Source organism: Micromonospora sp. AMSO12t (assembly GCF_008806585.1).
Lineage (GTDB): Bacteria > Actinomycetota > Actinomycetes > Mycobacteriales > Micromonosporaceae > Micromonospora > Micromonospora reichwaldensis.
The window spans coordinates 1-47,706 of sequence record NZ_WAAS01000020.1 but is presented as its reverse complement, the minus strand read 5'-3'; the positions used below and the strand labels follow the sequence as shown (position 1 = coordinate 47,706).

52 protein-coding genes and 1 pseudogene are annotated in these 47,706 nt (G+C 72.9%); 23 read left to right on the top strand and 30 right to left on the bottom strand.

The window, feature by feature from the left end; all coding sequences use genetic code 11:
- Positions 1-51 precede the first annotated feature (51 nt).
- Both F6X68_RS05320 and F6X68_RS05315 read left to right on the top strand, forming a co-directional pair.
- Positions 52-513 (top strand): peroxiredoxin, encoded by a 462-nt coding sequence (locus tag F6X68_RS05320; RefSeq protein ID WP_305069284.1) that lies wholly within the window; start codon positions 52-54, stop codon positions 511-513.
- Between the two features lie 72 nt (positions 514-585).
- Positions 586-1,281, top strand: a complete 696-nt coding sequence (locus F6X68_RS05315) for a hypothetical protein (protein ID WP_151453206.1) — start codon at positions 586-588, stop codon at positions 1,279-1,281.
- Between the two features lie 139 nt (positions 1,282-1,420).
- Here the strand turns inward: F6X68_RS05315 and F6X68_RS05310 are convergent, their stop codons facing one another.
- Entirely contained in the window at positions 1,421-2,185 is a 765-nt protein-coding gene (locus F6X68_RS05310; protein WP_151453205.1) for an SDR family oxidoreductase, read from the bottom strand.
- A gap of 54 nt (positions 2,186-2,239) precedes the next feature.
- On the opposite strand from F6X68_RS05310, the gene F6X68_RS05305 reads away from it, so the two are divergent.
- Positions 2,240-2,842, top strand: a complete 603-nt coding sequence (locus tag F6X68_RS05305; RefSeq protein WP_151453204.1) for a TetR/AcrR family transcriptional regulator — start codon at positions 2,240-2,242, stop codon at positions 2,840-2,842.
- 84 nt (positions 2,843-2,926) lie between these two features.
- Here the strand turns inward: F6X68_RS05305 and cydB are convergent, their stop codons facing one another.
- Both cydB and F6X68_RS05295 read right to left on the bottom strand, forming a co-directional pair.
- Complete coding sequence (gene cydB / locus F6X68_RS05300) at positions 2,927-3,925, bottom strand: cytochrome d ubiquinol oxidase subunit II (RefSeq protein WP_151453203.1); 999 nt, start codon at positions 3,923-3,925, stop codon at positions 2,927-2,929.
- Between the two features lie 15 nt (positions 3,926-3,940).
- Positions 3,941-5,356 carry a cytochrome ubiquinol oxidase subunit I gene (locus tag F6X68_RS05295; protein WP_151453202.1) on the bottom strand — a complete coding sequence of 472 codons (1,416 nt, stop codon included), beginning with the start codon at positions 5,354-5,356 and terminating at the stop codon, positions 3,941-3,943.
- A gap of 173 nt (positions 5,357-5,529) precedes the next feature.
- Here F6X68_RS05295 and F6X68_RS05290 point away from each other — a divergent pair, with 173 nt between their 5' ends.
- The gene (locus F6X68_RS05290) at positions 5,530-6,309 is read left to right on the top strand and encodes a 1-acyl-sn-glycerol-3-phosphate acyltransferase (RefSeq protein ID WP_151453201.1); all 780 of its coding nucleotides are present in this window, start codon (positions 5,530-5,532) and stop codon (positions 6,307-6,309) included.
- Positions 6,310-6,340: 31 nt separating this feature from the next.
- Here the strand turns inward: F6X68_RS05290 and F6X68_RS05285 are convergent, their stop codons facing one another.
- The 3 genes from F6X68_RS05285 to F6X68_RS05275 are packed head-to-tail and all read right to left on the bottom strand — an operon-like array spanning position 6,341 to position 9,102.
- Positions 6,341-6,697, bottom strand: a complete 357-nt coding sequence (locus F6X68_RS05285; RefSeq protein ID WP_151453200.1) for a hypothetical protein — start codon at positions 6,695-6,697, stop codon at positions 6,341-6,343.
- Positions 6,698-6,716: 19 nt separating this feature from the next.
- Positions 6,717-8,420: a hypothetical protein gene (locus F6X68_RS05280; protein WP_151453199.1), complete on the bottom strand. Its 1,704-nt coding sequence runs from the start codon at positions 8,418-8,420 to the stop codon at positions 6,717-6,719.
- A 1-nt stretch (position 8,421) separates the two neighbouring features.
- Positions 8,422-9,102, bottom strand: coding sequence for a hypothetical protein (locus F6X68_RS05275; protein WP_151453198.1), 681 nt, complete (start codon positions 9,100-9,102; stop codon positions 8,422-8,424).
- 149 nt (positions 9,103-9,251) lie between these two features.
- Here F6X68_RS05275 and F6X68_RS05270 point away from each other — a divergent pair, with 149 nt between their 5' ends.
- The 3 genes from F6X68_RS05270 to F6X68_RS05260 all read left to right on the top strand — a co-directional run bounded on the left by F6X68_RS05270 (position 9,252) and on the right by F6X68_RS05260 (position 12,196).
- Positions 9,252-10,013, top strand: a complete 762-nt coding sequence (locus F6X68_RS05270; protein WP_225851999.1) for a glycerophosphodiester phosphodiesterase — start codon at positions 9,252-9,254, stop codon at positions 10,011-10,013.
- An 18-nt stretch (positions 10,014-10,031) separates the two neighbouring features.
- Positions 10,032-11,420 (top strand): MFS transporter, encoded by a 1,389-nt coding sequence (locus tag F6X68_RS05265; protein ID WP_151453196.1) that lies wholly within the window; start codon positions 10,032-10,034, stop codon positions 11,418-11,420.
- Positions 11,421-11,482: 62 nt separating this feature from the next.
- Positions 11,483-12,196 (top strand): thymidine kinase, encoded by a 714-nt coding sequence (locus F6X68_RS05260; protein WP_151453195.1) that lies wholly within the window; start codon positions 11,483-11,485, stop codon positions 12,194-12,196.
- A 4-nt stretch (positions 12,197-12,200) separates the two neighbouring features.
- Here the strand turns inward: F6X68_RS05260 and F6X68_RS05255 are convergent, their stop codons facing one another.
- From F6X68_RS05255 to F6X68_RS05245, 3 genes are all read right to left on the bottom strand, one after another.
- Positions 12,201-12,659 carry a hypothetical protein gene (locus F6X68_RS05255; protein WP_151453194.1) on the bottom strand — a complete coding sequence of 153 codons (459 nt, stop codon included), beginning with the start codon at positions 12,657-12,659 and terminating at the stop codon, positions 12,201-12,203.
- 127 nt (positions 12,660-12,786) lie between these two features.
- Positions 12,787-13,434 (bottom strand): response regulator transcription factor, encoded by a 648-nt coding sequence (locus F6X68_RS05250; protein ID WP_132237626.1) that lies wholly within the window; start codon positions 13,432-13,434, stop codon positions 12,787-12,789.
- Entirely contained in the window at positions 13,431-14,387 is a 957-nt protein-coding gene (locus F6X68_RS05245) for a HAMP domain-containing sensor histidine kinase (protein ID WP_151453193.1), read from the bottom strand. Before F6X68_RS05245 ends, F6X68_RS05250 begins: the two co-directional genes overlap by 4 nt.
- A 650-nt stretch (positions 14,388-15,037) precedes the next feature.
- On the opposite strand from F6X68_RS05245, the gene F6X68_RS05240 reads away from it, so the two are divergent.
- Both F6X68_RS05240 and F6X68_RS05235 read left to right on the top strand, forming a co-directional pair.
- Positions 15,038-16,558, top strand: coding sequence for a potassium/proton antiporter (locus F6X68_RS05240; RefSeq protein ID WP_151453192.1), 1,521 nt, complete (start codon positions 15,038-15,040; stop codon positions 16,556-16,558).
- The gene (locus tag F6X68_RS05235) at positions 16,558-17,043 is read left to right on the top strand and encodes a cation:proton antiporter regulatory subunit (RefSeq protein ID WP_192581288.1); all 486 of its coding nucleotides are present in this window, start codon (positions 16,558-16,560) and stop codon (positions 17,041-17,043) included. The genes F6X68_RS05240 and F6X68_RS05235 overlap by 1 nt, the downstream gene beginning before the upstream one ends.
- 81 nt (positions 17,044-17,124) lie before the next feature.
- Here the strand turns inward: F6X68_RS05235 and F6X68_RS05230 are convergent, their stop codons facing one another.
- From F6X68_RS05230 to F6X68_RS05205, 6 genes are all read right to left on the bottom strand, one after another.
- On the bottom strand, positions 17,125-18,123 hold the full coding sequence (locus tag F6X68_RS05230; RefSeq protein WP_151453190.1) for a tyrosine-type recombinase/integrase: 999 nt from the start codon (positions 18,121-18,123) through the stop codon (positions 17,125-17,127).
- Between the two features lie 154 nt (positions 18,124-18,277).
- The gene (locus F6X68_RS05225; RefSeq protein WP_151453189.1) at positions 18,278-18,703 is read right to left on the bottom strand and encodes an Hsp20/alpha crystallin family protein; all 426 of its coding nucleotides are present in this window, start codon (positions 18,701-18,703) and stop codon (positions 18,278-18,280) included.
- Positions 18,704-18,798: 95 nt separating this feature from the next.
- Entirely contained in the window at positions 18,799-19,284 is a 486-nt protein-coding gene (locus F6X68_RS05220) for a GNAT family N-acetyltransferase (protein ID WP_225851998.1), read from the bottom strand.
- A gap of 69 nt (positions 19,285-19,353) precedes the next feature.
- The gene (locus F6X68_RS05215) at positions 19,354-19,872 is read right to left on the bottom strand and encodes a DUF2087 domain-containing protein (protein WP_151453188.1); all 519 of its coding nucleotides are present in this window, start codon (positions 19,870-19,872) and stop codon (positions 19,354-19,356) included.
- 61 nt (positions 19,873-19,933) lie between these two features.
- Positions 19,934-20,566 carry a response regulator transcription factor gene (locus tag F6X68_RS05210; RefSeq protein ID WP_151453187.1) on the bottom strand — a complete coding sequence of 211 codons (633 nt, stop codon included), beginning with the start codon at positions 20,564-20,566 and terminating at the stop codon, positions 19,934-19,936.
- On the bottom strand, positions 20,563-21,765 hold the full coding sequence (locus F6X68_RS05205; protein WP_151453186.1) for a sensor histidine kinase: 1,203 nt from the start codon (positions 21,763-21,765) through the stop codon (positions 20,563-20,565). Before F6X68_RS05205 ends, F6X68_RS05210 begins: the two co-directional genes overlap by 4 nt.
- Positions 21,766-21,996: 231 nt before the next feature.
- On the opposite strand from F6X68_RS05205, the gene F6X68_RS05200 reads away from it, so the two are divergent.
- From F6X68_RS05200 to F6X68_RS05190, 3 genes are all read left to right on the top strand, one after another.
- Positions 21,997-23,016: an ABC transporter permease gene (locus tag F6X68_RS05200; protein ID WP_225851997.1), complete on the top strand. Its 1,020-nt coding sequence runs from the start codon at positions 21,997-21,999 to the stop codon at positions 23,014-23,016.
- Complete coding sequence (locus F6X68_RS05195) at positions 23,013-23,693, top strand: ABC transporter ATP-binding protein (RefSeq protein ID WP_151453184.1); 681 nt, start codon at positions 23,013-23,015, stop codon at positions 23,691-23,693. The genes F6X68_RS05200 and F6X68_RS05195 overlap by 4 nt, the downstream gene beginning before the upstream one ends.
- Before the next feature lie 90 nt (positions 23,694-23,783).
- The gene (locus F6X68_RS05190; RefSeq protein ID WP_151453183.1) at positions 23,784-25,244 is read left to right on the top strand and encodes a hypothetical protein; all 1,461 of its coding nucleotides are present in this window, start codon (positions 23,784-23,786) and stop codon (positions 25,242-25,244) included.
- 40 nt (positions 25,245-25,284) lie between these two features.
- Here the strand turns inward: F6X68_RS05190 and F6X68_RS05185 are convergent, their stop codons facing one another.
- From F6X68_RS05185 to F6X68_RS05175, 3 genes are read right to left on the bottom strand one after another with little or no spacing between them, the layout of a single operon-like run.
- Positions 25,285-26,052 (bottom strand): MBL fold metallo-hydrolase, encoded by a 768-nt coding sequence (locus F6X68_RS05185; protein ID WP_370518909.1) that lies wholly within the window; start codon positions 26,050-26,052, stop codon positions 25,285-25,287.
- Positions 26,053-26,104: 52 nt separating this feature from the next.
- Positions 26,105-27,001 carry an RNA polymerase sigma-70 factor gene (locus tag F6X68_RS05180; RefSeq protein ID WP_151453181.1) on the bottom strand — a complete coding sequence of 299 codons (897 nt, stop codon included), beginning with the start codon at positions 26,999-27,001 and terminating at the stop codon, positions 26,105-26,107.
- A gap of 47 nt (positions 27,002-27,048) precedes the next feature.
- Entirely contained in the window at positions 27,049-28,257 is a 1,209-nt protein-coding gene (locus tag F6X68_RS05175) for an NAD(P)/FAD-dependent oxidoreductase (RefSeq protein WP_151453180.1), read from the bottom strand.
- Positions 28,258-28,490: 233 nt separating this feature from the next.
- On the opposite strand from F6X68_RS05175, the gene F6X68_RS05170 reads away from it, so the two are divergent.
- Positions 28,491-30,338 carry an ABC transporter ATP-binding protein gene (locus F6X68_RS05170; protein ID WP_151453179.1) on the top strand — a complete coding sequence of 616 codons (1,848 nt, stop codon included), beginning with the start codon at positions 28,491-28,493 and terminating at the stop codon, positions 30,336-30,338.
- Here F6X68_RS05170 and F6X68_RS05165 read toward each other — a convergent pair.
- On the bottom strand, positions 30,316-30,798 hold the full coding sequence (locus tag F6X68_RS05165) for an NUDIX domain-containing protein (RefSeq protein WP_225851996.1): 483 nt from the start codon (positions 30,796-30,798) through the stop codon (positions 30,316-30,318). The genes F6X68_RS05170 and F6X68_RS05165 overlap by 23 nt on opposite strands.
- Positions 30,799-30,979: 181 nt before the next feature.
- Here F6X68_RS05165 and F6X68_RS05160 point away from each other — a divergent pair, with 181 nt between their 5' ends.
- Complete coding sequence (locus tag F6X68_RS05160; protein ID WP_225851995.1) at positions 30,980-31,819, top strand: helix-turn-helix domain-containing protein; 840 nt, start codon at positions 30,980-30,982, stop codon at positions 31,817-31,819.
- 66 nt (positions 31,820-31,885) lie between these two features.
- Positions 31,886-32,476 (top strand): dihydrofolate reductase family protein, encoded by a 591-nt coding sequence (locus F6X68_RS05155; protein ID WP_151453177.1) that lies wholly within the window; start codon positions 31,886-31,888, stop codon positions 32,474-32,476.
- A gap of 215 nt (positions 32,477-32,691) precedes the next feature.
- On the opposite strand, the gene F6X68_RS05150 is transcribed toward F6X68_RS05155, so the two are convergent.
- Positions 32,692-33,264 (bottom strand): MFS transporter, encoded by a 573-nt coding sequence (locus tag F6X68_RS05150; protein ID WP_151453176.1) that lies wholly within the window; start codon positions 33,262-33,264, stop codon positions 32,692-32,694.
- Here F6X68_RS05150 and F6X68_RS05145 point away from each other — a divergent pair.
- The 3 genes from F6X68_RS05145 to F6X68_RS05135 all read left to right on the top strand — a co-directional run bounded on the left by F6X68_RS05145 (position 33,263) and on the right by F6X68_RS05135 (position 35,991).
- Positions 33,263-33,499 (top strand): hypothetical protein, encoded by a 237-nt coding sequence (locus F6X68_RS05145; RefSeq protein ID WP_151453175.1) that lies wholly within the window; start codon positions 33,263-33,265, stop codon positions 33,497-33,499. The genes F6X68_RS05150 and F6X68_RS05145 overlap by 2 nt on opposite strands.
- Positions 33,500-33,893: 394 nt before the next feature.
- Positions 33,894-35,231, top strand: a complete 1,338-nt coding sequence (locus F6X68_RS05140) for a Tn3 family transposase (RefSeq protein WP_192581287.1) — start codon at positions 33,894-33,896, stop codon at positions 35,229-35,231.
- A 67-nt stretch (positions 35,232-35,298) separates the two neighbouring features.
- Positions 35,299-35,991: a class I SAM-dependent methyltransferase gene (locus F6X68_RS05135; RefSeq protein WP_151453173.1), complete on the top strand. Its 693-nt coding sequence runs from the start codon at positions 35,299-35,301 to the stop codon at positions 35,989-35,991.
- On the opposite strand, the gene F6X68_RS34050 is transcribed toward F6X68_RS05135, so the two are convergent.
- From F6X68_RS34050 to F6X68_RS05115, 4 genes and pseudogenes are all read right to left on the bottom strand, one after another.
- Positions 35,934-36,191: a helix-turn-helix domain-containing protein gene (locus F6X68_RS34050; RefSeq protein WP_225852000.1), complete on the bottom strand. Its 258-nt coding sequence runs from the start codon at positions 36,189-36,191 to the stop codon at positions 35,934-35,936. The two genes, F6X68_RS05135 and F6X68_RS34050, sit on opposite strands and share 58 nt — an antisense overlap.
- Before the next feature lie 73 nt (positions 36,192-36,264).
- A pseudogene (locus F6X68_RS34045) lies at positions 36,265-36,426 on the bottom strand (DUF4158 domain-containing protein); the annotation flags it as partial.
- A gap of 278 nt (positions 36,427-36,704) precedes the next feature.
- Entirely contained in the window at positions 36,705-36,890 is a 186-nt protein-coding gene (locus tag F6X68_RS33390; protein WP_192581286.1) for a hypothetical protein, read from the bottom strand.
- Between the two features lie 29 nt (positions 36,891-36,919).
- Positions 36,920-37,450 (bottom strand): pyridoxamine 5'-phosphate oxidase family protein, encoded by a 531-nt coding sequence (locus tag F6X68_RS05115; protein WP_151453172.1) that lies wholly within the window; start codon positions 37,448-37,450, stop codon positions 36,920-36,922.
- Between the two features lie 963 nt (positions 37,451-38,413).
- Here F6X68_RS05115 and F6X68_RS05110 point away from each other — a divergent pair.
- The 3 genes from F6X68_RS05110 (at position 38,414) to F6X68_RS05100 (ending at position 41,161) form a co-directional block, all read left to right on the top strand.
- Positions 38,414-39,232, top strand: coding sequence for a CPBP family intramembrane glutamic endopeptidase (locus F6X68_RS05110; protein WP_225851994.1), 819 nt, complete (start codon positions 38,414-38,416; stop codon positions 39,230-39,232).
- A gap of 82 nt (positions 39,233-39,314) precedes the next feature.
- Positions 39,315-40,265 carry a hypothetical protein gene (locus tag F6X68_RS05105; protein WP_151453170.1) on the top strand — a complete coding sequence of 317 codons (951 nt, stop codon included), beginning with the start codon at positions 39,315-39,317 and terminating at the stop codon, positions 40,263-40,265.
- Positions 40,266-40,321: 56 nt separating this feature from the next.
- On the top strand, positions 40,322-41,161 hold the full coding sequence (locus F6X68_RS05100; protein ID WP_151453169.1) for a M55 family metallopeptidase: 840 nt from the start codon (positions 40,322-40,324) through the stop codon (positions 41,159-41,161).
- Positions 41,162-41,172: 11 nt separating this feature from the next.
- Here F6X68_RS05100 and F6X68_RS05095 read toward each other — a convergent pair whose 3' ends face one another.
- The 3 genes from F6X68_RS05095 to F6X68_RS05085 all read right to left on the bottom strand — a co-directional run bounded on the left by F6X68_RS05095 (position 41,173) and on the right by F6X68_RS05085 (position 43,086).
- Positions 41,173-41,538, bottom strand: coding sequence for a nuclear transport factor 2 family protein (locus F6X68_RS05095; RefSeq protein WP_151453168.1), 366 nt, complete (start codon positions 41,536-41,538; stop codon positions 41,173-41,175).
- Between the two features lie 106 nt (positions 41,539-41,644).
- On the bottom strand, positions 41,645-42,085 hold the full coding sequence (locus tag F6X68_RS05090; protein ID WP_151453167.1) for a DUF6194 family protein: 441 nt from the start codon (positions 42,083-42,085) through the stop codon (positions 41,645-41,647).
- A gap of 170 nt (positions 42,086-42,255) precedes the next feature.
- Positions 42,256-43,086 carry a nitroreductase/quinone reductase family protein gene (locus tag F6X68_RS05085; protein WP_151453166.1) on the bottom strand — a complete coding sequence of 277 codons (831 nt, stop codon included), beginning with the start codon at positions 43,084-43,086 and terminating at the stop codon, positions 42,256-42,258.
- 319 nt (positions 43,087-43,405) lie between these two features.
- Between F6X68_RS05085 and F6X68_RS05080 the strand changes: the two genes are divergently transcribed.
- Complete coding sequence (locus F6X68_RS05080; RefSeq protein ID WP_151453165.1) at positions 43,406-43,981, top strand: maleylpyruvate isomerase N-terminal domain-containing protein; 576 nt, start codon at positions 43,406-43,408, stop codon at positions 43,979-43,981.
- A 7-nt stretch (positions 43,982-43,988) separates the two neighbouring features.
- Here F6X68_RS05080 and F6X68_RS05075 read toward each other — a convergent pair whose 3' ends face one another.
- Both F6X68_RS05075 and F6X68_RS05070 read right to left on the bottom strand, forming a co-directional pair.
- Entirely contained in the window at positions 43,989-44,459 is a 471-nt protein-coding gene (locus tag F6X68_RS05075) for a DUF1992 domain-containing protein (protein WP_151453164.1), read from the bottom strand.
- Between the two features lie 63 nt (positions 44,460-44,522).
- Positions 44,523-45,089, bottom strand: a complete 567-nt coding sequence (locus F6X68_RS05070) for a GNAT family N-acetyltransferase (protein WP_151453163.1) — start codon at positions 45,087-45,089, stop codon at positions 44,523-44,525.
- Between the two features lie 117 nt (positions 45,090-45,206).
- Here F6X68_RS05070 and F6X68_RS05065 point away from each other — a divergent pair, with 117 nt between their 5' ends.
- On the top strand, positions 45,207-45,857 hold the full coding sequence (locus tag F6X68_RS05065) for a LysE family translocator (protein ID WP_151453162.1): 651 nt from the start codon (positions 45,207-45,209) through the stop codon (positions 45,855-45,857).
- Between the two features lie 76 nt (positions 45,858-45,933).
- Here the strand turns inward: F6X68_RS05065 and F6X68_RS05060 are convergent.
- Positions 45,934-47,706: beta-galactosidase (locus F6X68_RS05060; protein ID WP_151453161.1), on the bottom strand; the 1,773-nt coding region annotated here is incomplete at its 5' end.

The window sequence follows — 47,706 nt, the reverse complement described above, 5'->3', positions numbered from 1 at the left end:
GTGGGCGCATAGGCTCGGGCACGTCGGTGGACGGTGACGTGGAGGTGTGCGGTGGCGGGTGTGGGTGTCGGCGACGTGGTGCGGGACTTCGAGTTGCCCGACGAGACGGGCACGCCGCGGCGGCTGTCGGAGTTCCTGGCCGCCGGTCCGGTGGTGTTGTTCTTCTATCCGGCGGCGTTGACGCGGGGGTGCACGGCGGAGAGCTGCCACTTCCGGGACCTGGCGGCGGAGTTCGCGGCGGTGGGCGCGACGCGGGTGGGCATCAGCCGCGACCCGGTGGAGAAGCAGGCCGAGTTCTCCCGCCGGCACGGGTTCGACTATCCCCTGCTGTCGGACGTCGACGGCACGGTCGCGGACCTGTTCGGGGTGCGGCGGCGACTGCCGTTGGGTGCGCTGAGCACGCGGCGGATGACGTTCGTGATCGGCACCGACCGGCGGATCGTCGAGGTGGTCCACAGTGAGCTGAACATGAACGACCACGCGGACGCGGCGTTGCGGGCGCTGGGGGGTTGATCTTCCGCTTGTCGGCGTGGGCTGGTATCAAGGCAGTCATCTGAACAGGTGTACGAGGGGAAGAGGTTGCTGATGGGTGCTGCTGGCCAGGGTTTGTCCACTGACGAGGTGCAGAGCATCCGGGAGGCGCTGGCGGCGGGCCGCAAGCCGAAGGTGGTGTTCACCGCCTCGGCGGGTCAGATCGCCGGGCAGGTGGGTCAGGTGGTGGAGCTGACCGACCCGGCCGGGTCGGACGAGTTCGTGGTGGTCCGGTTCGGTCGCGACGAGTTGCCCTTCTCCCCCGCCGACGTGGCGGTGGCGCCGCGCGGCGCCGGGCGCAAGGCGGCGGAGCCGCAGCCGGAGACGCCGGAGCCCGAGCCGGCGGCGCCTGCGGAGCCGGAGTTCGTGTTGGACCGGGCGCAGGTGCCGCAGCAGCGGCGGGAGGAGCCGAAGGTGGAGACGACGGAGGCGAAGCCCGCCCCGGCGCGCAAGGCGGTGAAGGCCGTGAAGCCGAAGGGGCCAGCGGGGCTGACGGTGACGTTGGCGTACGCCGACGGTGAGTGGACGGTCGCGGCGCAGCAGGGCAGCAAGTCCCTGGCGAAGCCGTACGTGGTGAAGCCGGCGGAGGCGCTGCGGATGGTGGCGCTGGTGGACGTGCCGGGCGTGCAGGAGGCGGTGGAGCAGATCATGGCCGCGGAGCGGGCCGAGGCGGAGCAGCAGGCGGAGAAGCTGCGCGCGGAGCTGGCGGAGATCGAGGCGCGCCTGGCGGAGCTGCGCGAGGCGCACTGACGCGGACGGCCGGCGGGGTGGGTGGCGGTGCCGCTCGCCCCGCCGGCGCTGGCGGGTGTGGTGGTCGACGAGCCTGCCGACGCGCCCGGTGGCGGTGAGTGGGGCGAGGTCGGGCTGGCTGGCGGGCGCCTTTGGGTGGTCAGGCGCGCGGGCCCAGGAACAGGCCGCCACTGGCGTCGATGACCTGCCCGGTGACCCAGCGTGCGGCGTCGGAGGCGAGGAACGCGACCACGTCGGCGACGTCGCCGGGCTCGCCCAGGCGGTCGAGTGCCGTCATTGCGGTGATCAGCTCGGCCAGGCCCGGTGTCTCGAAGACCGGGCCGTTGGTCGCGGTCCGGGTGGCGCCGGGCGCGACCGCGTTCACCGTGATGCCCCTGGCGCCGAGCTGGTTGGCCAACGTCAGGGTCATCGTCTCGACCGCGCCCTTGGTCATGGCGAACGACGTCTGGGTCGCGTTGGCCATCCGGGTCGCCGCGGACGAGATCGTGATGATCCGGCCGTCGTCGCGCAGCAGGGGCAACGCGCGTTCGATGATGAAGTACGGCGCCCGTACGTTGACCGCGAACAGATGGTCGAAGGCTGCTCGTGTCGTGGCGCCGAGCGGGCCTGCGGGTGGCGCTGCCGCGTTGTTGACGAGGATGTCGAGTGGTCGCCCGGCCAGGCTGGCCTCGACTCCCGCGAACAGCGTCTCGACATCCGCGTCCACGCCCAGTTCCGCGCCGACGGCGTACGCCGTTCCACCGTCCCGCACGATCTGGTCGACCGTCGCCGTCGCGCCCTGCCTGTCCGCGCCGAAGTGCGCCATGACGACCGCTCCCCGCGCTGCGAGCCGGATCGCGATCGCCTGGCCGATGCCGCGCGACGCGCCGGTCACCAGGGCTGTCCTGCCGATCAGATCACCCATGATGTTAGTTACTCCCAACTTGTTAGTCACTACCAGTGCGGTAGTGTCTACCACATGAGCGAGCGGCACTCGACACTGCGGGAGCAACGACGGGCCGAGACGCAGCGCGTCATCCAGGCGCACGCGGTGCGGTTGTTCGTCGAGCGCGGGTACGACGGCACGACCGTGAACGACGTCGCAGAGGCCGCGGGCGTGTCTGCGATGACGGTGTACCGGCACTTCCCGACGAAGGAGGACCTCGTACTGGTCGACCAGAACGGCCCGCTGGTCGCCGAACGGATCGCCGCGACGCCGGCCGGGCAGCCCCTCGTGCGCCGCATCGGCAGCGCGCTCGTCGACTCGGCACGGACGCTGACCGCCGGCGACGACCGGCTCCTGCTGGCCCGCCTGCGGCTGATGATCTCGACGCCCGCCCTGCGCGCCCGGCACCTGGACAACCACTACGTGCTTCAACAAGCCATCGTGGAGGGCCTCGGGGACGAGGCCGCCGATCCGGAGACGGCCTTCCACGCCGCGGCGGCGGCCAGCGCCTGCCTGGCCGCCATGCACACCGCGCTGGTGCGGTGGGCGAAGGACGACGGGCGTACCGATCTGCCCGACCTGATCGCGGAGGCGTTCGCGGCAGCCTTCGGCGACATCACGCTCCGGCCGGAGTAACGACGCGGGAGGAGGGGCGCGTCGACCCCGCGGCCCACGGCGGGTGGCGGCGGCGGGACCCCGCGGCCACCCGCCGTGGGCGGGTCAGTGCCGCGGGATGTGGGCCACCCCGATGCGCTTGCGGAACACCCAGTACGTCCAGCCCTGGTAGGCCAGCACGATGGGGGTGAACACCACCGCCACCCAGGTCATGATCTTCAGGGTGTAGGGGGTGGAGGCGGCGTTGGTGGCGGTCAGCGTCCCCGCCGCGTCGAGCGTGGAGGGCAGCACGTTCGGGAAGAGCGCCGCGAAGAGCGTCGCCACGGCCAACGCGATGGCCACGGCGGTGCCGGTGAACGCCCAACCCTCCCGGCGGGCGCGGGCGGCGGTGAGGCCCCCGAGCAGGGCGAGGGCCGCGCCGACGGCGAAGACGACGGCGGCGGTGCTGGAGCGGATGTTCAGCGTCCAGGCCAGGAACGCCACCGCGAGCACGGCGGCGGCCGCGCCCACGCGTACCGCGAGGGCGGCGGCGCGCTCGCGGACCTCGCCGACGGTCTTCAGGGCGATGAACACGGCGCCGTGGGTGAGGAACAGCGCCGCGGTGGTCGCGCCGCCGAGGAGGGCGTACGGGTTGAGCAGGTCGACCAGGCCGCCGACGTACTCGTGGTCGGCGTCGAGCGGCACGCCGCGCAGGATGTTGGCGAACGCCACGCCCCACAGGATCGCCGGCACCACCGAGCCGACGAAGATGGCGGTGTCCCAGCGGCGTTTCCAGGACGCCTCGGGGCGCTTGTGGCGGTACTCGAAGGCGACGCCGCGGATGATCAGGGCGAGCAGGATCAGCAGCAGCGGCAGGTAGAAGCCGGAAAACAGGGTGGCGTACCACTCGGGGAACGCGGCGAACATGGCGCCGCCGGCGGTGATGAGCCAGACCTCGTTGCCGTCCCAGACGGGGCCGATGGTGTTGATCAGGACGCGGCGTTCCCGGTCGTCGCGGCCGAGTACGGGCAGCAGCATGCCGACGCCGAAGTCGAAGCCCTCGAGGATGAAGTACCCGGTGAACAGGACCGCGACGAGCAGGAACCAGATGGTGGTGAGTTCCACGGTTGTCTCCGGTGATCAGTAGGCGAACGCGAGCGGGCGCTCGGCGTCGTCGTGGGTGTCGTCGATGTCGGGGTCGGGGGTCAGGTCGGGTACGCCGGCCTTGGCGTAGCGCAGCAGCAGTTTGACCTCGACGACGGCGAGGGTGGCGTAGATGAGGGTGAAGGCGGTGAAGGAGGTGAGCACCTCGGTGAGCGAGACGCTGCGGGAGACGCCGTCGCGGGTGAGCATCTCGCCGAAGAGGATCCAGGGCTGGCGGCCCATCTCCGTGAAGATCCAGCCGAAGGAGTTCGCGGCGAGGGGCAGCAGGGGCATGACCAGGCCGGCGCGCAGCAGCCACTTGCTGGTGGGGGTGCGGCCCTTGCGTTGGCTCCAGAGCACCAGCAGGGCGATGGCGGCGGCGGCCATCCCGAAGCCGATCATGAAGCGGAAGCTCCAGTAGGTGACCGGGATGATCGGGGTGTAGCTGCCGGCGCCGTACTGGGCGGCGTACTGGGCCTGCAGGTCGTTGATGCCCTGCACGGTGCCGTTGGGGTCGCCGGTGCCCAGCCAGGACAGCAGGTGCGGGATCTTGAGGGCGAACAGTTCGCGGCTGCCGTCGAGGCTGCCGACGGTGAGTACGGAGAACGAGGCGGGGCTCTCGGTGGTGTAGAGGCCCTCGGCGGCGGCCATCTTCATCGGCTGCACCTGGGTCATGATCTTGCCCTGGATGTCGCCGGTGATGGCGACGGCGGCGGCGGAGACGAGGGTGACCCAGGAGCCGAACTTCGCGGCGAAGCGGTAGGCGGGGGTGTCGGCGGAGTCGCGGTTGCGCACCAGGTGCCACATGGCGACGGCGACCAGCAGCGAGCCGGCCACCAGGAACGCGCCAGCGATGGTGTGCGGGAAGGTGATCATGGCGACCTTGTTGGTCAGTACGGCCACGAAGTCGGTGAGTTCGGCGCGGCCGGTGTCGGGGTTGATCCGGTAGCCGACCGGGTTCTGCATGAACGAGTTCGCCGCGAGGATGAAGTACGCGCTGAGGTTGCTGCCGATGGCGGCGGCCCAGATGCTGGCCAGGTGCAGCCGCTTGGGCAGCCGGTCCCAGCCGAAGATCCACAGGCCGATGAAGGTGGACTCCAGGAAGAACGCGACAAGCGCCTCGATCGCCAGGGGGGCGCCGAAGATGTCGCCGACGAAGCGGGAGTAGTCGCTCCAGTTCATGCCGAACTGGAACTCCTGCACGATGCCGGTCACCACGCCCATCGCGAAGTTGATCAGGAAGAGCTTGCCGTAGAACTTGGTGAGCTTCAGGTACTTCTCGTCGCCGGTGCGGTGCCACATCGTCTGGAGGATCGCCACCAGCACGGACAGGCCGATGGTCAGCGGCACGAAGAGAAAGTGGTAGACGGTGGTGACACCGAACTGCCAGCGGGCGACGTCCAACGCGTCCACCAGTAACCCCCAGGCTGTGCATACTACGGGACGTAGTAAATACTACTGCGCGTCGTAGACGAATCGGCAGGGGCGGGGGTCCCGAAGCGACCCGGGACCAATGACCCTGATCACCTCTGCCGGACGGCCCCGGCACTCCGCGGGGTGGCCGGCGCGTGCGACCATGCGCGCTGATGGACACCACCCGCCCGGCCTGGCAGCCACCGCTGATCTGGCGTGCCGCGCAGCTGCTCGCCCGCGTCGTCGTCGCGCTCCTGGCCCGCCTGGAGGTCAGCGGCGACGTGCCCGAGGCGCTGCGCCGGGGCCCGCTGATCCTGGCCGCCAACCACATCAGCCCGTGCGACCCCGTCGTGCTCGCCGCCGCCTGCCGCGCCCGGGGCGTCGCCCCCCGGATCATGGCCACCGGCGGGCTGTTCCGCACCCCCGTCATCGGCGCCCTGATGCGCCACGCCGGGCACCTGCGCGTCGACCGGGGCACTGCCGCCGTCGGCCGGGCCCTCGACGACGCCGCCGCCGCGGTCGCCGCCGGCTCGGTGATCCTGGTCTACCCGGAGGGCCGCATCGGCCTGGACCCCGGCTTGTGGCCCGAACGCGGCAAGACCGGCACCGCCCGCCTCGCCCTGGCCTGCGGGGCGCCGGTCATCCCGGTCGCCCAGTGGGGCTCCCACGAGGTGGTGCCCTACCGCGCCCCGAAGGGGCTGCTGCGCGGCATCGCCCGCGCGGTGTGGCGCCGCCCGGTGCTGCGCGTGCACTTCGGCGAGCCCGTCGACCTGACCGACCTCGCCCACGGCGCGCCCGGCGCCGCCCGGCAGGCCACCGACCGGATCATCGACGCCATCACCGACGCCCTCCTGCCGCTGCGCCCCGACGAACCGGAGCGCCCCCGCCACGTCGACCCCGGCCGCCCGAGCGACACCAGCCGGGCGCACCGCCGGCACCGCTCGCCCGACTGACCCGCCGGACCGCCGGTCACCGCGCGCGCCGTCAGAGCGCCTGCGCCAGCCGCAGCAGCTCGCCGACCGCCGTCGCGACCGGCGTCACCGGAGCCGCCACCACCGCCAGCCGCTGCAACAACCCGGTGACCCGGCCCGGTTCGGCGTCCGGGCGGGTCAGCTCCGCACGCAACTGCGCGGCCGTCACCCGGGCCGGCTCCGACAGTTCGCCCCGGTGCCGGTCGAGCACCTCGAGCAACTGCCGGACCAGCGCCGTGGCGTCGACACCGGCGGGCGCGGTGGCCCACAGGCTGCCGCCGCTGGCGTACGCGCCCGGACCCACCGCCTGGTTGCCCACCTGGCTCACCCCGCCGGACTGCTGGATGCCGTAGTTGGTCGCCTCGGGCATGCCCTTCCTCCCCTGCGATTCAGTCGTCACGCGGCCGGCGGCTGCGCGGCGGCGCCCCCTCGGTCTGCTGCTCGGCCCGGGCGCCCTGGCCCACCGCCTGGTTGCCGACCACACTCAGGCCGCCGGTCTGGATGACGCCCTGGTTGAGGATCGTCGTCTGCCGGTTGCGGAACTCGGCCGTGTCCACCCCACGGGCGTCCAGGAAGTCCATGATGGCGGCCAGCACGTGCCGCTCGACGACCTTCAGGTGCTTGGCGGCGTCGAGCACCTGGAAGTAGTTGTGGTACTCGGCGCCGGAGGCGACCTCCCGCACGCCGACCTGGGCACCGTAGTCGTAGCCCAGGTCCTCGCGGGCCAGTTGCCGCAGCCGCGCCTGACGCCGCCCGCGCGCGGCACCCCGCACCAGGTCCCGCAGCAGCCGCAGCGGCGCGCCCAGCGCGGTGGGCAGCAGCCGCTCGGTGCCGGTGGCCAGCACCTGCGCGAGCTGACTCACCGGCAGCCACTCGGTCAGCCGGTCCACGTCGTGGTAGCCCTGCCGCGGCGGCTCCAGCACCGTGCGGGCGCACTCCAGATAGAGCACCTGGCCGTCGGTGGAGAAGTGCAGGAACGTGGAGGCGACGACCTCCCCGCCCCAGGACGGCACCAGGGCGCACAGGTAGTGCCGCGCCGCGCCCTGCGGTCGGCCGGCGACCTCGCGTACCTCGTCGTCGGACCACCGCTGGCGCGGCATCCGCTCCCGGTGCGGCAGCAACCGCGCGTCGCCGGTGAGCCGGTCGCCGCAGACGAACACCCGGTCCTCGAGCAGCAACCCCGCGAGCCGCTCCGGGGTGGGATCGCCGGCCTGGCCCAGCCGGACCGCCGCCAGCCGGGCCCGCACGTGGTCGATGAGCTCCACGACGGTGAACGGCGCGGGGGCGGACACGTCGCCCGTGGGGACGCTCCCGACCGGCCCGTGGGCGTTCGCCAGGATCGGCAGGGCGAACGACCACCCCGCCACCGGCGTGCCGTGCCCGACGAACGGGGTGTAGCCGCCGTAGACCGTCACGTTGCCGCCCTGGGCGCGGTCGACGGCGGCCAGCCGCTCGGCGTCGCGCGCCGGCAGCGATGCCACGTCGGGCGGCCCGGGCCGGAACCGGGCCCGGCGCAACCGGGTCACCAGCAGCCGCCGGGTGCCCAGCAGGTGCCCCACGAGCACCAGGTAGGCGACCAGGCCGGCCGGCAACGCCAGCCACGGCCGGCCGACGACCCAACCGGGCAGGCCCGCCGGGTCGTCGCCCGGCGTGGCCGCGCCGAGCTGGAAGACCAGCACGAGCGAGACCGTCGCGATCGCGATCATCGACAGGAACGGGCCCACCGGGCCGTTGCGGCCGGGCCGCAGCGGGGCCAGTGAGCTGCCCACCGCCATCGTGACCCCGACCAGCACCGTCGCCAGCGGGGCGAGCAGCACCGCCAGGCCGCCGACGACCAGCAGCCCGACGTCACGCAGACGACGCCGCCGGCGGGCGGACAGGCAGTGCCGCAGCACCGTGCCCAGGTCGAAGCCCACCGACGGGGCGACCGCGCGCAGGTCGTCGTCGAACACCTCGGCCAGCACCCGTTCGGTGAACGCGTCGTCGGTGTGGGCGGCCGCGCACAGGTAGCGGGTGGCCTCGCTGCCGGCGTCCGGGTGCGAGCGTGCCGACGGCGCCTCGTCGCGTGGGCCGCTGTGCTGCCGTACCACCATGTCAGCCACCTCCGTGCCGGGTCGCCGGGAATCCCCCACGGCGCGGCCCCGGCCCCCGTACCGCCGCCCAGGCCAGCAGGGCACCCACGACGAATCCGCAGTACAGCGCCCCGGAGATCGCGCCGAGCACCGTCGAGGTCAGGTCCACGCCGCGCAGCATGCCGCTGTCGGTGAGGACGTGCATCGTCACGCCGCCCACCGCCGCGAGCACCGCCGCCGTCACGCTCGCGCCGATCACCGCGAGCACCCGGTGCGTACGCCGCGGCGAGAACGCCGGGGTGGCCAGCCGACGCAGCAGCGCCACCGCGACCACGACGAACAGCACGGTGCGGGCGTTCTCCGCCAGCCACCAGGCGACATGGTCGGCCCGCAGCGGCCGCACGTCCCACCTCGGCCAGCCCAGCCCCGCCAGGGTCGCCTCGCCCAGCGCCCCCACCAGCCCCGGCAGCCCGTCGCCCCGGGGCAGTCGGTAGCGCCACTCGATGATCAGCCGGGCGGCCCACGGGTTACCGACCAGCAGGACCAGCCAGAGCAGCGGCCGGGCCTCCGGCGGGACGCGCCGGTGCGGGCGCTCCGGCGACGGCAGCGCGATACGGGCCGGCAGCGGGTCCAACGCCCGGGCCGCCACCCCGGGCGCGGGCGCCGGCGGCTGCTCGGCCCCTCCCGGCCGGGGAGGAGGCATCCATGGCATCACCCGGACATCTTCACCGCACCGCAGCGCGACACCGTCGTCACTGTCCGACATCCGCCAGCCGCGCGTCGGTGCGGCGGGCGACGCGGTGGCAACCGGGCGGCCACCCGGCGGCCAACGGGGCCGGGCATACTCCCCGCGTGACCCACGCCTACCTCGACGGCCCCGCGCCGCTGGCCTTCGCCCACCGGGGCGGCGCCGCCGAGGGCGACGAGAACACCGCCGCGGCGTTCGCCCGGGCGATCGGGCTCGGCTACCGGTACGTCGAGACCGACGTGCACGGCACCGCCGACGGCGTCGCGGTGGTCTTCCACGACGCCACGCTGACCCGGGTCACGGGCGAGCCGGGGCGCATCGCCGACCTGCGCTGGGCCGACCTGGCCTCGGTACGCGTCGGCGGCGCCGCCGTGGTCCCCCGCCTCGACGAGGTCCTCGACGCCTGGCCGCAGGTGCGGTTCAACATCGACGTCAAGGCCGACGGCGGCGTCGAGCCGACCGTGGCCACCGTCGCGCGCGTCAAGGCCGGCGACCGGGTGCTGCTGGCCTCGTTCAGCGACGCCCGGCTGGCCCGGCTGCGCGCCCTGACGCAGGGGCGCGTCGCCAGCAGCCTCGGCATGCGCGGGGTGGCCCGGCTGCGGATGGCGTCGCTGACCGGGCGGGCGCTGCGACTGCCCCCGTCGGTGGTCGCCGCGCAGGTGCCGGTGCGCTACGGGCGGGTGCCCGTGGTGGACCGCCGGTTCCTGCGCCACGCCCACCGACTCGGACTGCACGTGCATGTCTGGACGATCGACGAACCTGCCGAGATGCACGAGTTACTCGACCTCGGAGTGGATGGCATCATGACCGATCACGTCGGCGTGCTGCGCGACGTGTATCACAGCCGCGGTCACTGGGCCGCCTGAACCGTTCGAAGGACCCCGATGGCCGAGACCGTCACCCCCGCCGTGGGCGACACCCCCGCCCCGGCGAGCACCCGCCGCGAACGCAGCGGCTGGTACTTCTACGACTGGGCGATGTCCGCCTTCTCCACCACCGTCATCACCGTCTTCCTCGGCCCGTTCCTGACCACCGTCACCGAACTCGCCGCCGGCTGCGAACTCGGCGCCGACACCTGCGGCGGCTACGTGTACCCGCTGGGCATCAAGGTCGCCGCCGGCTCCTACTTCCCGTACCTGGTGTCGTTGTCGGTGTTCCTCACCGTGTTCGCGCTGCCGATCGTCGGCGCGATCGCCGACCGCTCGGCGCACAAGAAGCGGCTGCTCGCCGCCGCCGCCTTCATCGGCGCCGGCGCGACCGTCGGCATGCTCTTCGTCACCGGCGACCGGTACCTGCTCGGCGGGGCGCTGTTCATGGTCGCCAACATCGCCTTCGGCGCCGGTGTCGTGGTCTACAACTCGTTCCTGCCGCAGCTCGGCGGCCCCGACGACCGCGACGGCATCTCCAGCCGCGGCTGGGCGCTCGGCTACCTGGGCGGCGGCCTGCTGCTGGCGCTCAACCTCGTCGCGGTCAGCATGCTCGGCGAGGAGGGCAACCACCAGCGCACCCTCGACCTGGCCCGCTGGTCGATCGTGTCCGCCGGTGTGTGGTGGGCGGTGTTCACCCTGATCCCGCTGCGCTGGCTGCGCGAGCACCCCACGGCCGCCGCGCGGGCCGGCGGCAACCCGGTCACCGACGGGTTCCGGCAGCTCGGCCGCACCCTGCGCGAGATCAAGGCGTACCCGCTGACGCTGTTCTTCCTGCTGGCGTTCCTCGTCTACAACGACGGCATCCAGACCGTCATCGCCCTGGCCAGCCAGTACGGCACCGAGGAGCTGAAGCTCGGGCAGAGCACCCTGATCGTCACCATCCTGCTGGTGCAGTTCCTGGCCTTCGGCGGCGCGCTGCTGCTCGGCGCCCTCGCCAAGCGCATCGGCGCCTGGAAGACCGTGCTGATCAGCCTGGTGCTGTGGACCGGGGTGATCCTCGGCGCGTTCCGGCTGCCCGCCGAGGCGCCGGTGCCGTTCATGGTCCTCGGCGCCGCCATCGGCCTGGTGCTCGGCGGCAGCCAGGCCCTGAGCCGGTCGCTGTTCAGCCAGCTCATCCCCGCCGGCAAGGAGGGCGAGTACTACGGCTTCTACGAGATCAGTGACAAGGGCACCAGCTGGCTCGGCCCGCTGGCCTTCGGCATCGTGTTCCAGCTCACCAACTCCTACCGGGTGGGCCTGGTCTCCCTGCTGATCTTCTTCGTCGTCGGGTTCCTGCTGCTGCTGGCCGTGCCGATCCGCCGGGCGATCGTCGCCGCCGGCAACACCCCGCCCCGGGTGCTCTGAGGAACGCGGGCCCGTCCGCACGGGCCGGATCAGCGGGCGTCGATCGGCTAGGCTGCCCGACCGTGACCGTCCACGCCACCGCCCCGACCTGCCTGGCGCGCCCGCCGCTGGGCCCCGACGACTCCCCCGCCGGGTGCGCCGCGGCGCGGGGCGTGGACGGGCGTCCGCTGCACGCGGCGGCGTTGAAGTTCTTCTGGGGGCCGATGGACTGCGGCAAGTCCACGATGGCGTTGCAGATGAACTACAACCACTCCCGGCAGGGCCGCCGCGGCCTCGTCACCACCCGCATCGACCGCTCGCTCGGCCCGCAGGTCACCACGCGCATCGGTCTGGCGCACGAGGCCGTCGAGGTCACCGACACGCTGGACCTGCGCACCCTGGTGCGCGACACCTGGGCCGAGGGCGTCCGCGTCGACTACCTGATCTGCGACGAGGCGTCGTTCTACAACCTGGAGCACGTCGAGCAGATGGCGGAGCTGGTCGACAGCTACGACGTCGACGTGTACGCGTTCGGGCTGGCCACCGACTTCCGCTCGTGCCTGTTCCCGGCCGCGCAGCGGCTGTTCGAACTGGCCGACGAGGTGGCCCGCATCCAGGTCGAGGTGCTCTGCTGGTGCGGCCGGGAGGGGCTGCTCAACGCCCGGGTGGTCGACGGCCGGGTGGTCCGCGAGGGCCTGCAGGTGGTCATCGGGGACACCGTGGACAGCGCCGAGGTGCGCTACCAGGTGCTCTGCCGCCGGCACTACCGCGCGGGCGAGCTCGGCCCCCGCCGCTGAGGAGTCAGTACGGGTCGCCGCACACCCGCCAGCCGCCGTCCTCGCGCACCACCGACAGCTTCCGCTCCTCGGTGAGGCCGCTGTCGCGGGTCAGCCGCACCGCCACCGTGCCGCGCGGGCTGCCGCCCCGGGTCGCCACCGACACGTCGACGATCTCGTAGCCGTTGACCAGCGGCGGGGTGCGCAGCCAGCTCGTGAACCCGATCGGGCTCCACCGGCTGCGCGCGTCGGCGCAGAGCCGGTCGTACGCGCCGTCGGTGTCGCCCGCCGCCACCGACCGCAGGAACCCGTCCGCGGTCTCCCGCACCGGGCCGCTGGCCTGCGTGACCACCTGCACGTTCCAGGCGCCCAGCCCGGCGACCCCGATGCAGCACAGCAGCACGGTCACGCCCGCGAACACCAACCCGGTACGCACCGGGCGGCTCCGACGGGCCGGCCGGCTCCACGGCTGCTCAGCGCCCACCCGTCGACCGTAGAGAACCGGTGGGCCCGCCCGCAGGAAAGTCGGCTCTGTCGTTCCCGTACCGGCCGGTCGGGTCGTGGTCGCCGTCGCCGCCGAGCACTGCCGGGGCCGGCTCCGCCGCGCGCGGTCACGGCTCGATGAGCCCGGCCCGGATGGCGTAGCGGGTCAGTTCCAGCCGGTCCCGGAGGCCGAGCTTCTGCAGCAGGTTGGCCCGGTGCCGCTCGACGGTCTTGACGCTGATGAACAGCAGGCGGGCGATCTCCTTGGAGGAGTGGCCCTCGGCGACGAGCTTGAGGATCTCCTCCTCGCGTTCGGTGATGGCCCTGGCCGGCACGCTCTCGCCCCGCGCGCTGCGTTCCAGGTAGGTGCGGATGAGGGCGTTGATGGCACCGGGATAGAGGAACGGTTCGTCGCGTACGGCGGCGCGGCAGGCCTCCACCAGGTCGCGGTCGGCGACGGACTTGAGCACGTAGCCGTTGGCGCCGACCTTGAGGGCCTCGAAGAAGTACTGCTCGTTGTCGTACATGGTCAGGATGAGGATGCGCAGGCCCGGTTGCTGCCGGGACAGCTCCCGGGCCGCCTGGAGACCGGTCAGCCGCGGCATGGCGATGTCGAGGATGGCCAGGTCGGGACGCTCGGTCTGGGCCAGGGCGATGGCCTCCGCGCCGTCGCCGGCCTCCGCCACGACGGTCAGGTCCGGTTCGCTGTCGAGGATGAGGCGCACGCCACGGCGGACAAGGGCGTGGTCGTCGGCGAGCAGGATGCGGGTGGTCACGGCCGGCCCTCCCGGTCGCCGACCGGCACCCGCAGCCGCACCTCGGTGCCGCCGCCCGGGCCGGGCCCCACGCTGAGCTGGGCGCCGATGAGCAGGGCCCGCTCCCGCATGCCGCGTACGCCGGCGCCCTCGGCGGCGTCGCCGATGCCCCGGCCGTCGTCGCGGATCCGCAGCTGCACGTGGCCCGGTCGACGGGTCAGCGACAGCTCGACAGCGGCGGCCCGCGCGTGCCGGACGGTGTTGGTGAGCGCCTCCTGCGCCACCCGGTAGATCACCAGTTCGGCCTCGCCGTCGAGGGCGGGCAGGTCGGCGTCGAGGTGCTGGCGCACGGACAGGTCCGTGTGCCCGGTGACCTCCGTGACGAGCGCCTTGAGGGCACTGGTCAGGCCGAGCTCCTCCAGTACGCCGGGGCGCAGCCGGCGCGCGATGCGACGGATCTCGTCGAGGCTGTCGCGGGTGGTCTCCTGCACCTGGGCGAGTTGGGCGCGGACCGGTTCGGGCGCGTGCCGGGCAACCTGCTTGAGTTCGAGCAGGACCGCGGTCAGGGTCTGGCCGACCTCGTCGTGCAGTTCCTGGGCGACGCGCCGACGCTCGGCCTCCTGGGCGGACAGGGCGCTGGCCGCGCTGGTGGCCCGCTCCGCCTCCAGCCGGTCGATCATGGCGTTGAAGGCGCGGATCAGGTCCGCGATGCCGGCCTGCCCGGCCGGGACCGGGCGGGGCTCCGGCTGCAACAGGTCGATGGTGGTCATGGCCCGGGTCAGCCGGTGCAGCGGCGCGAGGCCGACGCGCAGCAGCGCGGCGTTGGCGACCAGCATCGCGGCGAGGCCCACGGTCAGCACGAGGGCCTCGGTGAGCAGCACGGGGGTGGACACCGTGACCGGGCCGAGCAGCAGCAGCGTGGCGGCGACGAGTACGGAGGCGTTGAGCAGGAAGATCCGCCAGAACAGCGACACGACGGCACCTCCCCTCGCGGCCCGGCTCCGCCCGGCGCCGGCAGTTCCTTGCGGCCCGCCAGGGGCCAGGCCAGCCCGTCCCGCGGCGGTGATCACCCTCATCATGGTCAGCCTGTCGGCCCGGGTGCGTCCTGTAAATGCGTGCGCGCACCCATTATCCGCCGCGCCCGCGCCCGCGGCCGGGGTGGGACGCGGGCGCACCGCGCCGGGCAGCCGGCGCAGAGCCCTGCGGCAGCGCCGGCGGCAAATGGGTGTCAGCCCCGATGTCGACCCGGCCCGCTCCGATGACCATGGAGGCGAGCCGGGAGCCGCTGCGGCTCCGCTTCCTGCTGCCCGGCTCCACCTGTCGCCGCCCGCGCGGACGTCGCCCGTCACGCCGAGACCCCGGAGGATCTTGTGAACCGTCACCTGATGGTGGTCGAGCCCACACCACCGGAGACCGACACGCCCGCCTGCGCCTACCGGCCCACCAACGCCGAGAACGGCCCGCCGGGCGGATGCCTGTGAGCGCGCGGCCCGCCCCCGCCGCGATCGTCATCTCGCCGGTCGCCGTCGCCTTCACGATGTTCGTGACCACGGTGAACGCCCGGGTGTACGTGTGGCCGCGCTCCGTCGCGGCGTAGCCGGAACCCGCGGGCCAGGGGGCCGCCGTGGATCTCGGTGAGCTGTACGTGACGCTGGCCGTCGGCGCCGGCGTGGTCCTGGCCAGCGTCGGCGCGGCCCGGCTGGCCACCCGGCTGGGCATGCCGGTGTTGCTGGCGTACCTGGCCGTCGGCCTGCTGCTGGGCCAGGACCTGGCCGGCTTCCCGTTCGACGACGCGGCCCTGGCCCAGGCCCTGGGCCTGGCCGCGCTGGCGGTCATCCTGGTCGAGGGCGGCCTGACCACCAGGTTCAGCGACGTACGCGAGGTGCTGGCACCCGCGTCGGTGCTGGCCACCGTCGGCGTGTTCGTCAGCGTCGCCGTCACCGCCGCGGCGGCGTACCTGCTGCTGGACATCGGCTGGCAGATGGCGCTGCTGCTGGGAGCCGTCGTGTCGTCCACCGACGCCGCGGCGGTGTTCTCCGTGCTGCGGGCGGTGCCGCTGCCCCGGCGGCTGACGAGCCTGGTGGAGGCCGAGTCCGGACTCAACGACGCTCCCACGTTGATCCTGGTGCTCACCTTCAGCGCCGCCACCCTCGACGCGGTCGCGCCCCTGCCGCTGGTCGCCACGATGGCCTACCAGTTGGTCGCCGGGGGCGCGATCGGCGTGGTGACCGGCGCTACCGGCGTGTGGCTGCTGCGGCGGCTGACCCTGCCCACCTCCGGCCTGTACCCCATCGCGACGGTCGCCTGCGGGGTGCTGGCGTTCGCCGCCGCCGGCCTGGCCCAGACCAGCGGATTCCTGGCCGCGTACCTGGCCGGACTGGTGCTCGGCAACGCCGGCCTGCCGCACCGCCGGGCCACCCACTCGGTCGCCGAAGGGCTGGGCTGGATCGCTCAGATCGGCCTGTTCGTCATGCTCGGTCTGCTGGCCACGCCCAGCGAACTGCCCGCCGCGATCGTTCCCGCGATCGTGGTCGGTACGGCACTGCTGCTGCTCGCCCGGCCCGCCTCCGTGCTGGTGGCGCTGGCCGCGTTCCGGATTCCACTGCGCGAACAGGCGTTCCTGTCGTGGGCCGGACTGCGCGGTGCCGTGCCGATCGTGCTGGCCACCATCCCGGTCGTCGCCGGGGCGCCGGGCAGCGAACAGGTCTTCAACATCGTCTTCGTGCTCGTCGTGGTGTTCACCCTCATCCAGGCCCCGACCCTGCCCTGGCTGGCACGGCGGCTACGCCTCGACTCGCACGACCTGGGACCCGACCTGCAGATCGAGCTGGCGCCGCTGGACGCCATGGACGCCGACCTCATCCACGTCACCGTCGAACCCGGTTCCCGCCTGCACGGGGTCTACCTGCCCGAGCTGCGGCTGCCGCCGCCGGCGGCGACCACCCTCGTCGTGCGTGGCGACGACTCGTTCGTGCCCGATGAGCACACCCGGCTGCGCGTCGGCGACCAACTGGTCGTGCTCACCACCCCACCCGTACGCGACGCCACCGAACGGCGCCTGCGGGCCGTTTCCCGCGCCGGGCGGCTGGCCACCTGGTTCGGCGAGGCCGGCCATTTCGCTCCACCTGACAACAGGAGGCAATGATGCAGATAGAACGCATGCCGCTGCCCGGCATCGGGGTCGGCTACACCCTGCACACCGGGGAGGGACAGGTGATCGGGGTCGTCTGCCATCGCGGCGGCCGGCGCGACGTCGTCGTCTATGCCCCCGGCGACCCGGACACCGTGGAACGGTCCGTGACCCTCAGCCCGACCGAGGCGCAGGAGGTGGCCGAACTGCTGCACCCCATCGCCACCATCGACCACGTCACGCACCTGGAACGCCACCGGGAGGCGATCAGCGTCGTCGAGCTGCCGGTGACGGCCGCCTCGCCCTACGACGGCCGGACCCTGGCCGAGGCCGTCGCGCGCATCCACGGGGTGAGCGTCGTCGCCGTCGTCCGCGACGGGCGGACGGTCACCGCACCGGGGCTTGGGCACGTCCTCGCCCACGGCGACGTCCTGATCGTCGCCGGGGGCCAGCAGAGCATCGAGGCGCTGAGCCGGGCGCTGATCCACACGGACCCGTAGGCCGCTCCACACGCTCCCGCAGGCCGCGAGCACCGGCCGGTGGATGCCACATGGGCGCGGCATCCACCGGCCACCGGCAGCTCAGCCGCGGCGGCGGGCCCGGGCCGCCCAGATGGCGTACGCGGGATCGCGGTCGAGGTTGTGCCGGTCCCGGTCGTAGCGGCGGGTGGTGCGCGGATCGGCGTGGCCCATCGCGTCCTGCACGTCCTCCAGGGGCACGCCCTCGGCGCGGGCGGTGGTGGCGAACGCGTGCCGCAACGAGTGCGGCGAGAGCCTCGCCCAGGCCGGGATGCCGGCCGTGCGGGCCAGCCGGCGCACCAGCCGGAACATCGCGTGCCGGTCCAGCCTGGCCCCGCTGGCGGTGACCAGCAGCGGGCCGGTCAGCTCGTGCACCGCCACGCCCTGGGCGGCGGCCCGCTGGGCCAGGTACGCGTCGACGGCGTACGCGGTGCCGGGGGTCAGGGCGCGGCGGCGGGACCTGCCGCCCTTGCCGACGAACCGCACGCTGCGGTGGCCCCGTTCGGCGCCGAGGTCGGCCAGGTCGAGTGAGACCAGTTCCCCCACGCGCAGGCCGAGGTCGGCCAGCAACGCGATCGCGGCCCGGTTGCGGGCGGCGGTCGGTCCGGTGTCGGCCTCGGCGGCGGCGAGCAGCGCGTCGACCTCCTCGGGGGTGAGCCCGACGGTCGCAGAGTGGTCCCGGTCGATGCGGGGGCGGTCGGCGCCGGCGACCGGGTTGGCCTCGACCGCGCGCAGCTTGACCAGGAAGTCGTACCAGCTGGACAGGGCGGAGAGCCGGCGGGCGACGGTGGCGGGGGTCAGCGGCTTGCCGGTGCGCGCGCCGAGGGTGGCCTCCAGTGCCCGGCCGTACTCGTTGACGTGCAGGAAGTTGGCCTGCAACGGGTCCAGTTCGCGGGCCGCGCACCACGCGAGCCAGCCGGCGACGTCCCGCCGGTACGCGTCGCGGGTGTGCTCGGACAGCCGCCGGTTGCGCAGCCACGCCTCGGTGAAGTCGACGGGCCCCCCGGGCAGGGCCAGCGGGGTGGGCCGGCTTGGCCGCGCCGGAGCGTTCGGGGAGAACATGTGAAAAAGGTTCTCAGCTTCGGGTCGGGAACGGGAGGAGGCGCGCCCTACGCGATCGTGTTGGGCCGCCCGGTGGCGATGGCGCGGGCGGCCGGTGACGACAAAGGCGAGGGGCGGGCGGCCGCGCCGGCCGTCCCGCCCCTACCCGCCTGGATCAGGCGTTGATCTCCTTGCGCCCGTTGGCGGTGGCCGTGACGGTGACCCGGCGGGGCTTGGCCCGCTCCGCGACGGGGATCCGCAGGGTCAGCACGCCGTTGTCGTAGCCGGCCTCGAGCTTGTCGGTGTCGAGGGTGTCGCCGAGGAAGAGCCGCCGGGTGAAGGTGCCCATCGGGCGTTCGGCGGCGACGAGCTCGACGTGCTCGCCGGCGGGCCGCCGGCGCTCGGCGCGCACGGTCAGCACGTTGCGCTCGACGGTGCAGTCGATGCTGTCCGGGTCGACGCCCGGCAGGTCGAACGCCGCGTAGAACCAGTCGCCGTCGCGGTAGGCGTCCAGGGGCATGACCGCGGGGCGCGCGGCGGTGCCGAAGAACTGCTCGGTGATCCGGTCGATCTCACGGAACGGGTCGGTGCGCATCAACATGGCCTGCCTCCTCGGTTCTCCTGGCCGAAGGTCCTTGAGTTGAGCCGATGAGACTCAACTTCCTGTTCTTTATTTAGCGCGTTCCGGCCACGACGTCAACTCAGGACCTTCTCGAACCAGTGTTCGGCGTAGGCGCCGTCGTTGTACGCCGGGATCTCCCGGTAGCCGTGCCGGGCGTACAGGGCGCGGGCCTCCACCAGGTCGCCGCGGGTGTCCAGCCGGATCCGGTCGGCGCCGGCGGCCCGGGCCCGCTGCGCCACGGCGGCGAGCAGGGCCGCCCCGCCGCCGTGGCCGCGATGAGCGGGGCGCACGTACACCCGGGTCAGCTCCGCCCAGCCCGGCCGGTACCGCAGCCCCGCGCAGCCGGCCGGACGAGCGTCGCGGTACGCGAGCAGGAGGACCCCGGTGGGCGCGGCCAGGTCATCGCTCGGGTCGTCGGCCATCGCCGCCGCGACCTCACCCGGCCGGACCGGGCGAGCGTGGTAGCGGCGCACCATCTCCTCGAAGTACTCCTCGAGCAGGGTCGTCGCCTCGGGCCGGTCGGGACGGGTCGGCACCGTCGTCCAGTCTGTCGCGCTCACCCGTCGATCCTCGCCCTCGGGTCAACGGGATATCGCCGGCCGCGACGAGGGCGGGCTCGACGCCGGCGGTCAGTCGCCGACGCGCCAGTAGACGCCCTGCTCCCGGGCCAGCAACTGCTCGTCGACCAGGTAGCGGCGCAGCGCCACGTGGTCGGAGCCGCCGTCCTCGCACCAGCGCCGCAACACCTCGTCGACCGCCCGCTCCGGATAGCGCACCCCCGGCTCGAAGGACCTCGCCACGTGCGCCAGCACCACCCGCCGCCGGCCGCGCTGCGCCGGCAGGCCGGTCAGCCTGTCGTCGCGCACGAAGGTGCGCAGCACGCGGTCCGTGGAGTCGCCGGCCGGCCGGGGCGCCGCCGGCGTACGGGCCGCCTCCCGCAGCCGCCCGGCGTCGACCCGCAGGCCACCGTCGCCGCCGGCCACCAGGCCCGCGTCGACGAGCCGGCGGATCGCGGTGAGCACCTGCCGCGCCGACAGGCCCGTCCGGTCGGCCACCGCCGGGGCGTCGGCGCCGCCCAGCACGATCGCCGCGAAGACCTGCCGCCGTACGTCGTCGGCGAGTGCCCCCGCCAGAGCCTGCGCTGTCATGCCGGCCACCCTGCCAGCCGGCGTACGCGCACCGCACGTCAATTCCGCCCGCGTGGCTCGGTCACCGACGGATCAGCCCGCGGGCCCGGGCGACGGCGACGGCGGCGGTACGCGAGTCGACGTCGAGCTTGCCGTAGACGTGCACCAGGTGCGTCTTGACCGTGGCCTGGCTCAGGTGCAGCCGCCGGCTGATCTGCTGGTTGGACAGGCCGTCGGCGACGAGCTGCAGGACCTCTGTCTCGCGGCGACTCAACGCGGTGCCCGGGGCACGCACCCGACCCATGAGGCGACGGGCGACGGCCGGGGCGAGGGCGGAACGGCCGGCGGCGGCGGCGCGCACGGCCGCCGCGAGTTCCTCGGGCGGGGCGTCCTTGAGCAGGTAACCGATCGCACCGGCCTCCACGGCGGCGAGGATGTCGGCATCGGTGTCGTAGGTGGTCAGCACCAGCACGGCGGGGCCGCCGGGGCGGGCGGTGATGGCGGCGGTCGCCTCGGCGCCGTCCATCCCCGCGCCGAAGCGCAGATCCATGAGCACCACGTCGACCCGCTCCCCCTCGGCGAGGGCGACGGCCCGCTGCGCGGTCGCGGCCTCGGCGACCACCTCGAAGTCCGGCTCGGTGGCCAGGACGGCGCGCAGCCCGGCCCGTACGACCGGATGGTCGTCGGCCAGCAACAGGCGGATCGGACCGCTCACGCGCCCGCCTCCTCGGTGCCCGGGCGCGCGAAGCCGACGGCCAGCCGGGCGCCGCGCCCGGGCGCCGACTCCACGATCAGGTTGCCGCCCAGTTCCTCGGCCCGGGCCCGCATGGCGGCCAGCCCGAACCCGCCGTCGTCGTCCGGCCGGTCGCCGGCCGCGCTCACGTCGAAGCCACACCCGTCGTCGACCACGTCGAGGCCGACGTCGCGCGCGCCGTACCGCAGCGTCACGTCGGCGTGCTTCGCCCCGGCATGGCGCGCGGTGTTGGCCAACGCGGACTGCGCGATCCGCAGCAGCGCCACCTCCTGGCGGGTCGGCAGACGCACCGCCGTCCCGTCGACCCACAGGCGTACGGTCAGCCCGGACGCGGCGGCGGTCGCGTCACACAGCCGCCGCAGCGCCGCCGGCAGCGAAGCGCCGTCGAGGCCCGGCGGTGTCAGGGCGCGTACGAACCGGCGCGCCTCGACGAGGTTGTCCTGCGCGGTGCGGCGGGCCTGCTCGACGTGGCCCGCCGCCACGTCGAGCCGGTCGGGGAACCCACGCTGGGCGGCACGCAGCAGCAGTTGGATGCTCGACAACCCCTGGGCGAGGGTGTCGTGGATCTCGCGGGCCAGGCGTTCCCGCTCGGCGAGGACCCCGGCGGCGTGCTCGGCGGCGGCCAGTTCGGCACGGGTGGCGGTCAGCTGCTCGATCAACCGCCGGCGGCGCTCGCTCTCCCGGTACAGAGCCTGGTAGCCGAGGACCGTGCCCACCGACACCGCGGCGCCGATGGCGGGACCGATCACCGCGCCCGGCGTGAGCGCCCCCTGGTGGCCGGCGACACCGGCGACCGCCGCCACGGTCGTCGCCGCCACCGCCACGATCCCCCAGCGCACGGGCAGCAGGTGCAGATGCAGCAGGAACAGCGGAAACGCGAACCACACCCCGTCCGGGGTCAGGGCGAGCAGCACCAGCCACCCGCCGGTCAGCACCGCCAGCCAGGCCAGCGCGGCAGGTCGATGCCGGCGCACCAGCGGCAGCGCCGCCCCGACGGCGTAGACGACGGCCAGCGCCACGGCCGCGGCGAGCACGGCGGCACGCCGCGGGCCCGGCCCGGTGACGGCACGCACGGCGGCCACCGCGAGGAGGAGCCCGACCAGCAGGTGCAGGCAGACGCGCAGCACCCGCAGCGGACGAGCGAGCGATTCCGCGTTCACGATGCCTCCAGGCTAGGACGCCGACGGCCGCCGCCATCAACCAAAAGGTTGATCCCGACGTACGCAGTGCGACGCCCCGAAACCGATCGGCGGCGCGATGGCACCGGCCGTCATCCGGACGACGGTTGGTGCCGGGCCGCCGCCGCGGCTTCAGGCACCTACCGGAAGGCTGATGCGATCGTGTTCGTCGCGTGGAGAGATCTACGGTTCGCCAAGGGCCGCTTCGCCCTGATGGGAACGGTCGTGACGCTGATGACGCTGCTGGTGGTCCTGCTGTCCGGGCTGACCGCCGGCCTGGGACGCGGCAGCACCTCGGCGATCAGCGACCTGCCCGCCGACCACCTGGTGTTCTCCGCCCCGGCCGACGGGCAGAAGCTCTCGTTCACCGAATCCACCGTCAGCCGCGAGCAGTGGCTACGCTGGCAGGACATCCCGGGGGTGAGCGCCGCCGCGCCGCTGGGAATCGCCACCGCCCGCGTCGACGCGGGCGAGCGCAGCGCCGCGCTGTCCGTGTTCGGCGTCCCGTCCGGCTCGGGCCTGGCACCCGCCACCCTCGCGACCGGACGGGCCGTGCTGTCGCGGGGCGCGGCCGACGCGCTGCACGCCCGGCCCGGACAGACCGTGTCCGTCGGCACACATCGCCTCACCGTCGACGCGGTGGCCGGCGACGCCTCCCACAGCCACACCCCGGTGATCTGGACCGACCTGCACGACTGGCAGGCCCTGGCCCCCGGCGCCAACGGTGACGCCGCGACGGTCGTCGCGCTGCGCACCACCAGCGACGCCGACCTGGCCGCCGCCGACCGACACCTGCACACCCGTACGGTCACCCGCACGCAGGCGCTGTCCGCGATCGGCTCCTACACCGCCGAGAACGGGTCGCTGCAACTGATGCGCGGGATGCTGTTCGGGATCTCCGCCCTGGTCGTCGGCGCGTTCTTCACCGTGTGGACCATCCAGCGCGCCCCCGACGTCGCCGTGCTGAAGGCGCTCGGCGCCACCACCGGCCACCTGCTGCGCGACGCTCTCGGGCAGGCCCTGGTGCTGCTGCTCGCCGGCACCGCCGCCGGCACCGCGCTCGCGGTCGCGCTCGGCGCCGCGGCGGCCGGCACGGTGCCGTTCGCGCTCACCGCCGAATCGGTGCTGTTCCCGGCCGCCGTGACGATCGCGCTCGGTGCGGCCGGCGGCGCCCTGTCCATCCGCCGCATCACCTCCGTCGACCCGCTGATCGCCCTGGGGAGCGCCCGATGAGCCTCGCACTCGCCGACGTCACGCTGACCTACCCCGACGGCGACGCCCGGCTGACCGCGCTCGACCGGGTCAGCCTGTGCGTGCCGGCGGGCAGCACCACCGCCGTCATCGGCCCCTCCGGCTCCGGCAAGTCGAGCCTGCTGGCGGTGGCCGCCACCCTGATCACCCCCGACTCGGGAACGGTGCTCGTCGCCGGCACCGACACCTCGGGGCTCGGCCGCGCGGGCACGGCCGCGCTGCGGCGGGAGAAGATCGGAATCGTCTTCCAGCAACCCAATCTCATCGCCTCGCTGACCGCCGCCGAACAGTTGCAGGTGATCGCCCACCTCGCTGGCGGTTCCCGCCGCGCCGGCCGCGCCCGCGCCGGCGAACTGCTGGCGGCGGTGGGGCTCACCGGCCAGGCCGCCCGTCGCCCGCACCAGCTCTCCGGCGGGCAGCGCCAGCGGGTCAACATCGCCCGCGCCCTCATGAACGATCCCGCGGTGCTGCTGGTCGACGAACCCACCAGCGCGCTGGACCACGAGCGCGGCGCGGCGATCGTCGAGCTGGTCACCGACCTCACCCGCCAGCGCGGTACCGCCACCGTCCTGGTCACCCACGACCGGGAGCACCTGCACCGCGTCGACGCGGTCGCCGAGATGATCGACGGCCGGCTGCGCCTGCCGACCCCGGTCTGAGCGCCCGCTCCGCAGGTCCGGCGCTGCGCGGCGGCCCCCGGTGCGGCAGAGTGACACCGTTGGCCGGCGAGCGAGGAAGGGCGGTTGCGCGTGGAGGGTCCGACCGGGGTGGTGTTCCCGAAGACCGACGCGGGACGCAGTACGTCCACGCTCGGGCGGGCGGTCGTCGCCGACGCCCTGCGCGCCGTCGATCCGGTCGGCGCGCGCTCGGCGGAACACGAGACGAACTGGCGCCACGGTTACCTCGGGCACTTCCGGCGGCTCGTCGAGGCCGGACTGCTCTCCCGCGAGGCCGCGGTGACGATCGCCCGGGACGGGCTCGCCTCGCTGCACCGCCGGATGGCCGTGGTGCGCGCCGACGGCACCGAGACCGGCCTCGGCGAGGTGTTCGACGCGCCCACCGAGGTCGCGCCGCTGCACACGGCGACGGTCGCCGGCACCGGCGAGGTCGACCGCGAGTTCTCCCTGCCGTACCGGGGCCGGCGGCTGCGCGGCGACGAGCTGCGCCGCCGGCTCGACGCGTGGGTGACCGCCGGCGTCGTCGAGCCCTCCTGCGCCGAGGCGGTACGCGCCGTCATGGCCAACCCGGACTGGCTCGACCTGCGCGACCAGCGCATCGTGGTGCTCGGCGCGGGCGCGGAGATGGGCCCACTGCCGTCCGTGCTGCGTTGGGGCGGCGACGTCGTCGCGGTCGACCTGCCGCGCCCGGAGATCTGGCGGCGCCTGCTGGACACGACGCGCCGTGGCGGCGGCCGGCTGCACCTGCCCGTCCCGGCCGGCACCGACCCCGACGACGGCGCGTTGGCCGCCCGGGCCGGCGCCGACCTGCTGCACAACCTTCCGCAGGTGGCCGACTGGCTGCTCGGCGTCGACGGCCGGCTCGTGCTGGGCAACTACGTCTACGCCGACGGCGCGACCAACGTCCGGGTCGCCACGGCGGTCGACGCGCTCACCCTCCGGTTGCAGGACCGCCGCGACGACGTGGCGCTCGCGTTCCTGGCCACCCCCACCGACGTCTTCGCCGTCCCCGGCGACGCGGTGCACCACGCCGAACGCGGCTACGCGGCGCGCGGCGTCGTCCGCCGGTCGTTGCGGGTCGCCTCCGGCGGCAGGCTTCTGCACCGCAACTACCCGCCGGGCGTCGACCCGGGCGTCAACGACAGCCTCGTCCCCCAGCAGGGGCCCAACTACGCGCTGGCGAAACGCCTGCAACGGTGGCGGGCCACGGTGGCCCGCGACGGCGGGGCGACCGTGTCGTTCACCGTCGCCCCGCCCACCCGCACCCGCTCGGTGCTGCGCAACCGGGCGCTGGCCGCCGCGTACGCCGGTGCGCACCGCTTCGGCATCGAGGTGTTCGACCCGGCCACCAGCAACACACTGATGGCCGCGCTCCTGGTGCACCACCTGCGTACGGGCGCTCCGGCGCTGCCGCACCCGTGGCAGGACGAGGCGTACGGCGCCGCGCACGGCGGACTGTGGCGGGTGCCGTACGCCCCGCGCAGCGCCCTGGGCCTCGCCGTCCTGCTCGGACTCGGCGGCGCGCGGACCTGACCTGCCCCGACCGCCGACGGCTCCGTGCCGGCCGCTCAGCTCAGCCGAGCTGGAGACGGTCGGCCAGGTCGGCCCGGGTGAACGCGGCGACCACGTCGTCGCGCCCCTCGGTGAAGTGGGCCCAGCTGTCCACGTGCACCGGCACGACCCGCCGCGCGCCCAGAATGCGGGCGGCCTCGGCGGCCTGGGCGCTGTCGAGGGTGAGCAGCGCGCCGTCGAACATGGGGGTACGCACGGCCCCGGCGAACAGCACGGCGGTGTCGACCGGCCCGAAGCGCTCGGCGATCTGCCGGACCAGGTCCAGCGAGGCGTTGTCGCCGCTGACGTAGACCGTGGGCAGGTCGGCGGCGGTCAGGACGAACCCGACGACCTCGCCGGTGAGCGGCTCGCAGCCCTCCGGGCCGTGCCGGGCGGGCACGCCCGTCACGGTCACGGTGCCCCCGCCGGGGCGCTCCAGCTCGACGGACTCCCACGGCGCCAGGCCCCGGGCGGTGCCGCCGAGACGATCCGCGCCGCTGGGAGTCGTCACGGTCAGGGCGACGTCGGCCAGCAGGGCCCGACCGGCGTGGTCGAGGTTGTCGGGGTGCTGGTCGTGGGAGAGCAGCACCGCGTCGACGGGGCCGAGGTCGGCCGCGCCGGCGGCGGCGGGGGCCGTCTTGGTCAGGACCATGCCGGGACCCAGCGGGTAGTCGCCGGGGGCGTCGAAGGTCGGGTCGGTCAGGAACCTGAGGCCGCCGTACTCGATGAGGGCGGTCGGGCCGCCGAAGACGCGGACGGGGACGGTCGTCGTGCTGGTGTCGGTCACCACGGTTCCTCACGGTCGGGGGATGGCTCTGCCGTGAGGAACCGTAATCGACCGTTCATCGCAGGGTGAGCGGGGTCTCCGACCCGATGCGAGTCAGCTTCTGCGGGTTGCGGACATAGTAGAGGCCGGTGATCCGTGCGTCCTCGACACGCAGCGCCAGCACGCCGTCGATCTCGCCGTCGAGGCGTACGAGCAGTGCCGGGTTGCCGTTGACCACGGTCGGCCCGCCGGTGAGCACGCCGTCGAGCCTGCTCAGACCACCGAGGAACATCCGGGCCACCTTCTCCGCGCCCGTGACCGGCCGCAACGCGGCCTGCATGACACCGCCGCCGTCGCTGACCAGGACGACCTCGGGGGCGAGCACGTCGAGCAGGCCCCGCAGGTCCCTGGTCTCGATCGCGTGTCGGAACGACTCCAGCGCCGCCCGGGCCTCGCTCGGCGAGACCACCCGACGGGGGCGGCGGGCGTCGACGTGCTCGCGGGCGCGGTGCGCGATCTGCCGGACGGCGGCGGGGCTCCTGCCGACGGCGGCGGCGATCTCGTCGTAGCCGACCTCGAACGCCTCCCGCAGCACGAACACGGCGCGCTCGGTCGGCGACAGCGTCTCCAGGACGAGCATCAACGCCATCGACACGCTCTCGGCGAGTTCGACGTCCAGAGCCACGTCCGGCGCGGTGAGCAGCGGCTCGGGCAGCCACGGGCCGACGTACGCCTCCCTGCGGCGCTTCATCGCGCGCAGCCGGTTGAGCGACTGCCGGGTCGTGATCCGGACCAGGTAGGCGCGCCGGTCGCGTACCCGGTCCATGTCGACCCTGACCCACCGCAGCCAGGTCTCCTGCAGGACGTCCTCGGCGTCGGCCGCCGATCCGAGCATCTCGTACGCGACGGTGAAGAGCAGGTTGCGGTGGGCGACGAAGGTCTCCGTCGCCGCGTCGGTGCCGTGGTCGCTCATGTCCCCCCTGCGCTCCTTCGCGGTCGGCCCCCGGTGGTCGAGGGCTCTCATGACGGCCGGGCCGCCCGTGCGGTGGTGGCCGTCGCCTCGACGCGCCTGGCCCGCAGCAACTGCTGGCGCGTGTCGTCCTTGATCCGCAGGGCGAGCGAACCGGGTCTGCGTGCCTCGTACGCCAACTGCCAGATGATGCTCCTGCAGACGAGTTCCTTGAGCTTCGCGGCCGGGCGGCCGCCGAGGTGCAGTCGCACCGCGGTGTCGTTCCGGCGGGAGAACTGGAACAGGCCGGCGCGACGCCCCAGGCTGACGCACTGGCCGGCGAACCCCACGTGGACCGGCGCGGGCTGCTCACCCGCGAGCCGGCTGAGCACCGTCTCGGCGGCCTGCGGGCCGAGCTGCATCGCGGCCTGGCAACTCATCCGGAACGGCAGGTCCGACGGCGCCGCCGAGTCCCCGGCCGCGACGATGCGCACGTCGTCCACGCTCGTCAACGTCTCGTCCGTGAGCAGCCGGCCCGACGCGTCGGTGCTCAGCCCGCTGCGGCCGGCCAGGTCCGGCACGCCGAATCCGGCGGTCCAAATGGTCACCGTGCTCGGCAGCCGGCGACCGCCACCGAGCCGCACGGCATCGCCGGCGACGGCCGTCACCGTCGCGTCGGGTCCGTCGAGCACGGTCACTCCGAGCCGGGCGAGCCTCGCGGCCACCGAGCGCCGGACCCGCGGATGCAGGTACGGACCGAGCACCTCACCGCAGACCAGGGTCACGGCGCGCCCCGCCTCCGCCAGCTCGGCGGCGGTCTCGATGCCGGTCGGGCCCCCGCCGACCACCGTCACCGGGGCCCCGGCGGGAGCGGCGGCGAGGACGGGCCGCAACCGCTGGGCCTCCTCCAGGCTCGCCACCGGGTAGGCGAACTCGGCCGCCCCGGGCACGTCCGGGGCGGCGCTGCCGCTGCCCACCGCGTAGACCAGGTAGTCGTAGCCGACCGTGCCGCCCGTCGCCAGCGTCACGCGGCGCTCCGCAGCGTCGATCCGGGTCACGCTGTCGACGACCAGCCGCACGCGCCCGGCCAGGACGTCCCGGTAGTCGACGACCGCGTCGTCGGTCCCACCCACCAACTGGTGCAGGCGGATCCGCTCGACGAAGGTCGGCCGCGGGTTGATCAGGGTCACTGTCACGTCGTCGCGCCGGGTCAGGCGATTGGCCGCCATGACGCCCGCGTACCCGCCGCCGATCACGATCACATCGGTGTTCCCGTTCATGGTGTCTCCTCCGTTTCCTGGGCCTTCGGTCTCAAGACACCGCGTGACCGACCGTTGTGACATGCGTGGGCCAGATCACTGCCCGGGCCCCGGGCGCGAAAAAGGAAGGTGGCGCGCCGCGATGTCGCCTAGCCTCGCGAGGACACCCACCGGCACGAAGCGGAGATCGATCATGAGGACGTCCGGCGGTTTCCCCGGTTCCCTGTCCGTCTCCACCGCCGGAAAGGCACTTCGTGTTCGGTCTGTTCGAAAACCCTGTTGATCCCTTCCCGACCGGCGACGACCGCACCCCGGCCGCCGGCGCCCGGCGGTTCCTCCTGGAGGAGTTCCGACCGCTACGACCGGTCGTGACGGCGGCCGTCGCCACCACCGTGCTGGCCGCCGCGATCGAGGTGTGGCTCATCGGGTACGCCGGACGCCTCGTCGACACGCTCGCCGCCGCGAGCCCGGACCGGCTCTGGGCCGACCACGGCACCGGGTTGCTCACCGTCGCCGTGTTCGTGCTGCTGGTCAGGCCGCTGATCCACGTCATCGGCGAGGCGCTGGACGACATCGCGTTCCGCGCCAACGCCCGCCCGCTCGCCCGCTGGCGGGCACACCGGCACGTGTCCCGGCAGTCCGTCGGCTGGTTCCGCGCCGATCTCGCCGGACGCATCGCCACCCTGGTACGCGACGGCGGCGATGCCGCCAGCACCGCCGCGTACTCGGTCGTCCACACGCTGGTGTTCGTGATCGCCTACATCGCCGGCTCGGTGTGGCTGATGTCCACGATCGACGTGCGCCTGCTGCTCCCACTGGGGGCCTGGATACTGGCGTACGCGCTGCTCATGCGGTGGATAGTGCCGCGCTACCGGCGCGCGTCGGAGCGCCTGCAGGACGCGGAGTCCGCGCTGACCGGCCTGCTCGTCGACTCGTACGGCAACGTCGACACGCTCGCGCTGCTCGGCGGCCAGGACAGCCGCACCGCACACGACCGCCGGGTGTTCGCGCTGTCCAGGCGCGCACACCTGGACCTGCAGCGGGTCGAGGTGACGATCAACGGCACCATGATGGCGCTGAGCAGCGCGCTGCTCGTCGGACTGGTCGGATACGGGATCGCGCTCTGGCGTACCGATGCCGCGCCCCTGGGTCTCGTCGCGGCCGCGCTGGCGCTCAGTTTCCGGATCACCGCGATGGCGGAGTGGCTCCTGGACGCGGTGTCGTCGCTGTTCAGGTCGGTCGGCGCGCTCCGGCGGGCCCTGCGGACCGTCGCGCAACCGCTCGCGGTCGCGGACAAACCCCAGGCGACCCAGCTGCGGGTACGGGGTGGTGCCATCACCTTCGCGCGGGTCAGCCACCACTACGGCCGTGGCGGGGGCGGGCTCGACCGGCTCAGCCTCGACGTCGCCGCCGGTGAGCGCGTCGGCATCGTCGGCAGGTCGGGTGCGGGCAAGTCCACGCTGGTCGGGCTGCTGCTGCGGTTCCACGACGCGGAGTCCGGCACGATCATGATCGACGGCACCGACATCACGGACGTGACGCAGGAGAGCCTGCGCGGCCAGATCGCCATGGTCGCCCAGGAGGCCACCCTGCTGCACCGCTCGGTCAGGGAGAACATCGCCGGCCCCGACGCCGACGACGCACGGGTCGAAGCAGCGGTACGCCGGGCGTCCGCCGACCGGTTCGTCGCCACGCTGAGGGACGCGGACGGTCGGACCGGCCTGGACGCGCATGTCGGCGAACGGGGCGTGCGCCTCTCCGGTGGCCAGCGGCAGCGGATCGCGCTGGCCCGCGCGTTCTACCGGGACGCGCCGATCCTGGTCCTGGACGAGGCCACGTCCGCGCTCGACTCCGAGGCGGAGGCCGCCATCCACGGCACGCTCAGCGAGGTGATGACCGGCCGTACGGTGATCGCGATCGCCCACCGACTCTCCACCATCGCCCGCATGGACCGGATCGTGGTCCTCGACGCCGGCCGGATCGCCGAGCAGGGCACCCACGCGCAGCTGCTGGAACGCGGCGGGCTCTACGCGGACCTGTGGTCGCGGCAGTCCGGCGGATTCCTCGGCACGGCCTCGGTCAGTGCCGCAGCGGTCCGGTGACCTCGATCGGCTCCACGTGCCCGGTCAGCGGCGCCCGGCGGTGCAACTCGAGCCCGACGTCGATGACGACGGAGCGGTCCAGGGCACCCACCCGCGGCATCGGGATCCACCGCGCCAGGTCGGTCGAACCGCCCGTCTCGTCACGAAGCTCACCGCCGGTGACGCGTACGCGGTAGAAGACGCCCACGCTGTGCAGCTCCGCGCCGTCGGGGCCGCCCCACTCGACGTACCTCGCCCGCGAGTCCACACCGAGCAACCGCTCGACCTGGACCTCGTAGCCCGTCTCCTCGGCCGCCTCGCGGACGACCGCGTCGAACGGATCCTCGCCGTGCTCGACTCTCCCACCCGGCAGCGTCCAGTGTCGCTGGGACCCGTCGGGCGACACGTACCGGGCAAGCAGCAGATGTCCGTCCCGCAGACACACGCCGTACGCGGCGACCCGCAGCCGTTGCGCGACCACTTAGCTCCCCTTCCGAACCCGAGGCCGACAACCGACCGCTCGCCATCCGGCGCCCGCATGTCAGGCGCGGCACCGCCAGGGTAGTCGCGTGGAACGGGACGCCGGACGCTCGCCCGTTCCGGCGGCAGCGCGGCTGGGCCGTCCCGGCGCACGATGCCGGCGGATCGGCGATGCTGTGGGCGTGGAGTACGTGTCCAGAGTGCCGCGACCGCCGCTGGACGGGCTGATCGACGACCTTTACTACCTGGAGGGTGCGTCGCCGTACGCCCGGCTGGCGCTGCCGCCGATGCCGGCGGCGTTGCTCATCGTCAACCTCGGGGCGCCGTTCCGTATCCGCGCCGGCATCGACATCGAGCCGGCCGAGTACGCCGACGGCTGCGTGGTCACCATGCCCACCCGCGCCTTCGAGTTCGGCTATCCGCCGGAGACCCGGTCCGTCGGCGTGCACTTCAAGCCGTGGGGGCTGGCGCCGTTCCTGCCGATGCCCGCGGCCGAGCTGTGCGACCGGCCGGTGACGGTGGAGCAGGTCTGGGGCCGGCCCGCCATTGCTGAGCTGCGAGACCGGCTGGCCACGGCGGGCGGACCGCACGAGATGCTGACGCTGCTCGAGGAGGAGCTGATGCGACGGCTGTGCGAGACCGCCGGCCTCGGGCTGGTTCGCCGCACGAGCAGCGTCATCGCGGCGACCAGCGGGGCGGTGGCGATCGGCGACCTGAGCGTGGCAGCCGGTGTCAGCAGCACTCATCTGGCACAGCGGTTCAAGGAGCTCATCGGCGTCACGCCGAAGCGGCTGGCCCGCACCCACCGCTTCGCCGCCACCGTGTTCGCGATCAACCCCGCCGGACCGATCGACTGGGGCGACCTCGCCGGTGGCGCGGGCTACTTCGACCAGGCCCACTTCGGCCACGAGTTCCGGGCGTTCACCGGGCTCACACCGACCCGGTACGTCGAAGTCCGGCGGCGGTTCCTGCGCGAACATCCCGGCCACGTGCTGGACGGCTGGCCGCTGCCGGCCGATTGATTTCTTACAAGAGCGACAGCTCACGACACGCTAATTTGGGGGCACGCCGAAGCAGAGGAGAGCCGCGTGGGCAAGGTGGTCATGTACAGCTCGGTGTCGGTGGACGGCTTCGTCGCGGACGAGAATGACCAGCCCGGACCGCTGTTCGACTGGTTGTCCAGCGGTGACGTGCCGTTGGACTCCAGCGGCGAGTTGAAGGTGTCGCAGACGTCCTACGACTACACCCGGCCGTACTGGGACCAGATCGGGGCGACAATCGTCGGCCGCCGGGTCTTCGACATGACGGACGGCTGGGACGGGAAGCCTCCGGGTGGGGTCGACCACGTGGTCGTCGTGACGCACCGGCCGAAGCCCGACGGCTGGGACCCCGAGGCGCCGTTCCACTTCGTCGATGGCGTCGAGGCAGCCGTGGCCAAGGCGCAGGAGCTTGCGGGTGACCGCATGGTCGAGGTCGCCGCTGGCGACGTCGGTGGGCAGGTGCTTGCCGCGGGCCTGGTCGACGAGGTGCGCATGGACATCGTGCCCGTCGTGTTCGGGTCCGGCAGGCGCTACTTCGGGTCGGTCCACGCGCAGCACCTGTTGGAGGATCCTGACGTGGTGATCCAGGGCAACCGGGTGCTTCACCTGCGCTATCGGGTGCACCGACGACCGACCTGAGCGGATACGTCTCCCCACTGATCAGCAGGGCCACCGCTGACCTGGGCGTACTCAATCGCGTGTACCTGGCTGCACGAGTCTTACCGACACCCCGACTTCAAATTCTGCGGAGTCCCTGGCCGACCGCCAGCAACAGCTCGCACAGGTTTCACTTCTCGACCAACCAGATACTTAACGCCCGCTATGTTTACTGGCCAGGCCAACAGCGGTAGCCCTCACCGGCTGACAACGGGCGCTGCTGGAGTCTGATAAGGCGGATGGCTGCCCAGGGCGTGTCTGGTCAGCACCGGAGTTGCCAGCCCAGCCGCGACGAGAACAACGGCCAGGGCAATCCATCCCGCAGCTCGTCCGTGGATAAGTAGGAGTGTGAGCACGGCCGGGCCGACCGCCTGCGCCAAACCGTTCACCAGTCCGTTGACTCCCTGATACTGCCCCAGCGCGTCGGGCCTGGCCAGTTCGTAGGCCAGGCCGGCGGCAGCAGTCGCGTGGAACAAGTCGCCGACGGTGTAGACCACGGTGGCGAGCAAGAGCGCAACACTGCCGCCCGTGCCGAGCCAGGCGGATACCGGATAGAGCAGCATCGCCACCGCCAGCACCAAGCCAGCACGACGCATTGCACGGGCGGCCGTCAGGGCGTTCTCCGCCTGCGCGCTGATCCGGACTGTCAGGAGCACCGTCAGGATGGCGTTCGTGACCAGAACCGCCGATACCACCGCCTGGGGCGCCGACGTCTGGGCGGCGATCCACAACGGAAGCACCAGCGTAAGAACGACGCTGTGCAGCGCCATGACCGCGGTCGCGGAGGCGGTGGCCACGGTGGCGGAGCTGGTGCCCGATCCGGATTCGTGGGAGGCCGGCAACCGGCAGGCTATCGCCGCCCGGTACCGGGTCGTGCGCCCGTTCGTCCGGCTGCTGGCCGAGGAGTTGCCGCTGGGTGCGGCGCCGGCCGGCACCGAGTTGCTCGTTGAGATCCGGGCCGGGTTCCCGGGCTGTTGCGCCGGCGGGTGGGTCAGAAGCCGCTGACCGAGGCGGACCTGAACATGGCGTTGGTGCCACCGATGTGGCGGCGGGCCGTGCTGCACAACCCCGCCCTCGATGGCGCCGCTGACCGCGACGCGTACGTGATGTGCCTGCTCACCTTGTTACATGCGGCGCGACATCTTCGCCGACCCGTCGCTGCGCTGGGCCGACCCGCGGGCGAGGCTACTGGACGGTGCCGATTGGAGCGCGCTTCGCGGCGAGGTCCTGGCGGGTCTGGGCTTGACCGCGCCGGTGGAGGAGCACCTGGCCGAGTACGCCACGACGCTCGACGCGGGGTGGCGGCTGCTCGCCCAGCGGATCGAGGAGGCCGGCCCGGACGCCAGCGTGCGGGTGCCCGATGGCGATACCGGCAGGATGCGGTTGTCGGTGCAAACGGTTGGAGAAGCTGGGCGACCCGCCGTCGCTAGTCGACCTGCACCGCCGGGTCGACGCGATGATGCCGATCGTCGACCTGCCCGAGCTGCTGATGGACGTGCACTCCTGGACCGGGATGCTCGACGCGTATACCCACGTGGGTGGGCTGGCCACCCGCATGGAGCAGCTGCCGGTCACGGTCGCCGGGCTGTTGGTCGCCGACGCCTGCAACGTCGGCCTGGTCCCGGTGATCCGTCCGGGCGACCCGGCGCTGACGCGCGACCGGCGCTCGCACGTCGACCAGAACTACGTGCGCCCGGACTCCCACGCCGCAGCGAACGCCCGCCTGGTCGATTACCAGGCCAGGATCGGGATCACCGACCTGTGGGGTGGCGGCCTGGTCGCCTCGGCCGACGGGCTGCGTTTCCGGGTGCCGGTGCAGTCGATCCACGCCGCGCCGAGCCCACGGTTCTTCGGCTACAAGCGAGGCATCACCTGGCTGATCGCGGTCAACGACCGGTTCGCCGGCCTCGGCGCGATCATCGTCACCGGCACCGTCCGCGACAGCCTCTGCATCTTGGACACGCTGCTGAACCTCGACGCCGGGCCCAAGCCGGAGATGGTCGCGACCGACACCGCCAGCTACTCGGACATCCTCTTTGGCCTATTCCGACTGCTGGGCTACCGGTTCTCCCCACGGATCGCCGATGTGGGCGGCACCGGCTTCTGGCGTGCCGACATCCCGGGCCAGCCCGCCGGCGACTACGGCCCGCTGAACGCGATCGCCCGCAACAAGGTCAACCTCGACCGGATCATCACGCACTGGCCTGACATGCTGCGGGTGGCCGGCTCCTTGGTCACCAACCAGGTCCGCGCCTACGACCTGCTGCGCATGCTGACCCGCGACGGCTACCCCACCCCGCTCGGGCAGGCCCTGGCCGAGTTCGGCCGGATCGCGAAGACGCTGCACCTGCTCGCCATGGTCGACCCCGTGGACGAGACCTACCGGCGCACCGTTACCCGGCAGCTGAACATCGGCGAGTCCCGACACTCTCTGGCCCGCAAGATCCTGCATGGGCACCGTGGCGACATCATGCAGCCCTACCGGGCCGGGCAGGAGGACCAGCTCGGCGCGCTCGGGCTCATGCTCAACGCCGTGGTGCTCTGGAATACCCGCTACATCGACCTAGCCGTCAACGTGCTCCGCGGCCAGGGCTACCCGGTCCGGGACGAAGACGCCGCCCGGCTCTCCCCGCTCGGCTACGCCCACATCAACATGTTCGGCCGCTACAGCTTCCCTGCCCCGAGCACCGAGCAGAAACTGCGGCCGCTTCGCGATCCCGACGCCGCCGCAGGTTGACCCGTTGACGTGCCGTGTGGCCCGATTCGGGTTGCGGCCCGCGCTACCACCCGGGCAAGCTTCCCGGATGCCCGCAGCCCACGCGTATCACGACCAGGCCGGTGACTTCTTCGCGGCACACGCCGCCGACGGTCCGCACAACGCCTACACCGACCGGCCGGCCATGCTGACGCTCGCCGGCGACGTTGCCGGTCTCCGGATCCTGGACGCCGGCTGCGGCGGCGGCCACTATGCGGCCGCGTTGGTCGGCCGGGGAGCCGAGGTGGTGGCTGTGGACGGCAGCGCGACGCTGGTCGGGCACGCCCAGGCCTTGCTCGGCGACCGCGCCGAAGTCCAGCAGCACGACCTGGACGCGCCGCTGGCATTCGCGGCCGATGCGTCGTTCGATGGGGTTGTCTGCGCGCTGGTACTGCATCACTTGACCGACCGGGCCCGGTTCCTCGGTGAGGTGCGGCGAGTGCTGCGGCCGGGCGGTTGGTTCCTGCTGTCGACGACACATCCGGTGTCGGACTGGGGGTACTTCGGCGGGTCGTACTTCGATGAGAGCTGGGTCGAGTTCCCTGTGGCCGACGGGATCACCATGCGCTTCCAGCGGATGACCCTTGAGTCTCTGGTGACCGAGGTGCTCGACGCCGGGTTCGTGCTGGAGCGGCTGGTCGAGCCGAGGGCAGTCGAGACGCTGCGCGCTATCAACCCGGAGCGCTACGAGCGGCTGACCGAGCGCCCGAGCTTCGTAGCCCTGCGCCTACGCCGGCCCTGACGACGCTCACTGCAACTCGTACGCCGATACGTGCTCGGTGCAGTCGTTTGAGCAGGAGCGCGCTGCGGGTCAGCGCGAGACCTGGGGGTGCCGACGGCGGTGGCGCGTTCGAGGACGCGGTAGACGGTAGGTCGCGAAACCTCGAACAACTCGGCCAGCTCGGCGATGGTGTGTTCGCCCGCGGCGTGCAGTTTGACCAGGTGGGCCTGCCGCGGACCACGGCACGTCGAGGGGATCCTCGGTCAGGAAGTGACCCAGGAAACGCACTGTCCCGATCTGCAACGCCGCGCCGAGCCGATTGTGCGAGCCGCGTTTGTTCGCCAGGAGGTCCAAGGCAGTGCTGTCGAGCAGGAAGAACCCTTCTAGCTCCGAACGGGTCAGGTCACCGACGAACCGCTCGTACGCGGCTACCTGGTCATCGGACAAGAACTCCACGGGCACAGCGGAACAACGTACGTCGATTTCATCTGCTTGGGCAGACCCCTAACCAAGATCATCGCTACCGCTAACCGCTGTACCGATCTTCCTCAACCCCGGGATCGGGTGGCGTGAACGTTCCCTCCCGTCGCGGTGGCGCTCTGAGAGCGAATGCCCGGCAGGTTGGACCTGGATGCCAGGGGGAGGCCGAGGAATCGGGCGAACTCAACGGCGAGCATGCGGGGGTGTCGCCGCTGGTGGAACGGTGACGTAGACGACCGGAACCCGCGGGCCGGTCATCGGGTTGCCAGCGCGACGGACAGGTCGTGGGCGCGGCCGAGCTGGGTGATGGCAGTCGTCTTGCCGGTGCCTGCGCCGCCGGTGATGATCAGCCCCCGGCGGGCCGATATCTGCCGGCGGTTGAGGATCAGCAGCCTGCGGACGGTCTTGACGACCTCCTGGATGGTTGGGGTGTTCACCACGATCAGGTCGCTGTGGTAGTCCAGCCGGATCAGGACTGGGACGCCGCAGTGAGCTTCGCGATGTCGGGGGCGTAGACGGTCATCCAGTGCGGATGTAGTCGGTAGTAGACCACGTCTTTTTCCCAGTCGAAGGAGTCGTCGCCGTAGAAGTCCTTGAAGTACGCGAGCAGGTCGAGCCAGTCCGCGGCCGGCTCGCCGTCCTGGGGGTTGAGGATCTCCACCTTGCCGTGCGTGAACACGCCCAGGTCCTCACCGCGCATGTGCGCGGCGCTGACGGCGGGCCGCGCCGCGAGATGGCGCGCCTTGGCGGCGTTGCGCGCCGTGCCAAAGTGCCACTTCCCGTGCAGGAAGTGCCCGTCCACACCGCTGATCCGTGGCTCGCCCTTCGCCGTCACGGTGGACAGGGCGAGTGTGCGCATGCCGGTGAGGACCTGGGTGAGCTGCTCCGCGGTCAGTGTGCTTTCAGCCTTGATGATCGAGCGGAGGTGCGAGGTGGAACGGGAGAGAGAGGCGTCAAGGAGGGCCTGAAGCTCTTGGAGATCTTCTGAAGTTTCGCGCATGGAGGTCCTTATCTATCCCATATGTATCCGTGGTGCCCAGTCCGCGCCATCGACGCCGACCGGTGAAGCCATACTCGACCCAAAGGCTGACACCTTGTGTCATATTTCTTTCTCTGTCTTGCGGACATCACCGCCCCGGTAGTCATCGGCAGGACGCCCGGCCATGGATCCCCTAACGGGACGCCAGCACAGACGCCGATGGCCGAGCCCCACACCACCTACCGAGATCCACTGTTTGGCCCCTGGTGTCGCCGTTCCTACCAACACCCCAGTAACGCCCGTAGCGCCGCCGCCAGCCCACGCTCCACGTCGTTTCCCGCCGCTGCCTCCAGACGGTCAACTTCGGCGTCGAGCTGCGGCAGATCCTCACGGCTGAGTACGCCATCTGGCCATGGGGTCAAGCTGACCCAAGATCGGAAGTTGGTTTCCACCGGCCGCATTCATCAACGGCAACAGCTCCTCCACAGACACTTCGAGCAGTAAACCGCGTTCCTTCGCCGCGGCCCACTCTCCGGCGTCAGCGCGGTGGCGCTCACGCCGCTGCGTTCCGGGTAGCACGGCGCAGGCTCTTCGGACGCGGCTGCGGAGGGCCCAGCACCAACAGCAGACCCACCCCGGTGACGCTATGGCATCACCTCTCCCGACCCGCATCAGTTGCGCCGAGCCAGGACAGAAGACCAGCCGGCACCCGACATCCCGTCGAACGGTCGCACATAACAGTCATTATGATGTGCGTCCGATTTGCCCCCTTCGCGACGACTCTTTACTGGTTTATCGTTACCGTTAATCCGGTAATCCACGAGGAGGGGTGCCCGTCCCGTTCCAGCTGAGTTGAGGCAGGGCGTTCAGACGGGTCGGCTCACGCAGCGCAACTGGAACCGAGCGCCCGGACCGCGGTCAAACCCCGCTGACCAGTGTCATGAGTCATTCCCCGCAGCAACAACGCTCTGACAGACTCCGATCGTGACCGCCACCTTCTGGAACCGACCAGCGACGTGGAAGGCGTTCCTGCTGGTCGGGGCCTACCTCGTCTTCTTCCTTGCCGTCGGACAGCTGGTCGGCGTGGTGGCCGGTGACGACATCGACAAGGACAACGTGCTCGCCGACCCGGCCAGCATCTTCCTCGCCCTGGTGCTGCCCATCGCGATCGGCGCGGCCGCCCTCATCGTCTTCGCCTGGCGGGTGGGCTGGCTCCGGGCCATCTTCGGACCTCAACCGATCCGCGGCCGTGGCTGGATGTGGATCGGGCCGGTGCTGGCGCTCCTCGCGGTCGTCGGCCATGTCGGGGCCACCAACTGGAGCAACTGGAGCGGTCAGCAGATCGCGCTGATCGCTCTTCTCGGTCTGTGCGTCGGCGTCGCGGAAGAGCTGGCCACCCGCGGACTCGCCGTCAAGATGTTGCGCGACGCCGGACACGGCGAACGGTTCGTCGCGATCGTGTCGTCTCTGCTGTTCGCCCTCATGCACTCGGTCAACCTGCTCTCCGGCATGCGGCTCTCGACCGTCGCGAGCACGATCGTCTACACCTTCTGCTTCGGCATCTGCATGTACCTGGTCATGCGCGTGACCGGCACGATCTGGGCCGCCATCATCCTGCACGGCATCACCGACCCGACGACGATCCTGTCCAGCGGTGGCATCGACCAGGCCGTCAACGCCGGCGGAACGGACGGCTGGTCGGCGCTCACGGGTCTCGCCACGATCGGGTTCATGCTGTTCGCCGTCGTCGCGATGTTCTTCATCCGCGGCAACGCGACCGCCAAGCCGGCGATCAACGCCTGAACAGGCACCACGCGGTGTGGGACGCCGCCCCTGAAGCACGCCGCCACGCCTGGTCGACGTACCCGCTGGCTACCATGCTGCCATGATCGAGGAACTGGTCCGGGCGGCCGGAGCCGGCGACGACGCCGCGCTCGAGGAACTGAGCGAGATCGCCGCCGCCGAGCCGGCACGCCTCGCCGGACACCTGAGCCTGCTGCTCGACGCGGGCGTACTGTGGCCGCCGACCTTGTATCGCGGCGCGACCGGAGACGTGGTCCGCCGGATCGTCGACGACGTCGACGCTGGCCAGTCCCCCCTCCGGCTCAACCATCTGCTGCTCATCCTCGCGCACTCCGGCGACCCGCGCGCCGAGCAGGCCCTGCGGCGATGGCAGGAGCAGCCGCCGGCCGGTGCCGACAGACTGCACGTCGGGGCGCTGGCCTACGCCCACCAGGCCGGTTGGACGGTCGCTCCCGACGGCAGCCGCCGGGAGCTGTGCGCACCCTCGGCGTACCGATTGGTCATGAACGAGGTGCCACGGCCCGCCGGCGACCCCACCTGTCCGTGGTGCGCCTCCCCGCTGTGGACCATCGCCGACCTCGACACCGACGCCCCCGAGGTGGGCGAGGTCCTGGCCCACACCGGCTGGGCCGGCCGGCTGAGAATCGTGACCTGCCACCTCTGCGCCTGCTACACCACGCTGTACTGCCAGGTCACGACCGACGGCGACGCCGTCTGGTGGACGGGCAACAGCCGCCCGGATTGGGCGCCGGCCACCACCGAGCCGGAGGACCCGCCGGCCGTGCTTCCCGCCGTCGGCCCCCGCCGGGCCACGCCGTTCGAGGCCAGCGCGTGGCACGAGGGCGGCTCCACCCTGGGCGGCCATCCCGACTGGATCCAGGACGCCGAGCACATCGACTGCCCCGCCTGCCGCCAGCCGATGGACTATCTCGGCCTGGTCGGCGGAGCCGACGTGGACTTCGGCGAGGGCGCCTACTACCTGCACCTGCACGCGCCCTGCGGCGTCGCGGCGGTGAACTACCAGCAGAGCTGACCGCAGCGCGCTCGCGGTGCCCCCTGCGGCCCGATCGGCGTCGGTACGGTGAGGTGATGACGACGGAACCCACGGTGCTGATCTCGGCCGACATGGAGGGAATCTCGGGGATCGTCCACCCGACCGAGACGAATCCGGGTGGCTACGACTACGAGCGTGCCCGCAGGCTGATGACGGCCGAGGTGAACGCGGCCATCCTTGGTGTGCTCGACGCGGAGCCTGACGCCGACGTGCTGGTGGCGGACGCGCACGGGCCCTTCCGCAACATCCTGCCCGAGGAACTCGACCGCCGGGCGCGACTCGTCCGCGGCAGGCCCCGCCCCCTGAGCATGGTCGCCGGCCTCGAGATGGGCGCCGACGCGCTGCTGCTCGTGGGGTACCACGCGCGCGCCGGTGCGGGACCGGCGGTGCTGGCCCACACCATGAGCGACGCGGTGCTCGACGTACGCCTCAACGGGCGGCCGGCGGGCGAGATCGGCCTCAACACCGCCGTCGCGGGGCACTTCGGCGTGCCCGTGGTGCTGCTCAGCGGTGACGACGTCGCGTGCGCCGAGCTGCGCGACCTGGTCCCCGACGCGGTGACCGTCGAGGTGAAGTGCGCGCTGGGCCAGGCAGCGGCGGTGACGCTGCACCCCGGTGAGGCCCAGGAGCGCCTTCGGCGGGCAGCCGCCACGGCGGTGGCACGGCGTGCCGAGGTGCCGCCGCTGACCCTCGCCGGGCCCGTCGACGTCGAGGTCGACCTGTACAGCCCGACGACCGTGGACCAGGCGACGCTGGTGCCCGGTTTCGCCCGCGCTCCCGGCGCGCGTACGGTGACGTTCACCGGCCAGGACATGGTCGAGGTGTACCGGGGGGTGCAGCTGCTGGTGCAGCTCGGCCAGATCAAGCCCGGCTGACCTCTCGCCCGTCAGCGGTGGTCGTTCTCCTTCAGCTCGATGACCCACGCGCGGCGCTCGGCGATCTTGCCGTCGCGCATGACGAACACCTCCGCCATCGACATGCGCATCTCCTCGCCGGTGTCGCGCCGCACCGAGCCGACCAGCTCCGCCATCACGGTGTCGCCCTGCTCCACCATGCGTACGACCTCCAACCGGGGCGGCGGCACGAAGCCCGGCCCCTCGATCGCGGCGTCGTACGCCTCCTTGCCCTTCAGGTGGAAGGCGCCGTAGACCGTCCACTCGATGTCGTCGGTGAGGCAGGACAGGATCTGCGCGTGGTCGTTCTTCCGGAAGCCGTCCAGGTAGGTCTCGACGGTCTGCGTGTTACGCGACATCGCGCGGTGTCCCCTCGTCTCGGCGAGCCTGCCCGACGGCAGACCTGCCGAAACTAACCCCGGGGTGTGACGGCCGGTGCGTGGGACGCGCCGGCCGCCACGAAACTCAGGACGAGCCCCGCCGGGACCGGTGGTTGGCGTGCTTGCGGGCTGCGAAGTCGTACGCCTCGGCCAGCAGTTGCCGCACCGTGTCCACGCTCGCCTCGCCGGGGTTCACGACACACACCCAGTGCTGCGGGGCGTAGACCGGATGCGGCAGCACGGTGTCCGGCACCGAGTGGTCGACGTCCGGCCCGTGCCCCTGCGGAAACAGCGCCCCGTACGCCGAGCGGGTCAGCCCGACGTTGAGCCGCCACGCACCCGGTCGGCCCAGGTCGGAGGCGTCGTCGTAGTGGTCACCGGTCACGATCGTCGCGAACGGCATCTGTCGCTCGGCGGGCAGGTCCCGCCCGGGGTCGTAGATGTAGAAGGTGTCCCCGTTCGCCTCCAGGGCGTTCACCCCGTCGAAGGTCTCGCAGATGTACCGCTTCATGTCCCCCACGTCCATGCCTCGATTTTTTCATTGAAATGCTGTTGAGGCTTACGCCGGTTTTCGGCCGCCAGTAGGCGGCGAACCCTCAAATCCGGGCACAACCGGGTCGCGCACGGCAACCCACGACGATCGGAGCGGACTCCGTCCCGCGACCCGGACCGGTCGCGGGACGGAGTCGCCTGCCGTCAGCCGATGCCGTCGAGGACGGGAATGAGCTGCTCCTCCTCGTACGTCAGATGGGCCTCCAGCTCGGTGCTGAGACGCTCGACCTCCCGGCGGGCCTCGTCGGGGTCGGCGTCGGGGTCGCCGACCACCTGCTGGAGGCGTTCGACGAGGGCCGCGATGCGCTGGTGCTCCTCGCGTAGCCGGGCCAGCGCCGGGGCGAGGTCCGGCCGTTGCCCCTCCAGGCCGGCGAACATGCCGTCGTCCTCGTTGCGGTGGTGGTGGTGCAGGCCGTGGCAGAAGGTCAGGCAGTTCACCCGCAGCTGCGCGCCCAGGCCCGGGCCCGAGCGGGCGACCTCGTCGCGGATCAGCGCCAGCTCCCGGCGGAACGCGTCGTGGACGAGTTTGAGCGCCGCACCCCAGGACGCCGCCTCCGGCGGCCCGCCCGCCACCTGGTGCAACGCCACCACGGGAATGATCCGCGCGGTCTTCGCCTGGTACGCGGCCCAACCGGGGTCGGCCTCCACGGCCCGGGCGAAGATCTCGTCGCGTTCGGCGCCGGCCAGCACGACCGCGTGGGCCTGGTAGGTGAAGACCCCGTCCTCGACGGTGGCGAGCGGGTCGGCGAGGAGGTTGTGGTACCAGTCCGGGTGTCTCGGGCCGCCCCCGGCCGAGGCGATGACGAGGATGCGTTCGCCGTCGGGCAGGTAGCCGACCGGAGTTGTGTGCGGGGTGCCGGAACGGGCCCCGGTGGTGGTGAGCAGGATCAGCCGGCCCCCCTCGAAGGGACCCCCGACCCGGCCGTGGTTGGCGCGGAACTCGGCGATGATCTGCTGGTTGAAGTCGTTGGGCAATGCTCTGCTCTCTGCTCGGGCAGGGATGTGCGGCCACGATGGATCGCCCGCCCGGCGACCGGTGGCGGCGAGGATGCGGATACGCCGGACGACCGGCGTGGACGGTGGAAGCGCGCTGCGGTGGACGTGGCGTCGACACCGGCAATCGCGGGAACGGCGGGCCACGGGCCCGCCCCCGGCTCACCTGACGGCCGGGTGCCCTGTCCGCTCGTGGCCCATGGCCGACCCGGCAGTCACGGATCCGACCGTAGTGCGGGTGACGACGGCTGGCAAGCGTCATCTGGTTGCGGCAGCGGTGGCGCGGTGGCACGGTCGGGAGATGCCCGAGCTGACCGGCGTCGACGTGGACCGCGCCGTGACCGAGATGACGGCCGTCCTCGGCCCGCACACCGGGCGGGACTGGGGCGTGCCGGCGGGCGGGCTGGACTGGAGCTGCTGGACCACCGCCGCGCACGTCGCGCACGACCTGCTGGCGTACGCCGGCCAGGTGAGCGGGCGACCCGACGACGGCTACCTGCCGTTCGACCTGGCCGTCTCCCCCGCCGCCGGCCCGGCCGAGGTGCTACGGGTCGTCGTCGCCTGCGGCGGCCTGCTGCGGGCGGCCGTCGACGCTGCCCCGCCGGAGACGCGGGCCTGGCACTACGGGCCCTGCGACCCGGCGGGCTTCGCGGCGATGGGGGTGGCGGAGACGCTGCTGCACACCGACGACATCGCCCGCGGCCTCGGGGTGTCCTGGCAGCCGCCGCAGCCACTGAGCGCCGCCGTGGTGCGGCGCCTCTTTCCGGACGCGCCCGCCGGGCCCGCGCCGCAGGTGCTGCGGTGGCTGACCGGCCGTGGTGAACTGCCCGGCCGCCCCCGGCGCACGTCCTGGTCGTGGCGGGCGGCGGTGGACTGACCGAGGGCTACGCCACCCGGCGGCGCCAGGGCGGTCGCCAGCCCCGCCGGCGCGGCGCAGCCGCCGGGGCCGGGACCGGGATCGCGGCGGCGGTGGTCTGCCGCTCGTCCCGCCAGCGGCGGACCACCTCGTCGGCGTTGACCGGGCGCACCGCGACCCGGGGCCCGGTGGGCGTACGCAGCCACGAGAGGATCTGGGCGTTGAGGTCGGCGACGAACGCGCGCACGGACTCCTCGGTCGGCAGGTCCCGCACCTCGTCGGGCACCTGTTCGATGCGGCGGCGCAGTTGCAGCGGCGTCGGCAGCAGCAGGTCGGTGGGGAGCTTCTCCCGCTCCAGGAAGCTCTTGATCCACCACGACTCGTCGTACGGCTGGCCGCGACCGGGGATCGGCTTGCCCATGCCCGGCAGGTCGTCGAACTCCCCCTGCTTCTGCGCCGCGCGGATGCGCGCCTCGACCGTCGCTTCCCAGCTGTCCACCTGCCGACACCTCCCCCGGACCCCACGGTAACGCGGCCACCGCGTCGGGGCCGACGGAAGACGTCAGCGCCCCGACCCGGCCGGGCATTCCCGGTCTGACCGGGCCCAGTGGGCGTGCCGGTGACCGTCGCGGGGGAACGGCGGGCGGGCCGGCAGCACCTCCTGGAAGACGTAGCCGGCCTTCTCCGCGACGCGGCAGGACGCGGGGTTGTCGATCTGGTGCAGCAGGTCCAACCGCCGCAGGCCGGCGAACCGGGCGAACGCCCAGTCGGTGACCGCGCTCAGGGCGTGCGGGGCGACGCCCCTGCCCCGCGCGGGCGCGGCGGTCCAGTAGCCGACCTCGGCGTCCCCGCCGCCTTCGGTGACGTTCTTGAGGACCACCTGCGCCACCAGGGTCTCGCCGACCGGGTGCTGCTCCAGCACGGCGAAGCAGAACCGGTGGCCGTCGTCCCAGTCCCGGTGTGCCGCGGCCAGGAACCGGCGCGCCTCGGCGGTCGTGGTCACCGGCGCCCGGGTCCAGCGCAGCAGCACCGGGTCGCGGTACGCGGCGATCAGGGCGTCGGCGTCGTCGTCGCGCCAGGGACGCAGCAGGAGCTCCGGCAGGGTCGCAGTGGCGGGGGCGTGCAGCATCGGCCCAGTGTGCCCAACGTCGTGTCGACCGTGGGGGCGCGCGGCACGCCGGCACGGGTCGGCGGCGCGGCGGCGTACGGCGTAGGGTCGGCGCGAGCATCGGCAACGGGGGGAACCATGGTCGGTACGGGTGCACTGGTGGGCATCGCGCTGGTGGCGCTGGGGATGGTGTTGACCCCCGGGCCGAACATGGTCTACCTGGTGTCCCGGTCGGTGACGCAGGGCCGGCGGGCGGGGCTGGTGTCGCTGCTGGGCGTCGCCGCCGGGTTCGGCATCTACCTGGCCGCTGCGGTCGCCGGCATCGCCACGGTGTTCGTGCTGGTCCCGGCCCTCTACACGGCGGTCAAGCTGGCCGGCGCGGCGTACCTGCTGTGGCTGGCCTGGCAGGCGCTGCGACCGGGCGGGCAGTCACCGTTCGCCCCGGCGCCGCTGCCGCCGGACCCGGCCCGGCGGCTGTTCACCATGGGCCTGGTCACCAACCTGCTGAACCCCAAGATCGCGATTCTCTACGTGTCGCTGCTGCCGCAGTTCATCGACCCGGCCCGTGGCCACGTGGCGGCGCAGAGCCTGCTGCTGGGGCTGACCCAGATCGCGGTGGCGCTGACGGTGAACGCGCTGATCGTGCTCAGCGCCGGCGCGCTCGCCGGGTTCTTCGCCCGCCGGCCGCTGTGGCTGCGGGTGCAGCGACTCGTGATGGGCACGGTGCTGGCGGGGCTGGCGGTGCGGATCGCCGCCGACCGTTCCCGCGCCGCCGTCGCCATGCCCTGACCGCCAGCCCTACCCCTGACCAGCGGGCCCGCCCCGACAGCGCGGCGGGCGGCGACGGGAGGTTCGCGAGGACGGGTCAGCCGCCCTGGCGACCCGGGTCGCCAGGGCGGCCGGCGCCGGTCTCCCGGAGCACGGCCGCGCCCCCGGCGGGCAGGTGCACCTCCGTGTCGGCCGTCGCGCCGGTGAGCAGGTCGACCCCGGCCGCCGGGACCCGCTGCGGCCGGTCGGTGTGGTTGAGCAGGAACAGCCAGCTCGCCCCGACGGCGCGGCGGCGGACCGCCTCGACCCCGGCCGGGGCCGCCGGGCAGACGGGTGTCGCGCCGGCCGCTCGCGCCGCCCGCGTCACCAGTCGACGGTAGGTGGCGTCGTCGGGTCGGGTGGACAGGTACCAGGCCGTGCCGGCGCCGCTGCGGTGGCGGGTGACCGCCGGCAGCCCCGCGAGCGGGCCACCTGCGTAGAAGGCGACCGGCTCCGCGCCGGCGAGGCGTACCGTCTCGGCCCAGAGGCGACCGGTCCCGGCGTCGGACAGCGGCACCGTCTCGCCGTCGGCGAGGGGGTGGAACTCCTCGACCCGTACGCCCAGCACCTCACGGAACGCCCCGGGGTGACCGCCGAGCCGGACGCGGGCGTGCTCGTCGGCGACCCCGCTGAGCCACGTCACCAGCAGGTGACCGCCGCCGTCGACGTACGCGCGCACCCAGTCGGCGGTGGCGTCGGAGGCCAGGTAGAGGGCTGGCAGCACCAGCAGGCGGTACCCGTCGAGCCGGTCGCCGGGCAGCACGATGTCGGTGCCGAAGCCGGCTCGCCACAGCGCCCGGTGCGCCGCCGACACCTCGTCGCGGTGGTCGAGTCGCGGCGACGGCATCCCCGGGTGGCCCAGGGCCCAGCCGCTCGCGGCGTCCCAGGCGATCGCGACGGCGGCGTCGACCGTGCCGTCGACCTCCGAGATCCGCTCCAGCGTCGCGCCGAGGTCGACGGCCTCCCGGAACACGCGGGTGTCGGGGCCGGCGTGCGGCACCAGCGCGGAGTGGAAACGTTCCGCCCCGCCGGCCGGGGCCCGCCACTGGAAGAACATCGCCCCCCGTGAGCCGCGCGCGACGTGGGAGAGGCTGTGCCGGGCCATTCGGCCGGGCTCCTTGGTGTGCATCCGGCCGCCGCTGTGGATCTGGTTGGGGGCGCTCTCCATCAGCAGCCACCGCGCCGGGTGGCCGACGTCGCCGGCGCCGTGCCGCGCCCAGCCCCGGGCCAGGTCGGCGGCGAGGGCGGTCTGCTCCTCCGCGCCGCCGTCGGTGGCGTCCGGGTAATGGTCGATCGCCACCAGGTCCACCTCGGCGGCCCAGCGGGCGTGGTCGACCGGCACCCAGTCGCCGAGGACGTGGTTGGTGGTGATTGGGATCGCCGGCTTGGCCGCCCGCAGCAGGTCGCGCTGCTCGGCGTACGCGGCGAGCAGGGTGTCCGACCAGAAGCGGCGGAAGTCCAGCAGGTGCCCCGGGTTGGCCAGGTACTGCGTGGCGCGGGGCGTGTCGACCTGCGCCCAGTCGGTGTAGTGCTGGCTCCAGAAGCTGGTGGCCCAGGCGGCGTTGAGCGCGACCAGGTCGCCGTGCCGGTCGGCCAGCCAGCGCCGGAACTCCCGGGCGGTGTGCGGGCAGTGGCAGGTGGTGCCGTACTCGTTGTGCACGTGCCACAGCGCGAGGGCCGGGTGGTGGGCGTAGCGGTCGGCGAGGGCGGCGGCGATGCGCCGGGCGGCGGCCCGGTAGGCGGGCGCGGCGGCGCAGTAGGTGTCCCGGCTGCCGTGGTGCAGGCGTACGCCGTCGGCGGTCACCGGCAGGGCGTCGGGGTGGGCCAGCGA

Bases quoted from the DNA above. Each gene is read 5' to 3' on its own strand.
- F6X68_RS05065 (WP_151453162.1), top strand. From the start codon at position 45,207: ATGGTCGGTACGGGTGCACTGGTGGGCATCGCGCTGGTGGCGCTGGGG.
- F6X68_RS05080 (WP_151453165.1), top strand. From the start codon at position 43,406: ATGCCCGAGCTGACCGGCGTCGACGTGGACCGCGCCGTGACCGAGATG.
- F6X68_RS05315 (WP_151453206.1), top strand. From the start codon at position 586: ATGGGTGCTGCTGGCCAGGGTTTGTCCACTGACGAGGTGCAGAGCATC.
- F6X68_RS05275 (WP_151453198.1), bottom strand. From the start codon at position 9,102: ATGCCTCCTCCCCGGCCGGGAGGGGCCGAGCAGCCGCCGGCGCCCGCG.
- F6X68_RS05215 (WP_151453188.1), bottom strand. From the start codon at position 19,872: ATGACAGCGCAGGCTCTGGCGGGGGCACTCGCCGACGACGTACGGCGG.
- F6X68_RS05310 (WP_151453205.1), bottom strand. From the start codon at position 2,185: ATGGGTGATCTGATCGGCAGGACAGCCCTGGTGACCGGCGCGTCGCGC.
- F6X68_RS05200 (WP_225851997.1), top strand. From the start codon at position 21,997: ATGGGAACGGTCGTGACGCTGATGACGCTGCTGGTGGTCCTGCTGTCC.
- F6X68_RS05195 (WP_151453184.1), top strand. From the start codon at position 23,013: ATGAGCCTCGCACTCGCCGACGTCACGCTGACCTACCCCGACGGCGAC.
- F6X68_RS05175 (WP_151453180.1), bottom strand. From the start codon at position 28,257: ATGAACGGGAACACCGATGTGATCGTGATCGGCGGCGGGTACGCGGGC.
- F6X68_RS05230 (WP_151453190.1), bottom strand. From the start codon at position 18,123: ATGTTCTCCCCGAACGCTCCGGCGCGGCCAAGCCGGCCCACCCCGCTG.
- F6X68_RS05180 (WP_151453181.1), bottom strand. From the start codon at position 27,001: ATGAGCGACCACGGCACCGACGCGGCGACGGAGACCTTCGTCGCCCAC.
- F6X68_RS05135 (WP_151453173.1), top strand. From the start codon at position 35,299: ATGCCCGCAGCCCACGCGTATCACGACCAGGCCGGTGACTTCTTCGCG.
- F6X68_RS05285 (WP_151453200.1), bottom strand. From the start codon at position 6,697: ATGCCCGAGGCGACCAACTACGGCATCCAGCAGTCCGGCGGGGTGAGC.
- F6X68_RS05235 (WP_192581288.1), top strand. From the start codon at position 16,558: ATGCAGATAGAACGCATGCCGCTGCCCGGCATCGGGGTCGGCTACACC.
- F6X68_RS05090 (WP_151453167.1), bottom strand. From the start codon at position 42,085: ATGGACGTGGGGGACATGAAGCGGTACATCTGCGAGACCTTCGACGGG.
- F6X68_RS05305 (WP_151453204.1), top strand. From the start codon at position 2,240: ATGAGCGAGCGGCACTCGACACTGCGGGAGCAACGACGGGCCGAGACG.
- F6X68_RS05290 (WP_151453201.1), top strand. From the start codon at position 5,530: ATGGACACCACCCGCCCGGCCTGGCAGCCACCGCTGATCTGGCGTGCC.
- F6X68_RS05145 (WP_151453175.1), top strand. From the start codon at position 33,263: ATGACCGCGGTCGCGGAGGCGGTGGCCACGGTGGCGGAGCTGGTGCCC.
- F6X68_RS05150 (WP_151453176.1), bottom strand. From the start codon at position 33,264: ATGGCGCTGCACAGCGTCGTTCTTACGCTGGTGCTTCCGTTGTGGATC.
- F6X68_RS05100 (WP_151453169.1), top strand. From the start codon at position 40,322: ATGACGACGGAACCCACGGTGCTGATCTCGGCCGACATGGAGGGAATC.
- F6X68_RS05095 (WP_151453168.1), bottom strand. From the start codon at position 41,538: ATGTCGCGTAACACGCAGACCGTCGAGACCTACCTGGACGGCTTCCGG.
- F6X68_RS05105 (WP_151453170.1), top strand. From the start codon at position 39,315: ATGATCGAGGAACTGGTCCGGGCGGCCGGAGCCGGCGACGACGCCGCG.
- F6X68_RS05225 (WP_151453189.1), bottom strand. From the start codon at position 18,703: ATGTTGATGCGCACCGACCCGTTCCGTGAGATCGACCGGATCACCGAG.
- F6X68_RS05070 (WP_151453163.1), bottom strand. From the start codon at position 45,089: ATGCTGCACGCCCCCGCCACTGCGACCCTGCCGGAGCTCCTGCTGCGT.
- F6X68_RS05115 (WP_151453172.1), bottom strand. From the start codon at position 37,450: ATGCGCGAAACTTCAGAAGATCTCCAAGAGCTTCAGGCCCTCCTTGAC.
- F6X68_RS05265 (WP_151453196.1), top strand. From the start codon at position 10,032: ATGGCCGAGACCGTCACCCCCGCCGTGGGCGACACCCCCGCCCCGGCG.
- F6X68_RS05280 (WP_151453199.1), bottom strand. From the start codon at position 8,420: ATGGTGGTACGGCAGCACAGCGGCCCACGCGACGAGGCGCCGTCGGCA.